We start from the raw sequence: 53,777 nt of genomic DNA, 5'->3' as shown, positions 1-53,777 counted from the left end.
CAATACATTGATTTAAAATACTTTTCCATGAACCCCAAGTCAAGAAACCGACCAGATCATTCGGAAACGAAGCCCCGGCGGGCCCGGGCGTGGGATACTCCCAACGAGTCGACATTCTGCCCGCATCAAGATGTTGAGGTTCGTCCGCGAAGAGCTACAAGGCAGCGATGGGACGTGCAGAAGCCGACCTTGAGCAGACAGGAATCAGTTCATGCCGAACTGCCCACCCAAGTTCTGGCCGCCAATCTTCCCTCCCCTCTCGGTCAAAGATCAATCTCGACGATGCCGTCCTTCTGGGCGGCGCGGGATTGGCAGAGAACGATGGACTGTTGTCTTTGCGATTTGGAGAGAACAAAGTCGCGGTGCTCCACCTCGCCGGAGATCAGACCGCATTTGCATACGCCGCAGATGCCATCCGCGCATTTGACGTCGATATGGATCCCGTGATCGGCAAGCACCTCTGTTGCAGATCTGTCGGCGGGTACTTCAATCTCCTGTCCACTCCGGCGCAGCTTCAGCACAAACGGGTGGTTTTCATACTGGGGCACCTCGGGCGCCGAGAAATACTCCAGATGCCGCGCGTCTTCGGGGAAGCCCTGCCGCTCCGCCGCCTCCACAACCGCTGTCATATAGCGATCCGGGCCGCAGGTGTAGACATGCCAGCCACTGCGGTACCCCGACAGCACCTTGTCCAGATCGGCGCGCGTTCCCTCTGTGGACACATGGAGATGGAGTTGGTCAGCCCAAGGCGCGGTCTCGAGGTCCTTAAGATAGCCCGCATCCGCCCGGTCCGTGACAGAGTAGTGCAACTCGAAGGGTTTTCCGAGCGCATGCAGACGATGAGCCATGGCGATCATCGGCGTGATGCCAATACCTCCGCCCATGAGAAAGCTTTTCTCGGCGCTCTCATCGAGAGGGAAGTGATTGATGGGTCGGGAGATGAAGACCCGGCGACCTTCGGTAAAGATACGGTGCAAAAGCTTTGAACCGCCCCGCCCTTCGTCTTCGCGCAAGACGCCGATCTGATACCGGGAGCGGTCCGCCGGATCCCCGGACATGGAGTACTGGCGCAGGAATTCAGGCGCGACCACGATATCCAGATGGGCACCGGCAGTCCATTCGGGCAGATCACTGCCATCCACTGCGGTAAACTCATACTTTGTCACATTCGGGCTCATCTGCTCGGCCTTTGACACCACCACCTGAAGCACGGGGCTATCGGTATCATTCGAGTATGTGTGATCCCATGGGCCGGTCTCACCGCGGGCCCGGCGGGCCTGATATTCTTCAGCGGTAATCATCGCCTGATAGGCTTCGATCCCGGCCTCCCGGTCCATAGGAAAAGGATAAGGCCAGGGATGCGGGGCAAGGTTGGCCGGATAGACTGCCAGGGTCTGATCCTCGTAGCGCAGATCCAGATCCTTTTGCAGGGCACGCGCATTGACCGGGTTGCGCGTGGGCCGGTAGCCGCCATCGTCTTCCAATTCCAGATCCCACCACCATTTCTTGGCCGGGTTCATCTCGCCGTTGCCCAGCGCATCGTCCATCTTGGCTAGCACAGGCGCCGCCTTCGGGATGTTCATCGCCGCCCAGCGGAAGGGGCGCTCGGCAAAGATCCCTTCCAGGTTCCATGGGCAGGTCTTCATGCAGCGCCCGCACATCGCTCCCCCCGGCGTGGAGATCCGGTAGGTGGTACATTTCTGGCTGTCGCTTTTCCAAATCTCATAGCCGTTGAACATCAACTTTGGGCCAGCGGTGATCGCCCCGGATGGGCATTCGCGCGCGCATTTGTTGCAAGCCTCGCAAAAGCTCTGCAGGCCGAAATCGATCGGCTTGTCATGGGCTAACGGCATATCCGTGGTCACCACACCGGATTTGAGACGCGGACCAAGGAAGGGATTGAGAATCACCTCGCCTATGCGGCTGACCTCGCCAAGGCCGGACAGCAGCAGCAAGGGCGGTTGCAAGACTTCGCCGTCCATCACCGTATGGGCCTTGGCCTTGTAGCCGAGGTTGCGGATCTGGCGCGCGATGACGCCGCCCAGTAGCGAAAACCTGAGATAGGCACGCATCGACTGGGCCACCGCGATCCAGTCATCGCCCGAAGTGCCCTCGGTGGTGTCAAATCCCTGATCGACGATCATGCTGATCGCGTGGGGCTGATCCGGAACAATCGGCGCGCCGGTGGCATCATGGCTATACCAGGTCCAGTCCGGGCAACGGCTGATCCCAACCGCATCGATCCCCAGCCAGTAGCTGGCCGCCTTTACGTTGTCGGCATTGCGGGCGGCATCTGTCGGACGCTCTCCTTCAGCAGGCTCCCCATCCTGTAGGAGCACAAAGGCTCCGAGCATGCGCCGCTGCGCCATGGAGGGCGCCGCCTTGCGAACGTAAAATCCGCCGGTGGAGGCTTTCTGATTGCCTTTGCCCATGTCGCCAAACTGGCTGCGAGCGAACATGTCCGTACGCTTGGGCACCCGCGCGACACGCGCCTCGTCAATATAGGTGGTCGGCGTGTCGACGCGCTTGAGCGTCTCGAAAGGGTGCGGCCCATCCTTGAAGCTGCGTTTTGCAAAGGGATCACCGTTCAGAGCCGAGCGCTCGGACCCAATACCAAGCCACCATTTCATCCCCTTGGTGGCGGCGCTAGGCTGGCTGCCCAGTGCAACAAGCGGTCGATCCATCGCAAGATCAAAATCTGTCGTCACCGCCGCCAGACCAAAGCGCTCTCCGAGATAGGGGGCACACAAGATGCCACCTTCAACCGTGGCCAGCCCTGCGGCCACCGCAAGCTTGTTGAGATCCACATCCGAAGACGTGCCCGTATGCGCCTTGGCATCCCAACCCAAGAGCCGGATGTAGTTGGCCAGCACCACGGCGCTTTCACTGGCGCGCAGACAGGCCCGGTGGTGTTCAGCATCCTGAAGCCAGTCACAGCCAGCCTCCCCCGGATGTGGATCGCGCGGCATTTCATATAGGAACACGATCGCCCGGGAATGCTCCCCAATACCGCTGGGAGGCGCTTCCATCGCGTCGCGCAGGTCCGCCATGATCATGTCGATCCCGGAGGCGAGCGTCTTGGTCTGCTGTGTCTTCAGCTTATGGGCAAGCCGGTCGATCCCCGGGTTTCGATAGGGCTGCTCCAGCCTTGCCTCATTCGGGACTGGACCGATCCCCACCATCGAAGCATCAGTAAAATACCCAAATGCTTTGAGATGGTCCGCGCGTTCCTTTGGGTCTTCGGGGCATTCGCCGCGTGATTTGTTGACCAGACCATCACGGATCGCATCCATCATCGCCTGATAGTCGCCCATCGCGTTGACGATCGAAGACGGAAGCTCTGGGCGTGAGAAAGCGAGCGGCTGAAACGGCGGGACCAGATCAAGGTCGGGCCGCTTTCCAGACACAACACGCCGCAGTCGTTCAAGCGGGAAAGGGCCAAGGTGGACAGCCCTGTCGCGCGTGGAAAAGAAACGGATTGTCATCTCAATCTGGCCCCGCTGTGTTTATCGCACCCCTGCTATAGCCGACTCGTCCAACCGCGCATAGGAGCCAACATCCAATCTCAACCAAAAACACCTTAACTATATGTTTTTTATACATACAATATGAAGGCAGCAGAAAGTTCATTCCTGCTGCCGCCGTCATCCAGGCTGACGGGGCCTGCTTCTTAGCCCCGCCGCCCCTCGAACCGGCACACGTCTATCCCGTTTTCGGTCAGGCTCTGACGCACGCTGCGGGCCAGCTCAACGGCAGTTGGCGTGTCTCCATGCAGGCAAATCGTATCAATCGAGGTGGGTATGCGCTTGCCGCTTTCAGTGATGATCGCGCCCGCCTTGACCATCTCGACGATGCGCGGCCCCGCAAGGTCCGGATCATGGATCACCGCGCCGGGCTGACTGCGGTCCACAAGGGTGCCATCGTCATTGTAGGCGCGGTCTGCAAAAATCTCGCCGCACCAGTTGCAGCCAAGATCCCGCACCACCTCCTCCATCGCCGTGGCGGCCAGAACCATCACGATGATGTCGGGATCCACGTCGAGCGCCGCCTGATAGCAGGCGCGGGCCATATCGTAATCGGTGCAGGCCATATTCGACAGAGCGCCGTGCAATTTCAGGTGCCGGACCTCAGCGCCCAGCGCGGCCGCCATGCCGCGCGCCGCGCCCAGCTGGTAGCGAACCATGTTTGCCAGCGAGTCATGCGAAATATGCATCCGGCGGCGGCCAAAGCCCTGCAAATCGGGAAAGCCCGGATGTGCACCGATCCCCACCCCATTGTCACGCGCCCGTGCCATGGTCTGCGCCATGACATCCGGGTCGCCGGCGTGAAAGCCGCATGCGATATTGGCCGAAGAGACAACATCCAGCAATGCGCCGTCATCGCCCATGTTCCAAGGCCCAAAGCTTTCTCCCATATCGGCATTCAGGTCGACGGTTTTGCTCATTTCACTTCTCCAGTGCCAAAGGGGTCGGCCGTTGCAGAGACCGCACCGCTGATCAGTTGGTAGGACAGTAGGTCCTGTATCGCCCCGGGATCGCGCAGCAAAGGCCGACAGGCGCCTGGCAAAGCGCGCAGATCCTTTTCATGTTTGGCCTGCAGGCGCAGCCCGTCCTCCAGCGACACCCAGCGGAACCGGAAAGGCGCACCCGCCTGTGCCTGCGCGACCTTCGGCAGATCGCAAGGCAAGACTGTGCCGATTCTCGGGTAGCCGCCAGTGGTCTGCGCCTCACGAAGCAACACGAAGGGTCTTCCGTCCCCCGTCATCTGGACATCCCCGGGTACGATGATCTCAGACAGGATATTAAGCTGACCGTCAGCGGCAAACCCCTCACTGTCTGAGAGCATCTCAACCCCCATCCGGTTGGCACGCGTTCCGCGCCGAAACGCTGTCTCTGCGAACCTGACACGCACGTCGGGCGAGAACAGCTCGCTTTGGAAGCTTTCCACGATCCTCACGTCGCCGCCCTGAAATCTGTCTTGCACCGGAAGCGTCAAACCGGTTTCGGCCCCGCTATCCTGTCCTCCGACAAGAACCTCTCCAGCAGCAGTCGCTTTGCCCAAGCCAGCCGCCAAATGGGTCGCCCGAGCGCCAAGAACAGAAGGGACATCAATACCGCCGCCAAGATGGAGGTATCCGTAGACACCTCGCCGGGCCGGACCGATTTCCAGCCTTTGTCCAGCCTCAATCCGGTAACTCGCATTCCAGATCAGCGCAGCCCCATCCAGGGTGGCCGACATGGGCGCCCCGGTCAACGCTATGCGCAAGGCACCGGTTGCTTCAAAGGAGCCCCCCATTCCGGCCATCTCCAGCGCAGCAAACCCCGGGTCTTGCTGCAACAGAGCTGCGCCCTCCGCCAGAGCCAGCGGATCTGCGGCCCCGCCGCGCGGCACCCCCTGATCCAACAGGCCGGGTCGGCCAAGGTCCTGAACACTGGCTGCGGGTCCAATCTTGAGAACCTTGACGCCGCTCATGCCGAAATCTCCTCGCACGTGGCGCCTCCCATGATGGCGTCATCTTCTCGCAGCTTCAGAAAATCGGTCCGTGAGACCGGCTCGAACTGCAGTTCGTCCCCTGCCCGCAACGCGAACGGCGTTTCAGCCTCCGGCCGGAACAGCATGAAACCCGTCTGCCCCACGTGCCGCCAACCGGTTGGCGTAGAAGAAGAAAAAAGAACGAATTGCCGAATTGCCAACACAAGAGCGCCGCGGGGGACCATCGGCGTCAGTTCGGTCTGGCGAGGCAGATCCCACTCTGGACCAAGCTGCCCGAGGTAGGGTTGCCCCGGCGCAAAACCGATGGTCAGAACCCGCACCCGTGAGGAACCGAGACACTCGATGGCCTGCGCCTCGGTCAAACCGGCGGCATCGGCGGCCTCGGGCAGCTGCGGTGCGAGATCGGTGCCATAGACCGTCGGAACACGCCAGAACCGGCGCCCAGGCGGCAGGGGTTCGCGGTACCAGTCGCGCGCCTCAACCTGTTCCTTCAGACGCGCAGCCAAGCGGGCGTGGTCCAGATCATGCGGGTCGAACCGAATGTAAACGGAGGCCAAAGAGGTCGAGGTTTCAAGGACACCGGCCCAGTCCAGCTCTTCCAGGCGCTGTCGAAAGGAGAGTGTCGCCCGATTCGAAGCCTCATCCAAAGCATCGGCAAAGGTGACGATCATACCCGTCAGGCCCACCGTCCGGATCGTGGGAAAACCTGAAACTGCTTGCGAATTCATCCGTGCCCCCGTTTTGCGCGACAGCGTTGCGGCGCAGCGCAGGAGTGTCAACACGCCAGTTGCGCCCCGTCACAGATGCGTGGGTGAAGGGCTCTGTTCCTTGACTCTTTGACCGGCTTTTTTCGCGACCGCAAAACAAAAGCGGCCGCCACTTTAGACGTAGCGAGCCACTTTATAGGTATGCGTCTGCAAAGGGCACCGATCCTGGTGCCTGCCTGATCGCCCGTTAGAAGTCTTCCCAGCGCACAGCTTCTGCCTGCAGGGCTGCGTTGCCTGCGGTGCTTGCTGCAGCCCTTGGGGCATGACCGGTTTTTTTCGCAATCGAGTTGGATGAGGCCGAGGTCTTTGTCTCCGCCCCGATATCGGGCCGGGTCTTGAAGGCCTGCACCTCCTGAGACAGCTGCGATGCGTCATTGGACAAGATCTGAGTCGATGCTGTTGTTTGCTCAACCATGGCCGCATTCTGTTGCGTCACCTGATCAAGCTGTGAAACGCCTGCGCTTATCTCCACAAGTGTGGTCGACTGTTCGGATGCGCCGACGGCAATCTCAGAAATATGGCCGGAAATGGTGCCAACCGCATCGACGATACGCTTCAACTCCTCACCGCTGCGCCCGACCAGGTCCACACCCGTTCCAACGTTCTCCTTACTTTCATCGATCAGGTCTTTGATCTCACCCGCTGCGATTGCGGATCGCTGCGCCAAGGCGCGGACTTCGGCAGCCACAACCGCAAAGCCGCGCCCGGCATCCCCGGCCCGGGCGGCCTCGACACCGGCGTTCAGCGCAAGGAGATTGGTCTGAAAAGCGATGTCATCAATCACGGTGATGATCTTCGCGATCTTCTCGGAGGAGGATTCGATCGCGGACATGGCGCTGATGGCATCGGAGACCACGCGCTCGCTCTGCACGGCGACAGACTGGGTGTTTCCAACGATCTCTTCAACCTTGTGTGCGCCGGCCGCTGCGGCACGCACGGTCGAAGTCAACTGCTCCAGCGCGGCGGCAGTCTGCTCCAGCGTGGCGGCCTGGCTTTCGGTGCGATGTGACAGATCGGTAGAAGACTGACTGATTTCCGATGCGGTCTGCGTGACGGCAAAGGAGACATTTTTGACGGTATTCACGGCCTTTTCGAGCTGTTCCATCGAGCGGTTGTAAGCCTTGGCGATCACACCGATATCTTCGGCGTTGCGGATCACCACTCGCTGGCGCAGGTCACCTTCGCTGAGAGCCTGTAAACCTGCGGCAACTTCTTGAAGGGCGCGCCGCCGTTCAGTGACATCCGTTGCAACCTTGATCACTTTTTCCGTTTTGCCATCGGGACCGGGCACCGCTGCATAGGTCGCCTGAATCCAGACAACAGAACCGTTTTTCGTAAGGCGAGGGTACTGATCCGACAAGGTCCGGCCTGCGCGCAGCGCCGTCCAGAACTGCGCATAGTCACCGCTGCTGGCGAACTTTGGATCGACGAACATGGAGTGGTTCTTTCCAACGATTTCATTAAGCTGGTAGCCCATCAGCGACAGGAAGTTCTCATTCGCCGTGATGATGGTCCCGTCAGCTTCGAACTGAATCGTGGCCTGCGTCCGCTCGATCATGTCCGCGATGACACGATCCATGTCAGCTCTTTCGGGCGCCGCCCGCGTCTTACCTTTAAAAAACACTCGAAGGCTCCGCGATGAGTTCACTCTTGAAGCACGATCCTACCGACAAATGGCTATCCAAACTTTAACGTTTTGGAAAAATCCCCTTCCTGCGAAATCCACGTCTGTTCAATAACATAATTGCTTCTCACCCGAGATGGGCCACGAGAATGGCTCGTTCGTGCGCGTCTATGTATTGGGGGTCCTGCGATGAGCGGCACATCGATTCGCAATTCCAGCGGGGCAAAGGGCCAGAATCATCGCATGCCGATGCGGGGCATGACCACCGGCCCTAGCTGCCGCAGATGCGCTAGCCGCAGGTCGAAGCACGCTGAATACAGAGGGAAGATTTTGCGAACGTCCGGCCTAGCCATGGCCTGAAACGGAGAGCAGTGGCGGACCGAGGAGGATTCGAACCCCCGACCCCTTGATTCGTAGTCAAGTACTCTATCCAGCTGAGCTATCGGTCCACTGCTGCGGGATCAAGGCTCCCGGCAAGGAAGGACAAACCGCCCTCCATTTGGCCTGTTCCAAACAGCCGCAAACGGCTGTTTGGGTAGTGGCGGACCGAGGAGGATTCGAACCCCCGACCCCTTGATTCGTAGTCAAGTACTCTATCCAGCTGAGCTATCGGTCCACTGGAGGCGGGGTTTAATCCTAGCAGATGACCGGCGCAACCCCAAAAAAGAATTTAGTTGGAGTGGAGGACACCGCGCCCTTGCCCCGACTAAAACGCACCGTCTCCCTTTGGCAGGCAAATCTCGAAAACCGTCCCGTCTGGCCCCGTGTGGCGCAAGTAGACCCCGCCACCGTGACCGCGTGCCAATTCCTGGGCAATGGCCAAACCCAAACCGCTGCCGCCCTTGCGGGCACCACCTTGGAACGGTGTGAAGAGCTTTTCCTGCGCCTTTTGGGGCAAACCCGGTCCGGTGTCTTCGATGCGGATCAACCAGGTTTCCACCTCATCCTGTGCAGAGATGGTGATCCGGCCCGGCTTCCCGGTCGCCGCAATGGCCTGCCGGGCATTGCGCACAAGGTTCATCACGATACGGAACAACTGCTCCTGATCTGCCCGCACAACCAGATCGGGCGGCACATCGGCATGGATGTCGATCTCGGTTCCCGTTGCCGCCAGAGATTCGCTTTCGGCCACATCGCCGGCAATCTCGCGCAGGGGGACTTGAGTGAACGTGGGCGCGGGTTCTTCTGCGCGGCCGAAAGCCAGGGTCCCTTCGCACAAGGACACGGCGCGAGTGATCGAATTCACCAGCTTGGGCGCCAGCCTGCGCACAAGTGGGTCCTCACTGGTTTCGATCCGGGCGGTGAAGAGCTGCGCGGAGGTCAGGATATTGCGCAGATCATGGCTGACCTTGGCGACGGCTCCGCCCAACTGGGCCAGCCGCTCTTTCTGTTTCAGCGCCTGGGTCAGTTCGGTCTGCAGCTTCATAAGCGCCTCTTCGGCTTCGCGCAGCTCCGTCACGCCGGCGTTGGGCTGAATGATGCCGCGCGCATCCTCGGGCGCTGCCGCATAGCGCTGCATATAACCCACCACACCCTTGATCGGACGCACCAGAAACACGCGCACGGCCATGAACAGCAAGAGCGCGGTAAAGACCGAGATCACCGCCGAGAGCACGAGGATACGCACGCCATAATCGATCATGGCCGCGCGCAAGGGGGCCGTTTCCATGGTGATCTCGATCAGTAGCCCCGCATCCCGTACCGGTGCGCCAATGACCCGGATGATCCGGTTGCCAGGCGTCACCATCCGTTTCATCGCATCACCAATCAGGGTAAAGGGCCCGGTCATCCGCAGATCGAACGTGCCTTCAATAGGCTGTGGGATCGGAGAGGACAGAACCAGCTGCCGCATCTCATCCCGGCGCAGGACCACGTTGAACACGCCGGCATTCTCCAGAAGCTCTGCTTCCAGCTCACTGTCCAGCATATCGTCAGCCAGCAATGCAAGCGATGCGATCTGCGCCCGCTCCAGTCGGTCGGACAGGTAGTCGAGCCGGAACCTTGAGACCGAGGGCACAAAGATCAGCACTTCGGCCAGCATCACAAAGACCGTGGTCAGAACCAGGAATCTGCCCGACAGCGTATTCAGCATTGCGCCCCTTTCGGCCTAGGGGATCCAGCGTTGAACAAACCGGACCACGCGTTCAACCTTGGGATTATCAAATAGGCGCGGAGAGAAATAGGCCCCCGCTGCGCGTTTGTTTACCTCTCCGATCGTCGGATAGGGAGAGACCATGGCCGCAACCTGGCTCATCTTCATCTTGTTCGCCAGAACCAGAGACCAGAGATTGATCAGCTCTCCTGCCTGATGGCCCACGATGGTCACGCCCACGGGGCGCCCCTTGACCACCATCACCTTGATAAACCCCTTCGCCTTGCGCTCGGCCAGGGCGCGGTCGTTGTGGCTGTAATCGAACCGCGCGATCTCAAGCCTCTCCCCATGTTGCTCTCGCGCCTCGGCCTCGGTCAGGCCGACCTGTGCCAGTTCCGGGTCGGTGTAGGTCGCACGGGGGATATGCGCAGTCCTTGCCTTTGACGGCAGACCAAAGAGGCTGGAGCGGATGATCACCCCGGCGTGGTATCCGGCCACATGAGTGAATTGCAGCCCGCCCGCGACATCTCCGATGGCATAGACCCGGCGATTTGTGGTGCGCAGGCTGGCGTCGACCTTGATCCCGGTCTTTGTCTGTTCAATGCCTGCGGCCTCAAGGTTCAGCCGCTCGGTATTCGCCTTGCGCCCCACCGCCACCACAAGATGTGTGCCCTTGAAAATACGTCCGTCTTTGGCTTCCACCTCAATTGCGCCCGCCTGCCCGCGCACCTCGGCCGCGAGCGCTTGCTCGACGATTTCCACGCCTTCGCTGCGCAGATGATCCAGAACCACCTCGGCGGCCTCGGGATCATCGCGGCCCAAAGCCGTACCACCCTCGATGACCGTAACCTTGCAGCCAAGGCGGACGTGGGCCTGCGCCATCTCCATGCCGATAGGGCCTCCACCGATGATCAGCAGATGATCCGGGCGCTCGCGCAAATCGAACAGGGTCTCATTCGTTTCGTAAGGAACCTGATCCAACCCGGGAATCGGCGGCACCAGCGGGGAAGAGCCGGTCGCGATCACGACCCGCCGTGCCTTGATCACGTCCTCGCCCGCCTCCACCTCACGCGGCGAAATGAAGCGGCCGAACTCCCGGATCACCCGCACGCCAAAGCCTTCAAAGCGCTCCTGGCTGTCCACGGGGGCAATGGTTTCGATCACGTCGCGCACATGATCCTTTGCCGCAGCGTAGTCCACCTGCGGCACTTGGTCGGCAACGCCAAAAGCACTGGAATGGGCCTGACCATAGGCGGCCTTGGCGCTGGCTAGCAGCGCCTTAGAGGGAACGCAGCCGTAGTTCAGGCAGTCGCCGCCCATTTTATGCCCTTCCAGCAGCACGACATCCGCGCCCATCTGGCTTGCCCCGGCCGCAACCGACAGACCACCAGAGCCCGCCCCAATCACCAACAAATCACATGTGATACTGGGCATGATCAGGCCTCCGGCGTGTTGCGGGGCGGTTTGCCGCGCAGAGATTTCACAATGATTGGCATGGCGGCCAGAACGCAGAGCCCCAGAATCGGGCCGATGATATGTGGCTCCCACAAGAGCGACAGGTCAGGGTCCTCCCCCCTGTCGAACACGGCACCAACGCCAACCCCGATCCAGGTAAAGACGATAGCACCGGGGATGATGCCCAGCGCAGTGGTCCACAGAAAGTTGCCGAACTTCACGCCCACCATGGCCGGCAGGAGATTCGCCACAAAGAACGGCACCGCAGGCACCAGCCGCAACAGCAAGAGCACCTCGATCTCGTTCTGGCGCAACGCATGTTTCAGCATCTGCACCCGTCCTTCGGCCGCCTCGAACCGGGCGGACAGCATCTCGCCCAAGCCCCAGCGCGCCGCCAGGAAAATACCGGCAGCGCCAATCGTGGCCGACACCACATTCAAGGCAGTCCCCATGGCGAGACCGAACAGGAACCCCCCGGTTACCGAGGCCACCGCCGCACCGGGAAGTGAAAAGACGACCATCACGATGTAGATGGCAGCAAAGGCGGCAGCCAGTCCGAGGTAGTTCTGATCCCGAAAGCCCAAGAGCGCCTCGCGATTGTCGCGCAGGGTATCAAAGGTCAGATAGTCATTGAGTGTGACCGCACCGATGATTGCGACGATGGCAACGACAATCAGTGGCAAATGCCGGGCCAGCCCCTTCTTTTGCGGGCTTGGTTTTGAATCGGTTCCGTTGCTCATGTCTCTCTGCCTCGCTTGTGTCGCCCTGCGTCCTAAGGCCAATATGGCCCCTGTGCACGCCCGCGGCATAGCAGTTCACGGGCGCTTGATCACCGGACATAGTATTTGTGAGAATTTCCGCCACCCGGGTGGCCCTCTGTAATATTTGGCCCGTTCAAAGGCTCCATAGCGGATGTCGACGCAGTTTTTTGACATAAATGCTGCCCTCGGGCGCGAAAAGCAGCGAAAAACCCAGCCAATGGGTTTGACTTGGCGTCCGATCCCTCCTAAAGACCGGGCTTCGAGATTACACCCGGCAGGCGATTCCGCGCCGCGCCCGATGACATAATGTGGAGACCGGAGCGATGAAACGCACCTATCAGCCTTCGAACCTGGTTCGCAAACGCCGCCACGGCTTCCGTGCGCGCATGGCCACCAAGGCAGGCCGCAAGATCCTGAACGCACGCCGCGCACGTGGCCGCAAAGAGCTGAGCGCATAAGTTCGCGCTACGCTGCACGCGTTGACGGAATGACACCGCCGAAGGCTCCCAAGGACGGCTCTGCCGACACGAGGGATACGCCTTCGGCGGTTTCCGTTTGTCTGGATGATGCCAAACCACTGACCAACATCGAAGTCATCACCAAACGCCGTGATTTTCTTGCGGCAGCGCGCGCGCGCCGTCAGGGCAGCAAGGGCATGATGGTTCAGGGGCGCAACCGCCGTGATGATGGCGGGATTCGCGTCGGCTTTACCTGCTCCAAGAAAGTCGGCAATGCGGTTGCCCGCAACCGCGCCAAGCGCCGGCTGCGTGAAGTGGCCCGCATGGTGCTGCCCGCACATGGCCGTGCCGGTTGGGACTATGTATTGATCGGGCGTGCGCAGGACACGGCCCAGCGCCCCTTCGAAGAGTTGAAGCGGGATCTTATCTACGCCCTCAGGAAAATTCACGGCTGATCTGGCCGCGGGACTTTCATGCAAGGTCATCGGGGCCTATCTAGAGCGCATGTCACCCTTTGCCCGTCTCATAGCGTTGCCCGTGCACGCCTATCGGCTGATCTTCAGCCCATGGGTCGGTTTTAACTGCCGGTATCAGCCCACCTGCTCTGCCTATGCGCTTGAGGCTCTGGAAAAGCACGGAGCGATAAAGGGTACCTGGCTTGCAGCGCGGCGGATTGGGCGCTGCCACCCGTTTGGCGGGGATGGCTACGACCCGGTTCCAGACAAGAATGCCCACCCCCCCGCACCACCGGACAACTGATTGGCTATTTCTTCTCGAAGAAAATGGTCACCTCGCCCAGCGTCACGCCAAAGCGGCTCATGTAGGCCTTGTTCAGAAGGCGTCCGTCTTCCAGGAGCCACATCCAGTCATCAAAGCTGACCCGCATCGTGTCACCATCCGGCATCGGCAGATCGATGGTATAGCGCCAGTTGAAAGTATCGCCACTCTCTTCGCCCGTTGCGACGCCCTGAACGCCCTCGGCGGTGCCCTGCCAGCTCTCCTCGCCTGTTTTTGTCAGCGACCAGATTCGCTGTTCCGTGCCGCCATCGGCATATTGGAAATCTTCTACCAGGGTCAGCGTGTTGCCATCCCAAGTACCATCGATTTCGACCTTGAAACGCCGCCGCACGGTTCCGAACCGATCCGTGAACTGACCATAGGCCACTGTGCGTCCATCAAAGTACTCTTCGAGGTTCAGTTGCTTGTCGCTCAGCGTCTCATCCCCAAGGTCGGGACGACCACAGGCCGACAGGAAAACCCCAAGAACCAGCGCATAGGCGCAGACCACTAGTGCTCGCATCATCGTCTCCTTTTGAGGGTCTACGCTGCGAAAGCAGGTTTGGATGACACGGGCGGCGCTTCGGAACAGGTTTCACGGATTCTTCTTGGCAAAAGGCGTTTCAGCGGCTAGGGGGCCGTCATGCTTGATGATGATCTGGACGAAATCCACCCACTATTTGCCGGTGCGCCCTCTACCACCGAGTTCAAGAAGCTGCGCAAACGCATCGTACGCTATGCCCGTGAGGCGATTGAACAATACGGTATGGTGGAACGCCGCGCCGATGGCAGTACGCCGCGCTGGCTGGTCTGCCTGTCCGGCGGCAAGGACAGCTATACGCTGCTCGCGGTGCTTTACGAACTGAAATGGCGCGGCCTTCTGCCGGTGGATCTTCTGGCCTGCAATCTGGATCAGGGCCAGCCGGGCTTTCCGGCCACGGTTCTGCCGGAGTTTCTGGAAAAGATGGGCGTGCCACACCGGATCGAGTACCAGGACACCTACAGCATTGTCGTCGACAAGGTGCCGCAGGGCCGCACCTATTGCGCGCTCTGCTCGCGGCTACGGCGCGGCAATCTGTACCGGATTGCCCGCGAAGAAGGCTGTTCGGCCGTGGTTCTGGGACATCATCGCGACGACATTCTGGAGACCTTCTTCATGAACCTGTTCCATGGTGGCCGTCTGGCCACTATGCCACCGAAACTTGTCAATGAAGAAGGCGACCTGTTCGTGTTTCGTCCCCTCGCACATGTGGCCGAGGCTGATTGCGAAAAATTCGCCAAGGCCATGAATTACCCAATCATTCCCTGCGACCTTTGCGGCAGTCAGGACGGGCTGCAGCGTCAGCAGGTCAAACAGATCCTCGACCAGTGGGAATCAAACAGTCCTGGACGCCGTCAGGTGATGTTCCGAGCGCTGATGAATGCGCGCCCATCTCACCTTTTGGACCCAAAATTGTTCGATTTTGCCGGTTTGGAGCTGAAAAACACTGTCGAGACCTCAGATTCGGACGAGATTCCCGCTTTGCGTTAACTCCGCAGTCAGAAGCAGCCCCTAGTCTCAACCTGCACCCATGTGCTGAAGGGGAAAGGTCTGCTCATGCCCAAATTCCAATCAGGTCTGCTGACGCGCTTCAGGAGAAAAGTAGCCCCGGCGTTGTTCACGCCTCCGGTGCTGGCTTTCCTGCCTGCCTTGACGCTGGCGACCTTCTGGCTTGGCGGTGAGGCGGCTCTGTTGTGGGTTGCACTTGGTCTACCGGTGCTTTTTGCGGCACTTGGAGGCTTTGATCGTTCCCGCAGCCTTGGCACACCGCGCGACAGCATCACCGGCATGATCCTGCGTGAAGGATTTGAAACCGAAGTGCGCGAGGTGTTCGAGGAAACCAGCGACACAGGCCTCAGGTCGGTCATCTACCTGATTGAAATCGACGACTTCAAAGACATCGTCGACCGCTATGGCCAGGAAGCCGGCGACCAGATCATTCAGCGCTGCGGTGATCGCATCGCAAGCACCCTGCGCAACAAGGACACCGTAGCGCGGATCGGTGACAGCAAATTCGGCGTCTGCCTGACCCCCGTTCTGCAGCTGGATCTGGAATCCTGCGTTCAGCTTTCAGGGCGGATGCAATCAGCCGTTGAAGAACCGATCAGCCTTGATGGCACGTCCGTTTATGTCTCCTGCTCGATCGGGTTCTGCATGCGCAGTCGCGCGCCAGGCGCGAAGCCATCGGACTGGACCAGCGCAGCAGCCACGGCCCTGGCCGATGCCCAACAGAACGGCCCCTCTGGCATCCGCGTCTATTCGGCGGACATCTACCACCGCAACAAGGCGCGCTGCAATTTGCGGGAGGAAGCTGCAGAGGCTTTGGAGTCGGGTCAGATCGTGCCCTGGTTTCAGCCACAGATTTCCACTGACACAGGCCGCGTTTCGGGTTTTGAGGCGCTTGCCCGCTGGATGCACCCGGTCCGGGGTCTCATTCCGCCAAACAGCTTCCTGCCTGCCCTCGAAGAGGCCGGCCTGATGGAACGGTTGAGCCAAGTGATGCTGTTTCACTCCCTGACCGCGATGAAGGCCTGGGATGCCGCCGGGGTCGAAGTGCCCTCGGTTGGCGTGAACTTTGCCACCCAAGAGCTTCGCAATCCGGGTCTTGCCGATAATGTGCGCTGGGAACTCGAGCGCTTTGGGCTGTCGCCGGACCGTCTCTCGGTCGAGGTGCTGGAAACCGTGATGACCGATCAGCCTGACGATGTGGTTACCCGCAATATCGCCGCACTCAGCGCGATGGGCTGCCGAATCGAGCTGGATGACTTTGGCACCGGCCACGCATCAATCTCTGCCGTGCGCCGTTTCAATATATCGCGCATCAAGATCGACCGCTCCTTCGTGATGAAATCGGACCGCGACCCCGAACAGCAGAAACTGATCGCGGCGATCCTGACCATGGCCGAACGCCTTGACCTCGAAACGCTCGCCGAAGGTGTGGAAACCGTTGGGGAACATGCGCTGCTGTCACAACTGGGATGCGATCATGTTCAGGGCTTTGGCATCGGCCGTCCCATGCCCTTTGACCAGACACTCGACTGGATGACTGCGCATCAGGCCAAACTGCAGGACGCACCTGTAATCGGGCGTCAGAACCCCTGAAATCGCAAATTTCCGTAGGAAACCCCGGGTCGGCGGCGCTATGACGCCGTCGATTTTCCCGATTCCGCTTGACCTTTGCGGCTCACCTCTGTTGAACCACACCCTGTCATTCCATGCACGAGGTGGCGGTCCCCAATGGACGATCAGAACAAGAATCTCATTCTCGCAACAGCGCTCAGCTTCCTGGTGATTCTCGGGTGGTACAGTTTTTTCCCACCTCCGGAGCCCGAAACGGCACCACAGCCGGTCGCAACTGAAACGGCACCGGAAAGCACGACCGCAAACGCCCCGGCCGTCGCTCAGAGCGACGCTACCTTCAGCACACAGCCAAGCGCCGAGGCAGACGCGCCAAGCGCCCCACGCCTGAGAATCGATACAGAGCGCCTAGCGGGTAGCATCTCGCTGCAGGGCGGACGCATCGACGATCTTGCCCTGAAAGACTACCGCGAATCCCTGGATGAGGATGCGGATATCGTCCACGTGCTGACACCGGTCGGTCAACCCGAAGCCTTTTACGCGCTTTATGGTTGGGCGCCGGGCGCTGGCCTAACCTTTGAGGACGTCCCGGGCGCCAACACCGTCTGGACCGCAGACGAGACGCAAACCCTGACGCCTGACACCCCAGTCACTCTGACCTGGGACAATGGTAAGGGACTGACATTTACCCGCACCATCTCGGTGGATGAAGACTACCTGTTCTCGGTAACCCAGTCCGTTCAGAACGCAAGCGGTGCCACAGTTTCGCTGGCCCCCTACGGCACGCTGGCCCGCCATGGTGAACCCGCAGACCTCAAGAACTTCTTCATCCTGCACGAAGGCGTTGTCGGTATGGCCGACGGCGAGCTGTCCGAGATCGACTATGATGACATGGTCGATTTCGAACCCGACCCGCGCGATGGCGCGCGCGCCGAGGTGAAGCAGATCGAAACCAACGGTTGGATCGGCTTTACCGATCATTACTGGATGTCCACGCTGGTGCCCGAGCCGGGTCAAAGCTTCCGCTCGATCGCGAAATACGACGAGCGCCGCGAGATCTACCAGACCGACATCGTGCTGCCCACGCAGTCTTTGGCCGATGGTCAGTCCGCCGAAGTGACCACCATGCTGTTTTCCGGTGCCAAGGAATGGGCAACCATCCGCGGCTATGAAAAAGATGGGATCGAAGGCTTCCTCGACAGCATTGACTGGGGCTGGTTCTTCTTCCTGACCAAGCCGATCTTTGCAGTGCTGCACTGGCTCAATGCCCTGATCGGAAACATGGGCTGGGCGATCATTGGCCTGACCATCTTCATCAAGATCCTCGTCTTCCCGCTGGCCTATAAGTCCTACGCCTCCATGGCAAAGATGAAGGAACTGCAGCCCGAGATGGAGAAGCTGAAAGAGCGCGCTGGCGACGATCGCCAGAAGCTGCAAAAGGAGATGATGGAGCTCTACAAGAAGGAAAAGGTGAATCCCGCTGCGGGCTGTCTGCCGATCCTGATTCAGATCCCGATCTTCTTTTCGCTCTACAAGGTAATCTTCGTCACGCTCGAGTTGCGCCACGCACCGTTCTTTGGCCCCTTCCAGGACCTCAGCGCGCCGGACCCAACTTCGCTCATGAACTTCTTTGGCCTGCTGCCCTTTGCAGCGCCCGGCCCCGAGAGCATTCTGTCGCTGATCTTTATCGGTATCCTGCCCATCCTTTTGGGCGTGTCGATGTGGCTGCAGCAAAAACTGAACCCGGCGCCCACTGATCCGACGCAAAAGATGATCTTTGCCTGGATGCCTTGGGTCTTCATGTTCATGCTGGGTGGTTTTGCTTCGGGTCTTGTCGTCTACTGGATCGCGAACAACACCATCACCTTTATCCAGCAGTACCTGATCATGCGTCACCACGGGTACAAGCCGGACGTCTTCGGCAACATCAAGTCGAGCCTCAAGCGCGACGCCAAGACGGAGGAGAAATGACGCACACCGTTACGGAAATTTGGCGCCACCCGGTCAAATCACATGGCCGGGAGGCGCTGGAGAGCGTCACGCTGACCGCCGGGCAGACTATGCCCGGCGATCGCGTTTGGGCGGTTGCTCATGAAGCATCTTCAGCAGATGACAGCGCCTGGGCGCCCTGCTCCAACTTCAGCCGCGTTGCCAAGGCCCCGCAACTGATGGCTATCACGTCAGCATATGATGTTGCGGCAGGCACGGTGACGTTGAGCCACCCAGCACGCGATCCGCTCACCTTCAACCCGGACACAAGCGAAGATCTGCCCCGCTTTCTGGATTGGGTCCGTCCCCTGATGCCGACAGGGCGCGCAGCCTCGGCGCGGATCGTGCGCGTTCCAGGCCGTGGGATGACAGATACCGATTTTCCCTCGGTGACTTTGTGCAATCTCGCCTCTCACCGCGCAGTCGAAGCCGCGATGGGGCAAGATCTGTCGCCCTTGCGCTGGCGTGGCAATATCTGGTTCGATCTGGAGGACGCCTGGGTAGAGCATGATTGGCTGGGCCGCGAAGTGCAGATCGGTGCGGCGGTCTTCCTGGTACGCGAACGCACCCAGCGCTGCATGGCGACCACTGCGAACCCGGCCACGGGCCTTCGCGATGCAGATACACTCAAAACCCTGAACGGCAGCTTTGGCCATCAGGATTTCTCGGTCTATGCAGAGGTCGTGCGCGGTGGGGATATCCGCCTTGGCGACCCGGTAAAGGTGCTTTGATGCAGATGCAGTTCCCGTTGGCCGAGGCCCCGGATGAGGCCACGGCAGAAAAAGGTCGCAAACTTTTTGCAGGCCAGTCCGAATTCCTGAAAGGCGTCGTCGCCATGTCCGGCCTGCCCGAGGCCGACCGGGCGGAGGTCTGTTTCGCGGGCCGCTCCAACGTGGGCAAATCGAGCCTGATCAATGCGCTTACTGGCACCAAGGGGCTGGCGCGCGCATCGAACACGCCGGGGCGCACGCAGGAAATCAACTATTTCACCCAAGGACCCGATCTCTACCTCGTGGATCTTCCCGGCTATGGCTATGCCAATGCCCCCCTCGCCGTGGTGGAAAAATGGCAGAAGCTGCTGAAACGCTATCTCAGCGGCCGTCAGACCCTGCGTCGCGCCTTTGTGCTGATCGACAGCCGCCACGGCATCAAGAAGGTCGATGAAGAGATCATGGCGCTCCTGGACAGCGCTGCTGTGACGTTCCAATGCGTGATGACCAAGGCGGACAAGGTCAAGGCCAAGGATCTGGACAAGGTGATGGATCAGGTACGGGACGCGCTTTCGAAACACCCGGCCGCCTATCCTGAGATCGTTCTGACCTCTTCGGAAAAGGGCGACGGGGTCGCCACCTTGCGGGCGATCATCGCTGGTATCGACTAAGGCCTCCGGCGCCCGTCAGACATGCTGGGCGCCATTAACCTCGATCTCGGCCCCCGAGATATAGGAACTGCCCCCTGAACACAGGAAATAGATCGCAGCGGCGACCTCTTCCGGCTGGCCAAGGCGCTGCATGGGCAGTTTTTCCACGATCTGTTCTGTTCCCGGAGACAGGATCGCCGTTTCCACTTCGCCCGGCGCGATCGCATTGACGCGCACACCAAGCGGGCCGAAATCATGGGCCATTTCCCGCGTCAGCGCCGCCAGGGCCGCTTTTGAGGTCGCATAGGCCGCACCAGCGAAGGGATGCACCCGGCTGCCTGCAATGGAGGTCACATTGACCACCGATCCCTTGGCGGCGGCCAGTTCATCCTTCAGCCCGCGCGCGAGCACCACCGAGGCGAAAAAGTTCACATGGAACACCTTGCCCCAGGTCATGAGATCCGTATCCAGCGTATTGAGACGCTCTCCGTTCGGACCCTTCGGCGAAATCCCGGCATTATTGACCAGGGCATCCAGACGCCCGTTGAGACGCTCTTGAATCACCCCTACGGCATTGATCGTATCGCTGGGATCAGAGAGGTCCAGTTGGACGTGATTCTCCTCTCCGCCGCCCCAGGGGCATTCCTGCGGGAACGGCTGACGCGAGCAGGTGATGACCCGCCAGCCTTCGGCGTTGAAATGGCGTACGGTCGCATGACCAATGCCGCGGCTGGCTCCGGTGAGCAATAGCGTCTTCTGGCTCATGGGGTGTGTTCCAGTCTGAGGGATGGATGCTGCGACCCTATCATTCCGGCCCGCCGCTGCAACGGCGCACTTGGCAGCAGGCGCAGAACCGCGTAACACGCTTGGCCAAAGGGATCCCAGCAATGAAGAAACAAGATATGAACCGCGATTGGATTGCCACCGCAGAGACTTTGTCCAGTGCCCTGCCCTATATGCAGCGCTACGACGGGGCCATCGTCGTCATCAAGCTGGGCGGCCACGCCATGGGCAGCGACGAAGCGATGGAGACCTTTGCCCGTGATATCGTATTGATGCGCCAGGTTGGAGTGAACCCGGTCATCGTCCATGGCGGCGGCCCGATGATCAATGCAATGCTCGAAAAGTTGCAGATCAAATCGGATTTCGTAAATGGCAAGCGCGTCACCGACAAGGCTACCATGGAAGTGGTGGAGATGGTGCTGTCCGGCCTCGTCAACAAGCGCATCGTGCAGGCGATCAACGCCCAAGGCGGCATGGGCGTGGGGCTTTCCGGCAAGGACGCGGACCTCATCACCTGTGAAGAGACCAACCCGGATCTTGGTTTTGTTGGCACCCCGGTCGAGATGAACCCCGCGGTACTGCATCACCTGTTCGAGAACGACATCATCCCGGTGATCGCTCCCATCGGCGCAGGCCGCGACGGCGAGACCTTCAACATAAACGGCGATACCGCTGCCGGGGCAATTGCCGAATCGCTCAACGCGGACCGGCTTTTGCTGCTGACAGACGTCTCGGGCGTAAAGAATGCCGACGGAGAGGTCGTGACAGAACTCAAAGCCGCCGATGTGGAGGCAATGACGAAATCGGGCGTCATTGCAGGCGGTATGATCCCCAAGACCGAAACCGCCCTTTCGGCAGTGCGAAATGGCGTGCGCGCCTGCACCATCGTCGATGGACGGGTCCCGAATGCGGTTCTACTGGAACTGTTTACCGACCACGGCGCCGGATCCATGATCCGCGCCTGATCGCCTTCCTCCCAATACCATATTGAAGGAATCCGCCCCGATCCGGACGGTTTTCTTTTGGCAACCTCTCGTCGGGAGGTAAGATCGTGGGCACTCGCAAGGAGCGCCCATGACAGCCGTTGTCACATATCAACAAATTCTGGACGCTGCCCAAACGCAGGAGCTGGCCATTCTGGGCGCGGTTCATCCGGGCAAAACACCCGTGCAGGCGGTGACCTCGGGGACCCTGATTTTGCTGGGGCTGGCCACAGAAGGAAGCTGGAGGCGGCTCCAGTCCGCCCCTGAGTTCAAGGATGGCAGGCCAGATCCCTTGGATCGCTGGTCTCATCGCGTGGTTGATTGCTTAGCCCAGCAGTTTGACGCTGATACCTACTACCCCTTTGGCGGACCACCCTATCGGCCATTCATCAACTGGGCGCTGGCCTCAGGCCGGGCTTTCACATCCCCGTCGCATATGCTGGTCCATGATACTGTTGGCATGTTGATTTCCTACAGGGGCGCTTTGCATTTGCGACAGAACATAAAAATACCGGCACCGCCCTTGCGGAGCTCCCCCTGCGAGACCTGCGCGGAGCGCCCGTGTCTAACGACCTGCCCGGCACACGCCCTGGTTGACGGTGGCCCCTATGACCTGTCAGCCTGTCACAATCACCTGGAGACCCAAAGCGGGACCCTTTGCCTGTCCAACGGCTGCCTTGCCCGACTTGCCTGCCCCCTGAGCCGGGGTATAGATCGCGATCCGGCGCAATCAGCCCATCACATGAGTTATTTTCACAAGACATGACCTGTACCCTCATTCTGACCCGCCATGCAAAATCCGCCTGGGACACAAGCGCCCCAAGCGATCATTCCCGCCCACTGAACAAACGGGGCCGGGCCTCGGCCAAGGCGCTGGGGGACTGGCTGAGGGATATGAAACAGCTCCCGGACCAGGTTCTGTCCTCTTCCTCGCAGCGCACGCGCGAAACCTACGAGCTTTTGGGAATGAAGGTACCCGCTGTGTTCACCGAACGGCTGTATCATGCCAGCTCGGACATCATCTTTCAGGTGCTGAGAGAAGCCGCCCATCCGCAAACGATGATCCTGGGGCACAATCCCGGTATTGCCGCTTTTGCCCATGCCATCGTGAACCATCCTCCGGACCACTCGCGCTTTGACGATTTCCCAACAGGCGCAACGCTGATCGCGAGGTTCGACATTGACACCTGGAACGATCTGACCTGGAGCAGCGGCAAAGTGCTCGACTTCACCGTACCGCGTGAACTCTTGGGCGCCTGAGCGCCCCCTGCCTACAAACAGAAAAACCCGCCGGGGCACCCCGGCGGGTCATTTTTTGCCCTGTCATCCCGGAGCTTAGTGCCCGAGGATCTGACTCAAGAACAGCTGCGTCCGCTCGCTTTGCGGGTTGTTGAAGAAGGCTTCAGGCTCGTTCTGTTCAACGATCTGGCCCGCATCCATGAAGATCACCCGGTTCGCCACCTGACGGGCAAACCCCATCTCGTGTGTCACGCACAGCATGGTCATGCCTTCTTCGGCGAGTTCGATCATGGTGTCGAGCACCTCCTTGATCATCTCGGGGTCCAGCGCCGACGTGGGTTCATCGAACAGCATGATGCGCGGCATCATGCACAGCGAGCGCGCGATCGCCACACGCTGCTGCTGACCACCCGAAAGCTGGCCTGGGTACTTGTTCGCCTGATCCGGGATCTTGACCTTCTCGAGGAAGTGCATCGCGCGCTCTTCAGCTTCCTTCTTGGGCGTCTTGCGCACCCAGATCGGGGCCAGCGTACAGTTTTCCAGGATCGTAAGATGCGGGAACAGGTTGAAGTGCTGGAAGCACATGCCAACCTCGGAGCGGATCTTGTCGATGTTCTTCAGATCCGACGACAAGAGCGTGCCATCCACGGTGATCGAGCCCTGCTGGTGTTCCTCCAGCGCGTTGATGCAGCGGATCAGCGTGGATTTACCCGAGCCGGAGGGGCCACAGATCACGATTCGCTCGCCCTGGTAGACCGTCAGGTTGATGTCGCGCAGCACGTGGAAAGAGCCGTACCACTTGTTCATTCCGTCGATGGTGATCGCGACTTCGTCGGATACCTTCATTTGTGAAGTGCCAGTCATGTCTTGGCCTCCTTATCGGTGATCGGTCGCAAGGCGGCGTTCCAGCCATTGCGAGTATTGAGAGATGCCGTAGCAGACGACGAAGAAAAGGAGCGCGGCAAAGCCCAGAAGCTCCCAGTAGACGCCGTTCCATTCGGTCGAAGCCAGGATCGGTCCGCGGATCATGCCCACGAGGTCGAACATCGAGATGACCGAGACCAGCGTGGTATCCTTGAACAGGCCCACGGCCACGTTCACGATTCCAGGGATCGAGATCTTCAGCGCCTGCGGCAAGATTATCAGACGCATCGCCTGCGGGTAATCGAGACCCAGCGAATCCGCGGCCTCGTATTGGCCCTTAGGAAGTGCGGCAAGGCCACCCCGGATCACCTCGGCGATATAGGCTGCCGAGAACATGGTGATCATGATGACCACGCGCAGGAACAGGTCCACGGTGGCATCCGGCGGGAAGAAATAGGCCAGCATCACCGAGGCGACGAACAGAAGCGTGATTAGTGGCACGCCCCGAACGAATTCGATGAAGATGACGCAGATCCACTTGATCAGCGGCATGTCAGACTGACGTCCCAATGCCAGGGCGATGCCCAGCGGCAGCGACAGCGATACACAGGTCACACCCAGCATCAGGTTCAGCATAAAGCCGCCCAGATCGCGCGAAGGCACCGCCTCCAGCATGGCGTTCTCAGAGGCTCCTTCGGGGATCAGCATTCCGCCCAGAGCCCAGATGATCAGCGCAGCGGCGATACCCCCGAAAAAGCCCGCGGCAAAGGAGCTGCGACCATAGACCTGAAACACCACACCGCCCACGACAAAACCCAGCAGGGCAATGATTGGCGCCATGATGGTGCCACCCCAGATCAGCCAGAAAGCGATGAACGGATAGAGGCCGGTAAAGATCAGCATCTTGCGTGGCAGATCAAAGAACAGCACCGGGGCCACGGCAACCAGCAGCAGCACCAAACCGAGGTTCGGACGCCAGTAGTACTCGGCCGGGTATTTGAAACCGTAGAGGAGCTGGTGCCAGCGCTCGGTCAGGACCGAGAAACAGGCGCCCACCTTGCCATCAAGTACCTCACGGCACTCGTTCAGCGAGGTTGTCGTCCAGACACCGTTGAACAGCCACGGCACGGTTTTCTGCAGGACCAGATAGATCACGGTCAGCGCAACCAGCGTTAGGATCCCGTTTGGAACGCTGGAAAACAGGTTGTCCCGCAGCCATTTGACCACGCCGGCCTGACTGGCTGGCGGCGGAGACGGTGGGATGGTGCCTTTGGCGACAAAGGCGATCGAATCGGATGTCTTGTCACTCATGGCTTAGCGCTCCTTCAGCTTCACGGAGGCGTTGTAGATGTTCATCACCATCGAGATGACCAGCGATGCCGTGAGATAGAAGAGCATCAGCAGCAGCACGCATTCAATCGCGCGGCCGGTCTGGTTGAGGGTGATACCGCCCAGGGTCGCGGTGATATCCGCATACCCCACGGCAATCGCCAGCGAGGAGTTTTTGGTGATGTTGAGATACTGCGAGATCAGCGGCGGAATAATCACCCGCAGCGCTTGCGGCAGGATCACTAGGTTCATGATACGTCCGGGTCGCAAGCCCAGTGCAGCCGCGGCCTCGGTCTGCCCCTTGGAGATCGCCTGGATACCGGCTCGCACGTTCTCTGCGATAAAGGCACCGGTGTAGATCGACAGCGCGAACCAAAGCGCGATCAGCGGCCCCCCAATCTTGATACCACCCTGAAAGTTGAAGCCTTTAAGCGCCGGGATTTCCCAGGTCAGGCCCATGATGACCATCAACAGCAGGAACGGAACCAACCATACGCCCAGAACCATGGCCAGGGTTTTGGGCCGCTCGCCAGTTGCTTCCTGCTTTTGGGTCGCCCAGGCTTCGATTTTGCGGGTTGCAAAGAACGAGCCGACCAGAACCGCCAGAACCAGAAGCCAGTTCATTGTGGCGGAGGCAAAGATGCCGCTCTCGAACCATGGCATCGGGATGTAGACACCCCTGTTGGTGAAGGCAAAGAGATCCAGCACCATGGTAGACGCCGGGTCATCGCCGCGGAAGGCCCTTGGCCCCGGCAGCGCCGCCGTCATGATGGTGAAGATGATGATGATCCAGATGAGAACCGGAATGTTCCGGAAGATCTCGACGTAGACCGCCATCAGTTTGGAGACGAGCCAGTTGTTGGAAAGACGCAGAACGCCCGCAATAACGCCGAAAATGGTGGCGGTGATACAGGCCAGGAAGGCGACCAGAAGCGTATTCAAGATCCCGACCAGGGCCGCGCGACCGTGGCTGTCCTGGTTGTCGTATTCGACAAGACGCTGGTTGATATCGTAACCAGCCGGATTGCCCAGGAAGTCATACGAGATATTGAGGCCCGCAGCGCGCAGGTTCTGAATGAGGTTGTTACCCAGATACCAGATCGACAAAGCCAGCAGGATCGCGGCGATGGCCTGGAAGGTCAACGAACGATAGCGGGTATCGTTGACCAACATGGACAGCCGAAACGGCTCCTGTGGAGGGTCAGTGAGAGTTGACATGTAAAGAGATCCCCGAGGCAGCGGATTCACGTCTCGGCGAGGTTTGCCCCCGCTCCGCAAAAATCCGAAGCTTTAAGATGGTTAAGAAAAGGGCGCGGAATGAAACCGCGCCCTCTCCTTGATGTGTTTAGCGGAAGGGCGGCGAGTACAGCAGGCCACCTTCGGTCCACTGTGCGTTCAGACCGCGTGCCAGACCGATCGGCGTGTCTTCACCGATGTTTTTGGCAAACACTTCACCGTAGTTACCGCCAGAGGCGATTGCGTTCTTCGCCCAGTCAGCCGACAGGCCCAGCATTTCGCCCAAGGTACCTTCGGTGCCCAGCAGACGGTTGATTTCCGGGTTGTTGGTGCCTGCGGACATTTCAGCCAGGTTGGCCGAGGTCACACCCAGTTCTTCGGCGGTGATCAGTGCATTCAGGGTCCAGCGAACCACGTCACCCCATTCGTTGTCGCCGTGGCGGACAAGCGGGCCGAGCGGCTCTTTGGAGATGATTTCGGGCAGCAGCACGTGGCCTGCCGGATCGTCAAAGGTCGCGCGGGTTGCCGCCAGACCGGAAGCGTCGGTGGTGTAAACGTCACAGGCGCCAGCGAGGTACTGCTGCTGCGCTTCGGCGTTGGTTTCGATCGGAACCGGCTCGTAGCTGATGTTGTTGGAGCGGAAGAAATCCGCCAGGTTCAGCTCGGTGGTGGTGCCGGTCTGGATGCAGACGGTGGCGCCGTCCAGTTCCTTGGCCGAGGACACGCCCAAGTCCTTGGGAACCATGAAGCCCTGACCGTCGTAGTAGTTCACGCCGGTGAATTCGAACTTCAGGTCGACATCGCGCGAGAAGGTCCAGGTGGTGTTGCGCGCCAGCATGTCGATTTCACCCGAGGCCAGAGCCGTGAAGCGGGTTTTGCCGGTGGTCGGCACGAATTCGACAGCGGTAGAGTCGCCCAGAACGGCCGCAGCTACAGCACGGCAGACAGCGACGTCAAAACCTTCCCATTCCCCATTCGCATTCGGAGCAGCAAAACCGACCAGACCGGTGGTGACGCCGCAGTTCAGTTTGCCGCGGGCTTTCACATCGTCCAGCGTGCCGGCAGCAGCTGCACCAGCAGCAACGCCAGCAACGGTCAGCGCGCCCAAAAATACGGATTTGTTCATTTTTACCTCTTCCTGATGTTCCGCCTGTTTTGGCGGTTTTTTTACCGGCACCAAAGCCGGAGCGGTGTGATCTAGGGAAAACACCTAAATCGCAAGGAAGTTTGGGCGGATTCATAAACAAACGTCAAGGGCACGATCACCAATTTCGATGGACGCATAGCGAACACGAGGGGCGATTGTTAAATTTTTTCGCTTAGCCCGTCCCCACAGCAATTTCATGTCTCAAGATGAAAACCGGTAGAACCGCTCCGCGTGCATAAAGGCGGTTTTTTTGAGCTCTGACGATTCTCGGGCTTCGTCATCCACGCCCCATTGTTCCTCCTGCCAGCGTTCATCAAGCCGCGACATCTCCCAGATTTCGGCCGCTTCACGCCAGCCCTGCGCGGCGGCGAAGCCAAGCACAAGCGATCCTGACATGCAGACAAGATCATGAAAAGCTGCAAGCTGAAAAGGGCTTAGCGCGTGAACGCGGCGGCGCAATCCGGTCAGGGCTTCGGGCTCTTGCGGATCATGAAGGATACCGCTGCGCGGAAGCAACCTTGCCCCCAGAGCATCGGCCGCCCAGTCCAGTGCTGGGTCCCATTCTTCTGCCTGGCGGGCCACCAATTCCTTTGGGCTGTCCGCACGATAGCAAAGAAGATCCGTGTCCCCATAATCGGCCAGCATATCGGCAACCTCGGCGTGCTGATGTGTCACCTTGTCAATTGCAGCATTGGCCGAGCGGGTGAACGGCATGGTTGCGGGGTCTACTGATTCGGTCTGTGCATCCCACTCGGCGGCGACCGCCTCAGCCATCCGCTGCGAGGGGACCACCAGCGCGGCTTTGGCAGGGGTGCGCACACGCCGCCCATCCAGTTCCACCGTGTAGCCGTCCTCAAGCTCCGCAACAGAGGTGGTTTTCCAAAACCGTTTCGGTGCCCATTCGCTCATGTCGTCATACCTTCCAGATCTCTTGCAGCAGCGGCGCCAACGCAGTGAAATCGCTGATCATATGATCCGCCTTCAGCTGATTGGCCGGGTGATACCCCCAGTCCACTGCAATTGTTGTCACACCGGCGGCGTGGCCCATATCGATGTCAAAGCTTGTATCACCAATCATCACTGCATTGCGCGGCTCTACGCCCGTCTCCTCCAGTGCGGTCAGCACCATCGAAGGGTGCGGCTTTGAAGGATGATGATCTGCCACCTGCCGCGTTACGAAAAAGTTCAGCTCATGTGCAGCGATCAGCGCGTCGAGGCCACGCTGGGATTTCCCGGTCGCAACGCCCAACAGATACTCCGGCACCGCATGCAGCGCCTCCAGCGTTTCCTTCGCACCCGGGAACAATGGCGAATGCCCTGCCCCCGCCTGTTCCCGCGCGGCTTTGTAGGCCTGTTTGTATCCCGCGACCAATTCATCCTGAACCGCAGGACCTGCCTCGGGCGCCAGCTGCGCCATGGCCATGGGCAGGGAAAGCCCTACTATCGACAGGATCGCGTCGCGCGGCGGCACGGGGAGATCCACCGAGGCGAAGGCCGCCGTCATAGCTGCCGTGATCGCGCGCTGGCTATCTGCCAGCGTGCCATCAACATCAAAGAGAACCAACCGCAGGGGGGCGCTCATTGCAGCTCCTCGAAGGGATCCTCCGCTGCCAGATCCTCGGTCCAGCCGAAGGTGTCCCAACTGTCCTTCATGTGATCAGGCAACTCTGCCGTGACCGAGATCATCTTTTTCGTAGTGGGGTGTTCAAAGGCCATCCTGCGGCAATGCAGGTGCAGTTTCTTGCTGATGATGCCGCCCAGTTGCGCGCCCCAGCCATCGCCAAGGTTCTCCTGCCCCGAGCCGCCGTATTTCCCATCCCCCACTATGGGATGGCCAATCTCGGCCATATGGGCGCGCAGCTGGTGGGTACGACCCGTGACAGGCTCCATCGCCACCCATGAGGCACGCCCCGCCACTCGGTAAAGCGTCGCATAAAGCGTATGCGCCCGTTTGGCGCCCGGCGTGCTGTCGATTTCCGAGGGATGAATGGCGATCATCTTCTCGCCCTCGCCACTGCGGCCGTGGCCTCCCGCCTTCACAAGGCCTGCCTTGATCTCACCCAGGTAGGGGGTGGGAACACCGGCCACCAGCGCCCAGTAGATCTTGCGCGTGTTGCGATGGCGGAACGCGGCAGTCAGTGCCTGCGCCGCCGCACGGGTGCGCGCCAGAACCAGAACGCCCGAAGTGTCCTTGTCGAGCCGGTGCACAAGGCGCGGCTTTTCCTCGTAGTCAAAGCACAGCGCTTCGGCCAGCCCGTCCACGTGTTTGGTCGTCCCGCTGCCACCCTGCACCGCCAGACCGTGTGGCTTGTTCAGAACGATCACTTCGTCGTCCTTGTAGATCACGCATGAGCGGATCATCTTGGCATCCGCTTCCGAGATGCGCCGCTTTTCCAGGGCTTTTGGCTGATGGTCGGCTGAGGGCAGCGGAGGCACCCGCACGGACTGCCCTGCCTCGACCCGCGTGCTCGCCTTGACGCGCCCGCCATCGATGCGCAGTTCACCTTTGCGGCACATCTTCTCGATCCGCCCCTGGCTCACATGTGGGAACAGCCTGCGCAGCCAGCGGTCCACACGCTGGCCTGCGTCCTCTTCAGTGACGGTGACGGTCTGAACGCCGCTCATGCGAATACTCCTCTGGCGGCCATCAGGCCAAGAAACAGACCGCCGACAGACAGCCCCACAGACAGCACAATATAGAGAGCCGCCTGCCCCATTGCACCCCGTTCGATCAGGTTCGCTGTCTCAAGCGAAAAGGCCGAGAAGGTCGTAAAGCCGCCCAGCACGCCTGTCATCACGAAGGGACTGAGATGGGTCAGCCCCTTATGCGCCGCCGCAACCACAAAGGCGCCCATCAGGAAGGAACCAATCACGTTGACGGTGATGATTGCCAGCGGAAACTCCCCATGCCCTAGCAGGCGCACCGCGACTAGCCCGGCAAGATAGCGCAACGCGGCGCCGATCGCCCCGCCAAGGGCAACATATAAAACGGTTGGATACATGGGCGGTCTGTCGCGCGCCTGTCGGGGGATGTCAAGTTTTCCGGCTGTTTCCTGCCGCAAGGCCGCATTGCGCAAGAAACATCGCAACCTTCCAGTAGGTAGAAATCTTGCCAAGGGGCATGCCTTGTCTACGTTGAAAGACAAGACAGCCGAAGGAGACGCCACGCCATGCCAACCCGTAGATCCCTGCTTGCCGGACTTGCCAGCCTACCGCTGCTGCCTCGGATGGGCCTTGCGGCTGCTGAGCATCGTCTGCGGCTTGCCTCAGCCCCTTTGCAGATCGCACCCGCGCAATATGGCAAAACGGATCTCTGGGGGGTGAACGGCAGCGTCCCAGGCCCCGCCCTGCGCGCCCGCCAGGGAGACCGGCTGCGGGTAGAGATCGAAAACGCCCTGCCACAGGCCACCTCGATGCATTGGCACGGCATTCGGATCGAGAACGCCATGGATGGGGTTCCAGGCATGACGCAGGATCCCATCGCACCGGGAGAGATCTTCACCTACGACTTTGCCCTGCCCGATGCGGGCACCTATTGGTACCATTCCCATGCCCAATCCGTCGAACAGGTCGAACGTGGTCTGCAAGGCCCTCTGATCATCGCGGAAGATCAGGCCCCCGAAGTGGACCAGGATCTTGTGCTGATGCTGGATGACATCCGCCTGGCCAGCGATGCCTCAGTCGATCCGCAGTTCGCGCATCCCCATGACCGCTCCCACGCAGGAAGGCTGGGCAACGTGATGCTGACAAACGGCCAGATGGAGGCAAGCTTCCCGGTGGCAGAAGGCGAACGTCTGCGCCTGCGTCTGATCAACAGCGCCAATGCCCGCACCTTTGCCCTTGGTCTGCAAGGGTTCACCGGCTGGATCATGGCCTATGACGGCATGCCACTGGAAGCGCCAGAGGCGATCCCAGACCGGATGCTGCTGGCCCCTGCCCAGCGGATCGATCTTATCGTCGATGTGACTGCCAATGCGGGTGAGGATGCCTTCCTTATCCAGTTCGAACGCGATGGCGGCTATGCGCAGGCCACATTCCCGGTCGCAGCCGGAACACGTACGGTACGCACCACACCTGCTCCGCTACCGCCGAACCCCGACCATCCGATTGACCTGACCAATGCCCGCAAGACGACCCTGCGGATGGAAGGCGGGGCCATGGGAGGGATGCAGTCGGCAAGCTGGCAGGATGAAGAGCGCGACATGCGGGCCCTCGCGCAGGCCGGGCAGTTCTGGGCCTTCAACGGCGTTGTGGGCAGGCCAGATGCCCCGCTGGTGCGCGCATCCCTTGGCGAAAGCGTTCAGATCACCATGACAAATGACACCGCCTTTCCCCATGCCATGCACCTGCACGGGATGCATTTTGCCGAAGTCCTGCCAGAGGGCCGCCTTGGCCCCTTGCGCGACACGCTGCTGATGATGCGCGGCGAGACACGCACCATTGCCTTTAACGCCCACAACCCCGGCAAATGGCTGCTGCATTGCCATATGCTATCCCATCACGCGGCGGGCATGGGCACCTGGATCGAAGTTGTGGCCTAATCCGATCAGCTATTGCGTTGCAGCCGCAGCTTGGCAAAGAACTCGGTCCGGCGTTTCAACTCGCGTTCGAACCCGCGTTCGACCGGCTGGTACAGAACAGGGCGTTTCACGCCCTCGGGAAAGTAGTCCTGCCCCGAAAACCCGTCTTCGGCGTCATGGTCGTAGGCATAGCCCTCGCCATAGCCCTGCTCCGACATCAGCTTGGTCGGGGCGTTGAGGATATGTTTGGGCGGCGGTGCGCTGCCGGTTTCCTTCGCGAGGCGCCGGGCCGCCTTGTAGGCCATATAACCCGCGTTTGTCTTGGGCGCGAGCGCAAGATAGATCACCGCCTGCGCGAGCGCCAGCTCTCCCTCTGGACTGCCGATGCGCTCATAGGTCTCCCAGGCCTGCAGGCAGACCGCTTGCGCCTGAGGGTCAGCGAGCGCGATGTCCTCCACCGCCATGCGCGTTAGGCGCCGGGCCAGATAACGCGGGTCCTCGCCGCCCTCCAGCATGCGCGCAAACCAGTAAAGCGCAGCATCCGGGTCCGAGCCGCGCACGGATTTATGCAGGGCCGAGATCAGGTTGTAATGCTCATCGCCCGACTTGTCGTATTTCGCGGCCCGCCGCATCAGTCGCGTGGCCAATGCCTCGCGGCCCAGGGGTGCCTCGACCCGCCAGGCCGCGACCTGTTCGATCAGATTAAGGAGCGCCCGCCCATCACCATCGGCCATTTCCTGAAGGGCATCGCGCGCGTCCCCCGTCAGTGGCAGCGCCCGCCCGAGTTCTTTCTCGGCGCGCTGGGTGAGCAGCTCAAGATCGGCAAGTGGCAGGCGTTCCAACACCAGCACCTGCGCGCGGGACAAAAGCGCTGCATTGAGCTCGAAACTGGGGTTCTCGGTGGTGGCGCCGACCAGAAGGATGGTGCCATCCTCCATATGCGGCAGAAAGCCGTCCTGCTGTGCCTTGTTGAAACGGTGGATCTCATCCACAAAGAGGAGCGTGCCCTGCCCGTTGGCGCGCCGGTGTTTGGCCGCCTCGAACACTTTTTTGAGGTCCGGCACACCGGTGAAGATCGCCGAGATCTGAACAAAATGCAGATCGGTCTCTTTCGCCAAAAGCCGCGCTATGGTGGTCTTCCCCACACCGGGCGGCCCCCAGAAGATCAGCGAAGATAGCGAGCCTGACGCCAGCATCACGCCGAGCGGCGCCTCGGGGCCAAGAACCTGGCTCTGACCGATCACCTCCGACAGGGACTTGGGGCGCAACCGGTCCGCCAGAGGGCGGTTTGGCTCTGGCCCATCCGGTGCGGTGCCGGGCTCGCTATCAAAAAGATCCGACATTGCTCAAAGCCGCATGCGCAGACTGACGCGCTGGCCCCGGCGCAACAGGTCAATCGACAGCCAGCGCCCGGTCTCGGCAAGGACATCCGCAACCTCTCCGGGGCTTGTGACTTCTTCGCGGTTGATGCCCAAAAGCAAATCCCCCCGCTGCAGTCCTGCGCGGGCGCCATAGGGGCCGGGATCGACTACAACGACGCCTTTGGCTGACAGGGGCAACTGCATATCGGTGATGACCCTTGGGTTGACGCCCGCAACCTTGAGCCCCGGCAGAACACTGCGTTCGCCAAGTTCGACAAGAGCCGCCTTCGGTTCATCCGGCGCAGCATACATAGCAACTGCGACCACCTCACGCGCGCCGCCGCGCAAGCGCTCAACCTCCGATGTCCCGCCAAGACCCGCTATAGTCATGCGGAACAGCATCTCCGAAGGAGAGTTCACCGGTTCTCCATCGACAGCGGTTATGACGTCGCCCACCTGGAAACCTGCGTTGGCAAAGGGGCTTTCGGGGTGCAGTTCGGAAATCACCATGCCCTCCGGCAGATCCATCCCGAAGGAGGCAGCCAGATCCGCATCTACCGGCTGCCCGGTCATACCCGCCCAAGGACGCTCAAAGGCTTCGACTCCTTTGCTGGCCTGATGCAGGAACTCACGCACCAGATTCGAAGGAATGGCAAATCCGATTCCGTTGGAGCCGCCCGAGCGGCTGAGGATCCGTGTGTTGATCCCGATGAGATCGCCATTCACATCAATCAGCGCCCCGCCCGAGTTGCCGGGATTGATCGGCGCGTCGGTCTGGATGTAATAGCCGAACCCCTCTCCGGTGCCGGTGCCGGTACGGGCCAGCCCCGAAATGATGCCGCTGCTGACCGTTTGCCCCACCCCAAAGGGGTTGCCAATGGCCAGCGCCAGCTCGCCCACCTCGACACGATCGCTGTCGCGGAGCCGAAGGAACGGCAGGCCCTCTGCCTCCTCCAGCCGAAGGATGGCCAAATCGCTGGCCTGATCCGCAAGGATGACTTCGGCATCATATTCGCGCCGGTCCGTGGTCACGACCCGGATTTCGGTGGCCATGCCAACCACGTGATAGTTCGAAACCACTATCCCGTCCTCCGACAAGATCACGCCCGAGCCAAGCGAGTTCTGAACCCGCGGACGTGGATTGGCAAAGTTACGGAAAAAGTCGTCAAAGAAGGGATCACCGGCAAAGGGCGAGCGTTGCCGCGTCTGGGTGACGATCTTGGCGTAGATGTTCACCACCGCCGGAGCCGCCTCTTTCACAAGCGGCGCGAACCCCAGAGAGATCTCAGCCTGTGACTGCGGCACCCGCGTCTGTGCTGCAGCCTGCACGCCAAAGACCATCGTCATTGTCACCAACAGGGCTCGGATCATATCAGCCTCATTGCCTCAGTCTCACTGTTCTCTCAGGATATGCGGAGCGAAGATGGGGAATGCAAGCACCTGCAGAAGGATCGGCGCGTCTGCGGCTGCAAGTTCGGACACGAAAAAACCCTCCCAGACAGGCTGGGAGGGTCTGAAAGTCAGTCCGGATGGACCGCGTTCTTATTCTTCGTCAGCTGCCGCTTCGGCCTCGGCAACGCGGGCCTTGTCAGCTGCGCCTTTGGCGTTCACGTCACGATCAACGAATTCGATGATCGCCATCGGAGCCATGTCACCGTAACGGAAACCGGCCTTCAGGATGCGAACATAGCCGCCCTGACGGTCTTTGTAGCGGGGGCCCAGCACGTCAAAGAGTTTGGTGACATACTGGTCTTCCTTCAGACGCGACGCAGCGTTGCGGCGCGAATGCAGGTCGCCTTTTTTCGCCAGGGTGATCAGTTTCTCAACGATCGGGCGCAGTTCTTTTGCCTTGGGCAGAGTGGTTTTGATCTGCTCATGCTCGATGAGCGAGCCAGCCATGTTTGCAAACAGAGCCTTGCGGTGCTCATGGGTGCGGTTCAGGCGGCGGTATCCACGTGCGTGACGCATTTTCTAATTCCTTCTAAAGGTTTTGCTTTGTCTGGCGGCCGATGCGTGTCAGCCGCTCTCCTTGGGGCGGGTTTGCCCAGATCGTCCCCACCACTGTGGGCATTTAAGGCTGGAGAGGGCCGCAGCCCTCCCCGGTATCTTAGAACGAGTCTTCGAACTTCTTGGCCAGATCTTCGATGTTGTCCGGCGGCCAGTCCTCGACGTCCATGCCCAGGTGCAGGCCCATGCCAGACAGCACTTCCTTGATTTCGTTCAGGGACTTGCGGCCAAAGTTCGGGGTGCGGAGCATTTCCGCTTCGGTCTTCTGAATCAGATCACCGATGTAAACGATGTTATCGTTCTTCAAGCAGTTTGCCGAACGCACGGACAGTTCCAGCTCGTCCACCTTCTTCAAGAGAAGCGGGTTGAACTCGAGACCGTCGTCCTCGTCCTGGCGACCAGCGGATTCGGGCTCTTCGAAGTTCACGAAGATCGACAGCTGATCCTGCAGAATGCGCGCAGCATAGGCCACGGCATCATCCGGCGAGACAGAACCGTCGGTTTCCACTTTCATGGTCAGCTTGTCATAGTCCAGAACCTGACCTTCACGGGTCGGCTGAACGTCATAGGAGACCTTTTTCACCGGCGAATAGATCGCATCGATCGGGATCAGACCGATGGGCGCATCTTCCGGCTTGTTCTTCTCGGCAGAGACATACCCCTTACCCGTGTTCACGGTCAGCTCCATGAACAGATCGGCGCCATCATCGAGGTGGCAGATCACGTGATCGCGATTCAGGATCTCGATACCGGCGCTCTCGGAGATATCACCTGCAGTAACGATTGCCGGACCCTTCGCATTGATCGACAGACGCTTGTGGCCTTCGACTTCCATGCGCAGGGACACACCCTTGAGGTTCAGGATGATGTCGGTAACGTCTTCACGTACGCCGGCAACGCTAGAAAACTCGTGCAGGACGTTGTCGATCTGAACACTGGTGATGGCCGCGCCTTGCAGCGAGCTCATCAGAACGCGGCGCAGCGCGTTGCCAAGGGTCAGACCAAAGCCGCGCTCGAGCGGTTCTGCAACGACAGTTGCCTGACGTGCGGGGTCATTTCCCGGCTTCACTTCAAGCTGCGTCGGCTTGATCAATTCGGCCCAATTTTTATGGATCATGCAATCCCTCCATTCCTGTCCACGCCCCATGTCCAAAGGTGCGGACGCCCGAGGTTCAAAATGACGGACTGGGGCCCGACAAATCAAGCGGGGCCCCAGCGATAGTCTGAAATCTTAGACGCGGCGACGCTTCGGCGGGCGGCAGCCGTTGTGGGCGATCGGGGTCACGTCACGGATCGAGGTGATGTTGAAACCGATTGCAGCCAGAGCGCGCAGCGCGGATTCACGACCCGAACCGGGGCCCTGAACTTCGACCTCAAGGGTCTTTACGCCGTGTTCCTGAGCTTTCTTGCCTGCGTCTTCGGCAGCCATCTGAGCAGCATAGGGCGTGGACTTACGGGAGCCCTTGAAACCCATGGTACCAGCAGAGGACCAGGAGATCGCGTTGCCCTGAACGTCGGAGATCAGGATCTTGGTGTTGTTGAACGAAGAGTTCACATGCGCAACACCAGAGGCGATGTTCTTGCGCTCTTTGCGCTTAATGCGGGATTTATCGCGTGCCATGTTCCGGATCCTCCCTTATTTCTTCTTACCGGCAATGGCCTTTGCGGGGCCTTTGCGGGTGCGTGCGTTAGTGTGGGTCCGCTGGCCGCGAACTGGCAGGTTGCGGCGGTGGCGCAGGCCACGGTAGCAGCCCAGATCCATCAGACGCTTGATGTTCATCTGCACTTCACGACGCAGATCACCTTCAACGGTGTAGTTCGCGTCAATGTGCTCGCGGATGGCCAGAACTTCGGAGTCGGACAGCTCATTCACGCGACGGGTTACGTCGATGCCCACTGCTTCGCAGATGGCCTGAGCGGAGGTTGTGCCGATACCGGTGATATAGGTGAGGGCGATGGGGACCCGTTTGGCAGTCGGGATGTTTACGCCGGCAATACGTGCCACGTGTCACTTTCCTTTTCGTTGCGGTTCCGTAGCTCCAGAACCTTTTTTCACAACGCTCAACAATGGCAGGTCCGCCGGATCGTCAAGCTTGTCTCGAGGTAGTCAAACGACGGAAGAATCCCGTCGTCTGGATTGATTCCCAATAGGGATGGGCTTCCCTATGTGCATTTGACAATCACGTCAACCCGGACACCAAAGAAACATGCAAGTTTCGGGTTTTATCAGAATGTGCCGTCGCAGGTCCGGGATAAAAAAGAGCCGGGCGACCCGGCTCCAATGTGTCGTTTTTGAGAACCGGCTTAGCCGAGGATCTTGGCAATCGAGGCTTGCACATCCCCGATCGAGGCCAGCCCATCAACCTTCTTCAGCTTGCCCTTGGCGTAGTAGTAACCAATCAGCGGCGAAGTCTTCTTGTAGTATTCCATCAGACGGGTCTTGAGGCTGTCCTCATTGTCGTCGGCGCGGCGCTTGATGTTAGTGCTGCCGCAATTGGAGCATTTCCCATCGGCAGGCCAGGGTTTGGTCTCATCGTGGTAGACCTCGCCACAGTCGCCGCAGGTAGATCGGCCAGTGATGCGGGCAACCAGAGCTGCATCGTCAACCGACATTTCAATGACCGCATCCAGACTTTGGCCCATATCCGACAGAAGAACTGTCAGCGCATCGGCCTGCGCGAGCGTGCGGGGAAAACCGTCGAAGATAAATCCACCTTCGGCGCCTTCCGCGATCTTCTCACGGATCAGGCCAATCACGATCTCATCCGTGACCAGCTCTCCACGGGCGATAACCTCGGCAACCTTTTTGCCCATCTCGCTGCCGCTGGCCTGAGCATCGCGCAGCATGTCACCAGTGCTAAGCTGCACCATGCCACGGGTTTCTACAAGATGACGCGCTTGCGTGCCTTTACCGGCCCCGGGCGGGCCCAAGAGAATGATATTCATCGACGCGAGGGCCCCCGTTTCGTACGTTTCTTGCTGCGTCCGCGCAGCTGGCTTTTCTCGATCAGCCCTTCATACTGGTGGGCCAGAAGGTGGCTTTGGGCCTGCTGGATCGTATCCATGGTCACCGAGACAACGATCAGAACCGACGTGCCGCCAAAGTAGACCGGGATCGCAAACTGACCGCGCAGGATTTCAGGCAGGATACAGACCGCCGCCAGATAGGCCGAGCCCAGAACCAGAATCCGGTTGACCACATATTCGATGTATTCTGCGGTTTTCTTACCGGGGCGAATACCGGGCACAAAGCCGTTCTGGTTCTTCAGGTTGGTGGCGACTTCCTCCGGCTTGAAGGAAACGTTGAACGTGTAGAAGTAGGCAAAGAACACGATCATCGCGACAAAGAACAACAGGTACAGCGGCTGGCCCGGGCCAAAGTTGGCGAGGATCCACGACATGACAGGCCCAGTTGTCGTGCCGGTCGAGAAAGTTGAGATCGTCACGGGGAGCAGCAGCAGCGAGCTGGCAAAGATCGCCGGGATAACGCTGGCAGGGTTAACCTTCACCGGCAGGTGCGACGAGCCGCCGTCATAGACCTTCATACCCACCTGACGGCGAGGATACTGAATGTGAATCTTGCGCAGTGCCCGTTCCATGAAGACCACGAACATGATGACGGCAATCACCATGAAGATCACACCGATCAGAACGGCCGGGCTGATGGCGCCGGACCGACCCGAGGCAAAGAACTGAGCGATGGCAGCAGGAACCTCGGCGATGATGCCGACAAAGATGATCAGAGAGATACCGTTGCCAATGCCGCGTTGGGTGATCTGCTCACCGAGCCACATCAGGAACATGGTGCCGCCAACCAGGGTGATCAGACAGGCCATGCGGAAATACATGCCGGGATCATGGGCCAGGTTGCCCGATTCCAGCGAAACCGCCAGACCGTAGGCCTGTGCCGTTGCCAGTGCGACAGTGCCGTAGCGGGTATACTGGTTGATCTTCTTGCGGCCCTGCTCGCCCTCTTTTTTCAGCTGCTCAAGCGCGGGAACCATGGACGTCAGAAGCTGAACGATGATCGAGGCCGAGATATAGGGCATAATGCCAAGGGCAAAGATCCCCATCCGGCCAAGGGCGCCACCGGTGAACATCGACACCATACCGCCAATGCCCTGCCCTGCGTCGTCCATGAATTCGCGAAGCGCCGCGGCGTCGATGCCAGGAACCGGGATAAAGGTGCCAAGGCGATAGACGATCAATAGACCAAGGGTGAACAGGATGCGATTGCGCAAATCCGTTGCCTTGCCCAGTGCGGACCAGCTGGTGTTCGCCGCCATTTGTTCTGCTGCTGATACCATGAAATGGGTCTCTTTTTGCGAAAACGCCGCCCGGACCGTTTTCCGGCTCGGACGGCGTATGGGAAAACTGATGACCTATGTAAGCGGCATCGGCGCCGCTCACAAGCCGTTACTCAGCTGCAGCTGCTGTTGCCACGGTCAGGGTGCCGCCCGCCTTTTCAACTGCCTCGACAGCAGCCTTGGAGGCGCCGGTGACAGTGATGTTGGACTTGGCAGAAAACTCACCCTTGGCAAGAATGCGGATACCGTCCTTCTTGCGGCGCACCAGGCCGGATTCGATCAGCGAATCTTCGGTGATGGTTGCGGCGTCCAGCTTGCCTGCGTCGATGAATTTCTGGATCAGGCCGAGGTTCACAACAGCAAATGCCTTGCGGTTCGGCTTGTTGAAGCCGCGCTTCGGCAGACGCTGGTACAGCGGCATCTGGCCGCCTTCGTAGCCGTTGATGGCCACACCCGAACGGGATTTCTGACCTTTGATACCACGGCCACCCATCTTACCCTTGCCGGAGCCGGGGCCACGGCCAACACGGGTGCGTTTCTTCGCGGCGCCTGGATTATCGCGCAGTTCGTTGAGTTTCATATCGCTTCTCCTAAAGCCGGACGTGCCCCGCGAAGCGTGATGAGGCAGACTCGGCGTTTCTTGGTTTTGATTCTGCGGCGCAAGGCCACCGGGGGCGTATAGCCCCAAGCGATAAGCGTTTCAACCCCGGTGCAACTCAGAAGTCAGCCAGCCAGCGCTCTGACGGTTTGCGATCCAGAAATTGCGTCCATGGCTGCCTTACGGCAGTCAAAGCAAATCCGTCGGGGGATCAGGGTTCCAGGCCCGGGATCCGTCAAGATACCCTCAATCCAGTCACCGCTTACATGGTAACGCAGGCACTGAGTGCATTGACATGTTGCTTTGGGGGACGGGATGCGCAGGACTGACGAACCCTGTGTGATCGCAACCGGCTCATGACGGACCATGAGCCCGCTCTCTGACGTCGGCTCGATGATCATTTCAAACAAGCGCCTGATATCAGGCCCATCGCAACGGTAGGATAGCGCGATGGGGGATGCTGTCTCCCTGACATTAAAGAATAGAGCGTTGAGAAACGATCGCGTCGCAATGTCCGAAACGAACCCCAAAAGCGGCCTGTTGATGACCCTATATTGGCAGGCATCTGATGAGCGAGTCTCTACTGCAAAGTCATCCCAGTCTGAACTGACTTCACGCAAAACATTCTGATGATCGATACGGTACCACATGGCGCCTCCAAAGGCATGGACCCACCACCCGTTTGAAGTGTATCACCAAACACTGCGCACAACAAGAACGGCGTAGGTTGGCCCGTGGACCGCCCCACGAACCAGGTAGTGGACTGCAGTAGATGCACAAAAAGCGAGCATCCGGGACACATAGCCAGCTACCCGAGCTGCAAAACCAGGCAGATAACCAGAGACACCGCGCCTCACCAGCTCTCAAGCGCATATATGTAAAGAAGATTTTGGTGGAGCCTAGGGGAGTCGAACCCCTGACCTCTTGCATGCCATGCAAGCGCTCTCCCAACTGAGCTAAGGCCCCATTTCCACCCAACCAAGTGCTGCCCGGTCGGTGTGAGAGGTCATTTAAGGGACGATGGCGCAGGCTGCAAGAGCAAAATGCATCATCATTTGGAGATTTTTCCGGTCACGGCTATTCGGCTTTGAAGAGTGTCTCAGGCGGCCTGTACGCCGACTGAAGGAGGGCATTTTATGCCCTCCAGCCGCCGCGACATCAGGAGTCGTCGTCTTCGGATGCGACGTCCGCGATTTCGTCCAGCGAGACGTTGTCGTCATCGTCATCGTCCAGAACATCATCGCCCAGATCCAGATCGACGTCCTCGTCATCCTCCAGAACGACATCATCACCGTCGGTGTTCTCCTTGGCCTTGAGCGTGGCCGCATCTTCGGAGTCGGCCTCGATCATGCGGCTCTTGCCGGTGTCGAGCGCAACGACCTCGCCCGTGTAGGGGCTGACGATCGGGTCCTTGTTCAGGTCATAAAAGCGTTTTCCGGTGGTCGGGCAAACGCGCTTTACACCCCATTCTTCCTTGGGCATGTGGATCCCCTTGATTTACTGGTGAGTCGTATCGACGATTCAGGTGCCTTGCCATATGAGGGATGTACTGTCAAAGCCTTTGCCCCAAAGGAGAGCCAATGAGCGCCCATCACCTGCCAGGAGATCCGCCGGTGCCGCTGATCCTGCGGCGCTCGGCCCGTGCGCGGCGGATCAGCCTGCGCGTCTCATCCCTGGATGGCCGGGTGACGCTGACCTTGCCCAAAAGCCTGCCAGAGCGGGAGGCGCTGGATTTTGCCGCTGAAAAGGAGGGCTGGATCCGTGGCCACCTGTCGCGTCAGCCCGAGGTGGTCGCAGTGAGCTTTGGTACAGTCCTACCGGTGGCGGGCCGCGCGTTGCGCGTTGCACAAGGGCACGCTCGCGGTGTTCGCATTGTCGGTGAAGAGCTTCTAGTAGGGGGAAAACGACCGGCAAAATCCCTTGAGCGTTATCTCAAGGAACTAGCTCGCGACCATTTGGCGGCGGCTTCAGATGACTATGCCGCGCAGCTCGGGCAGCCCTTCTCGCGCCTCACGCTGCGCGACACCCGGTCACGCTGGGGATCCTGTTCCTCTGCCGGAGCACTGATGTATTCATGGCGGCTCATCCTGGCGCCGCCAGAGGTGCTCCGCTATGTCGCGGCCCATGAAGTCGCACACCTGCAAGAGATGAATCATGCGCCCGCCTTCTGGTCACTGGTTCACACGCTATATGGCGACTATCGGGCGCCACGGGACTGGCTGCGCAAGAACGGAAGTCAGTTGCACCGCTATATTTTCACAGACTGATTCCCAAGCTTCCGAGAACAGGTCTGCTTAATCATGGCACATTGACCTTGGCGCTTTTTGTGATCACAAGAACTCATGACCTTGTCCACCCGCTCCACATCCGAACAGCTGTCCTCTGCGCATGACCGCGTCTACCGGACTTTACGCACGCGCATCATGCATGGCGAGATCGCTCCGGGTGAAGCGCTGACCCTGCGTGGAATCGGCCATGAGTTCGATGTCTCGATGACCCCGGCACGGGAAGCGGTGCGCCGCCTTGTGGCGGAAGGGGCGCTGTTCCTGTCGTCCTCGGGGCGGGTCTCCACACCTGAACTAAGCAACGAGCGGATTGAAGAACTGGCAGCGCTCAGATCGCTTCTTGAGGTTGAGCTGTCCAGTCGCGCCCTGCCCCGCGCCCATATGGCGCTGATCGACAGGTTGCAGGCGATAAATGCAACCGTCGCGGAAATGGTCTCAAAACGTGACGCCGTTGGATACATTCGGACCAACCTGGAGTTTCACCGCACGCTTTACCTGCGCGCCCAGGCGCCCGCGATGCTGGCCATGGCGGAAACGGTCTGGCTGCAGCTGGGGCCGACGATGCGCGCGCTTTACGGACGCCTGCGCCGAACCGAACCACCCCAGAACCATAAACTTATCATTGCCGCTTTGAAGGCCGGAGACGAGCCGGGTTTGAGACTGGCAGTCCGGTCAGACGTCACGCAGGGCCTCAAGCTGCTTGTGGCCTGACGCCTCGATACCTTTTCCGGACAACCGGCATCTGCACCAGAAACCGGCGCGTACAGGGGTCAACCTTGAGGCAACGACGCGTTGATAGCGGTTTCCAGCTTGTCGATCACTTCGGTGATTTGATCATCGGAAATAATGAAGGGCGGCGCCAGCAGGATGTGGTCTCCGTTTCGACCGTCGCGGGTGCCTGACATCGGGTAGCAGATCAAACCCGCCTCGAAGGCGGCTTTCTTGATCTTTGCTGCCAGACCCCGAGCAGGATCAAAGGGGGCTTTGCTGTCGCGATCCTGAACCAGTTCGATACCGCGGAACAAGCCTCGGCCGCGGATATCCCCCACATGGGCATGTTGGCCAAAGCGGTCCTCTAGGGCCGACTGAAGACGCTCGCCCATTGCCGCGCAGCGCGCGATCAGATCCCGCTCAAGCATTTGGTTCGCCACGGCCAGTCCGGCGGCGGTCGCAACAGGGTGGCCAATATAGGTGTGGCCGTGCTGGAAGAAGCCGCTGCCGCCCTCGATTGCTTCATAAATCTGCCGAGTGCAGAGCATCGCCCCGATCGGCTGGTAGCCGGCCCCCAGCCCCTTGGCGATGCAGAGGATATCGGGGGCCACCCCGTCCGCGTCACAGGCGAACAGATGGCCGGTGCGACCCATGCCGCACATCACCTCGTCCAGGATCAGCAGCACGCCGTATTGGTCACAAATCTCGCGGATGCGCTTGAAGTAGCCCTCGACCGCTGGCACGGCGCCGGAGGTCGCCCCGACCACTGGCTCGGCCATGAAGGCCATGACGGTCTCTGGTCCAAGACGCAAAATTTCGGCTTCAAGCTCATTTGCGACCCGCTGGCCGTAGTCGAAACTGCTCTCACCCTCGGCGCGGTCCACATACTCGTAACAAGGCGCGATGTGCGAGACCCCGATCAAAAGCGGGTCGAACTGCTGGCGCCGCCAGGCATTCCCCCCCGCCGCCAGCGCCCCTAGAGTATTGCCGTGATAGCTCTGCCGCCGCGCGATCAGGTGACGCCGGCCTGGCTCTCCTTTTTCAAGAAAATACTGACGCGCCAGTTTGATCGCGGCCTCGGTGGCTTCCGAGCCGCCCGAGACGAAATAGACCCGATCCAGATCGCCCGGAGCATTCGCGATCAAAAGGTCCGCAAGCGCTTCGGCCGGTTCGGATGTCATGAAGCCGGTATGGGCGAAGGCCAGTTTGCCAACCTGCTCCTGTACCGCCGAAATCACCGCAGCGTCGGAATGCCCAAGGCATGACACCGCCGCGCCGCCCGAACCATCGAAGTAGCGCTTGCCGGTGGAATCGATCAGATAGCAGCCCTCGCCGCCAATGGCGGTCGGCAGTTGCGCCTTGGTGTGACGGGGAAATACATGCGACATGCTCAGCCCTCCTTGAGGCTGTGACCCGCGGCTTTCGCGGCTGTTACAAAGGCCGCGACCGAGGCTGCATTGTCTTTCAGCAGCGCACCGTCCGGCGTCTCAACGTTGTTTTCAAATCCTAGGCGCACATTCCCTCCGGCGGCAACGGCCGCGAGCAGGCAGGCATGTTCCTTGCGGCCAAATGCGCAGACGGTCCAATTCAGGCCCAGATCTGCGGTTGCATTTAGAAAGCCAGGCAGATGCTCAGGTTCGGCCAGTACCGGCGGCCCGTATTGCCCCAGAACAAAGATCGCATCGCGCATATCACTGGGAACGGTGCCATCCTTGTACCAGGCTTTCAGTTGCTGAACGCAGGAGAACCCGTAGAGAATGTGCTGGACCTGCGTGCGCGCCTCACGGCACAGCGCATAGGCCCGCGCCGCGATCTTTTCATCCCGCGCCATCTCCCGCACCGAGACCGAGGCCGCCTTTGGGCGCAACTGCTCAAGGCAATTAAGCTGGTCCTCGGGCGCATATACACCGGCACTCTCGGTCGTGATCTGAACCGCCATTTCAGGGACAGCACGACCAAGCGCCTGCAAAGCTTCGCGGTATCGGCCCGCATCAAGGGAATGACGCCCGTCATCGTCACGAACATGCAAATGCAACGCCGCTGCGCCCAGCGCATGACACGCGGCGGCAGTCTTTACCGTGTCCTCTAGCGTCACCGGAAGGGCCGCGTGATCTGGTTTGCCGCGCCGCGCCCCATTCGGAGCCACCATCAGGTTATACTCTACCACAGCGCTCTCCAGCCTCGTGTTTCCTCGAGACTATCGAAAATGAAGGGATCGATCTCAATTGCCCGCAAAAAGAACAAGCGATCTTTCTGGTCCGCCTCCACGTGAGCAGAGGCGCGCAGGCTGCACAGCGACAAAAAATGGCGAGTTGAGCGCCCATTTTTGGAGCAAACGACAAGCAGCGCACCAAGTCAGGCGAATATTGGCCCTGTTCTGTCCACATCCAAACACCTGTTTTCCGCAGCAAAACAACACCTTGCAATTGGTGGGGGAATCCACGGCACGGTTCGCGCATGCACTGGCCACAAAGGCGGGTATCATCTGGACCTACTAGAGTTGATCAAATTGGCGTTTCGTCAGTCTCAGGCCAGTCTGACCGCCCGGCCGCGACTCAGACCTCAAGAACAATAAATGAAAGGACATGTCATGGACGGCACGTTCAACGAAAACGATCTCAGCCGCGTCGTGGACGCAGACAAGGCGCATGTCTGGCACCACCTGATTCAGCATAAACCCTTTGAAACCACCGATCCGCGCATCATTGTCGAAGGCAAGGGCATGCGGGTCTGGGACCAGAACGGCAAGGAATGGCTGGATGCTGTCTCTGGCGGCGTCTGGACCGTCAACGTCGGTTATGGCCGCGAGGAAATCTGCAAGGCGGTCTATGACCAGCTGATGAAGCTTTGCTATTTTGCCCAGTCCGCTGGCTCCATCCCCGGCTCGCTCTATGCGGAAAAGCTGATCGAGAAGATGCCCGGCATGAGTCGCGTATACTACTGCAACTCCGGCTCTGAGGCGAACGAGAAGGCCTTCAAGATGGTGCGCCAGATCGCGCACAAGAAATATGGCGGTAAGAAGAACAAGATCCTTTACCGTGATCGCGACTACCACGGCTCTACCCTTGCGGCGATGTCAGCCGGTGGCCAGGACGAGCGCAACGCGCAGTACGGCCCCTTCGCGCCCGGCTTCGTGCGCGTGCCCCATTGCATGGAATACCGCAAGCACGAGCTGGGCCTTGAGCACCTCTCGGGCCGTGAATTCGGCATCGCCGCTGCCAATCTGATCGAAGAGGTCATCCTGCGCGAAGGCCCGGATACCGTCGGCGCGCTCTGCCTTGAGCCCGTCACCGCCGGTGGCGGCGTGATCGAGGCACCCGAGGGCTATTGGGAGCGCGTGCAGGAGATCTGCAAACAGTATGACATCCTCCTTCATATCGACGAAGTGGTCTGCGGAATCGGGCGCACCGGCACCTGGTTCGGCTATCAGCACTACGGTATCCAGCCCGACTTCGTTACCATGGCCAAGGGTGTTGCCTCCGGCTATGCGGCAATCGCCTGCATGGTCACCACCGAAGAGGTCTTTGAGATGTTCAAGGACGATGCCGCGGACCCGCTAAACTACTTCCGCGACATCTCCACCTTTGGTGGCTGTACCGCTGGCCCTGCGGCCGCACTGGTGAACATGCAGATCATCGAGGACGAGGGTCTTTTGGAAAACTGCACCGCCATGGGCGAGCGGATGATGTCCAACCTCAAGGCGCTGCAGGAAAAGCACTCCGTAATTGGCGATGTGCGCGGCAAGGGACTGTTCCTCGGCGCCGAACTGGTCACTGACCGCGAAACCAAAGAGCCGGTGGACGAAAAGCAGGCGCAGGCCGTTGTTGCCGAAGTCGGCGCCCAGGGCGTTATCATCGGCGTCACCAACCGCTCCGTACCCGGCAAGAACAATACCCTTTGCTTCAGCCCCGCGCTGATCGCCACGGCCGAGGATATCGACGCTATCACCAATGCGGTGGATGTGGCCCTGACCAAGGTGTTTGGCTGAACCCCGAACTGGTCTGGCAAAATTGCCAAAAGGCGGCTCTTATCACAGGGCCGCCTTTCTTGTTTTCTCTGTGCCCAGGACAGAATCAAGGACCGCGCCCATGCCCATCGACCTTTGGATGACACCAACCGAACTGCACTCACGCACCGTGTCACTGGTCCCGCTCGCCCAGAGCCATGCTGCAGATCTGTCAGAGGCTGCGGCAGACGGGGATCTGCACCGGCTTTGGTACACATCGGTCCCGACACCTGAGCAGGTTCCAGCCGAGATCGACCGTCGCCTTGGGCTGCTGGATGCAGGCGCGATGGTCCCCTTCGCAGTCCTCGACTCTGCGGGGCGTGCCGTCGGCATGACGACCTATATGAACATCGACCACGGCAACCGGCGGGTCGAAATCGGCTCCACCTGGTATCGCCAATCCGTGCAGCGCACCGGCCTCAACACTGCCTGCAAGCTTTTGATGCTACCGCACGCCTTTGGGGCTTGCGATGCCATCGCGGTGGAGTTCCGCACCCATCGCCTGAACCGGCAAAGCCGCGCAGCCATCGAACGACTCGGCGCGCGACTCGACGGCATCCTGCGCGCCCATATGATCCTTCCAAACGGCACCATACGCGACACGGCTGTCTACTCAGTCACCGCCGCCGACTGGCCGACGGTTCAGGCAAACCTTGAATTCATGGCATATCGCTAACCCACCGCCGCGCGTCAGCGCGGCGCCAAGCCCAACGGGAGAGGGGCAGTCTGAAGATTGCCCCGATCCGGGCGGGAGTGCCCCCGCCTGCTCCTTTCAAAGCATCTGAAACAGGATACCCGACAGGATCGCGCCGCTGACACCAAGTGCCAGGTACGTGGCAAAGACCTGCGGCTTCACCAAGGACCAGACTGCTGCCATGGCCGGGATCGAACTGACTGCGCCCGCAATCATGAAGGCCATGGCCGCGCCTGCGCTCATGCCCTGCTCCATCAGCCCCGCCAGCAAAGGCGGTGCCACGTAGGAGTTCAAATAGGCAGGCATCCCCACAAGGGCTGCGATGGCAATCGTCCCGACACCCTCTCCACCGACGATCCCGGCAATGGTTTCTGCGGGGACATACGAAACCAGCAGCGCCTCCAGAACATAAGCCAGTGCAAGCCATTTCAGCAGGAACAGGCCGTTCGTTACAAACTCGGCCCGGAACGTCTGCCGCCGCTCTGCCTCACGCCAGAACGCCCAGACCGGCTTTGAGTCCAGTTTTGGCGCACCGCATCCGCAGCAGCTGGATTTCTGCACCTGTTTCAGCGGATTTGCAAAAACACCGCGCCCCATCAGCGCCTTGATGGCAAATCCTCCAAATAGCCCCAGCCCCACGGCAGCAACCGCTTTGCCGAAAGCAAAGGGCCATCCCAGCGCGCCGGCGGTGATCAACAGCGTTGGAGGATCGATCAAGGGAGAGGACAGCCAGAAGGCCATGACAGCCGATAAAGGCGCGCCCAGCGCCAACAACCCTGCAATGAAGGGGATCACTTCACAGGAACAGAAGGGCGCCAAACCGCCGAAAACGGCAGCCAATAGGATCATCCGCACCTCACGCCCTTCAAAGGCCCGAGCCACCATCGTCTCGGCCCCCGTGGCCTTGAGATAAGACAGCAAAAGGACTGCAAACAGGATATAGCGCCCCGTATGCAGAAGTGCATTTACAGCGAACAGCACCACCGTCTCAATGTTTTCCGGATGCAGCAGCGCCACAGCAAGGAGCAGAACAGCGCTTACGGTCCAAGGTGTTTTTATCCAACGCAGCGCTTGGCGCGAGACCGTTGGGTTCTGAGTAAGATCAGCCATCGTTTGCGGCCTCCCTTTGTTGATCCGAGCAGCATTCGCTGAGAATAAAATCCGCCAAATCCCGCAGGCGGTTGAAATCGGCCCGATTGAGGGTCGCCCGCCCCATCTTTTCCTGCACCACGACCCCAGCCCCTGACAGGAACTTCAAATGATGCGCCAACGTCGAAGGTGCGATGCCGGTGCGCTCTTGAATGTCCTGAACCATAAGTCCCGCATGACCCGCCCGGATCAGGCAACGCAATACCTTCAGCCGCGCTTCGGATCCCATGGCCGCAAAACCGCCTGCTGCTTCTTCCCACTGCATATCACGACTCCATATAACTATATTTCTAGTTATATGGTTTATTTTGTGCGGTCAACCGAAATTTCCTGCACCCCAGTTAAGTCCAGATTGCGCTCCCCCTAAGGCCAGCCTACTGTCACGCCATGGCTATTTCCGTCGATACCTTCTTTCTCAACCCGGATGCCCAGGGAACCCTGCAGGCACAGATCCAGGAGATGATCGCGGAGGGCGTGTTGTCAGGGCGATTTCGGGTCGGAGAGAAACTGCCGTCTTCACGAAAACTAGCCAGCCACCTAGGCATAAGCCGCATTACCGTGACGCTGGCCTATACAGAACTGTTGGCAAATGATTACCTCACATCGCGTGGGCGCTCGGGCTATTATGTTTCGGAAAATGCCCCGATCCCGCCCAGCTACGCGCCCTCGCAAAGCGCAGGCGACTCCGTGGACTGGTCGCAGGCCATCGTGCGCGGCTTCACCGGCGGTGACACACCGCGCAAGCCGCACGACTGGCGCAGCTATCGTTACCCCTTCATCTATGGACAGGCGGATCCGGCCTTGTTCGATCATGCAAACTGGCGCCTGTGCGCCTTGCGGGCGCTGGGACAAAAAGACTTCTCCGCACTGACAAACGATTACTTTGATCAGGATGATCCGCTGCTGATCGAGTATATTGCACGCCATACCCTACCCCGGCGTGGGGTCACTGCCCGGCCAGAACAGATCCTTATTACCTTGGGAGCCCAGAATGCCCTGTGGCTGGCGATTCAGCTGTTACTGAACCGCGGACGGAAGGCGGCGATCGAAGACCCCACCTATTACACGCTGCGCGACCAGCTTGGCCACGTGCGCTGCCAGATGGACTGTATCCCGGTGGACAAGGACGGGCTGCCGCCCGAGGCGATCTCGGAGGATACCAATGTCATCTTCTGCACCCCCAGCCATCAAAGCCCCACCACCGCAACGATGCCGATGGAACGGCGCAAGGCACTGCTGAACCGCGCCCGTGAGATCGATGCGGTCATTGTAGAGGATGACTATGAATTTGAGATGTCCTTCCTTGGCGCGCCTTCTCCTGCCTTGAAGTCCCTCGATAGGGATGGGCGTGTGATCTATATCGGAAGCTTCTCCAAATCCCTGTTTCCGGGGCTGAGGCTTGGCTATCTGGTAGGCTCGGAGAGCTTTATCCGGCAAGCCAGAGCCCTGCGAGCAAGCGTTTTAAGGCACCCGCCCGGCCATATGCAGCGCACGGTCGCCTATTTCCTGTCTCTAGGACACTATGATTCTCAAATTCGCCGCATGGCGAAAGAGCTTCACAACCGCCGCCTGGTGATCGAAGAGGCTGTTGCAACCCATGGCTTGTCCATCTCGGGTGGCGGGGTCTACGGGGGCTCGTCCCTTTGGATGCGTGCACCGGACGGCACCGATACGGCCGCTGCCGCTCGGCAGTTGAAAGAGAAAAGCGTCATTATCGAACCCGGTGCGCCATTCTTTTCTCCCGAGCATCGTCAGCACAACTTTTATCGACTCGGGTATTCTTCCATTCCTGCAAACCGGATTGAACCGGGCCTTGCACTGCTCGCACAGGGCCTGAAGCAAACTTAGGACCTTTCGATCAGGCATCGCTCCCGCCCCCTTGAAACGCATCGAGGATGCGCTCCAAGGCGTTGGGCGTAGCGCCGCGTAAAGCGCGGCGCTACGCCCAACGGGAACGATGCATCTGTGATGCAGACGTGACGGGAGGGAGCGCTTTTGTCCCGAAGATGTACCTCAACGTGAAATGTGACACAGGGCCAATCCGATCTGGCTCTAATCTGGAACACTATCTGGCCCTAACCCGCACATGGGCGACAGCCTACACAATTTGCAATGCCCGGCCTGGCCCCGGCCCTCTTTGCGTCTCACAGGAGAACACGCCATGAAAATGACCACCGAGGAAGCCTTTGTAAAAACCCTGCAAATGCACGGTATTCAGCATGCTTTCGGCATCATCGGCTCGGCCATGATGCCAATTTCCGATCTGTTCCCCAAGGCAGGCATCACCTTCTGGGATTGCGCGCATGAAGGCAGCGCCGGAATGATGGCAGACGGTTACACCCGCGCCACCGGCAAGATGTCGATGATGATCGCCCAGAACGGCCCCGGCATCACGAATTTCGTCACCGCCGTAAAGACCGCCTATTGGAACCATACGCCACTCTTGCTGGTGACACCGCAGGCTGCCAACAAAACCATCGGTCAGGGCGGTTTCCAGGAAGTCGAACAGATGAAACTGTTCGAGGATATGGTCGCATATCAGGAAGAAGTCCGCGACCCCACCCGTGTCGCCGAAGTCCTGAACCGCGTGATCATGCAGGCCAAGCGCGCCTCCGCCCCGGCGCAGCTCAACATTCCGCGCGATATGTGGACCCAGGTCGTCGACATCGAACTGCCTGCCATCGTCGAATTCGAACGCCCCACCGGCGGTGAGGCTGCACTGGCGCAAGCGGCTGAACTGATGTCGCGCGCCAAGAACCCGGTCATCCTGAATGGTGCCGGCGTGGTCCTCTCCAAGGGCGGCATCGCAGCCTCGCAGGCCTTGGCAGAGCGTCTGGATGCACCGGTCTGTGTCGGCTACCAGCACAACGATGCCTTTCCCGGCGGGCATCCGCTATTTGCGGGCCCGCTTGGCTACAACGGTTCCAAGGCGGCGATGGAACTGATCAAGGAGGCCGATGTGGTGCTGTGCCTTGGCACGCGCCTCAACCCCTTCTCGACCCTGCCCGGATACGGAATGGAATACTGGCCCGCCGAGGCCAAGATCATCCAGGTCGACATCAATCCCGATCGCATTGGCCTGACCAAGAAAGTCTCGGTCGGCATCGTAGGAGACGCCGCCAAGGTCGCTACCGCCATTTTGAACCAGTTGAGCGACAGCGCAGGCGATGCGGGCCGCGACGCGCGCAAGGCCATGATTGCCGAGACCAAATCCCGATGGGCGCAGCAGCTCAGCTCGATGGATCACGAGGATGACGATCCCGGCACGACCTGGAACCAACGCGCCCGCGCCGACAAGCCGGATTGGATGTCTCCCCGCATGGCCTGGCGCGCGATCCAGTCAGCGCTTCCACGTGAGGCGATCATTTCCTCCGACATCGGCAACAACTGCGCCATCGGCAACGCCTACCCGTCCTTTGACGAAGGTCGAAAGTACCTGGCGCCGGGCCTGTTCGGCCCTTGCGGTTATGGCCTGCCCGCCATCGTGGGCGCCAAGATCGGCTGCCCGGATGTGCCGGTCGTGGGTTTTGCGGGCGACGGCGCCTTTGGCATCGCGGTGAATGAACTCACCGCCATCGGTCGCGATGAATGGCCTGCGGTGACCCAGGTGGTCTTCCGCAACTACCAGTGGGGCGCGGAAAAGCGCAACTCGACCCTGTGGTTTGACGACAACTTTGTCGGCACTGAGCTGGACCAGCAGGTGTCCTACGCCGGGATCGCCAATGCATGCGGCCTGAAGGGCGTTGTAGCCCGCACCATGGACGAGCTGACCGCCGCTCTATCGCAGGCCATCGAGGATCAAAAGAACGGCATCACCACCCTCATTGAAGCGATGATCAATCAGGAACTGGGCGAACCCTTCCGCCGCGATGCCATGAAGAACCCGGTCGAGGTCGCAGGCATCTCTGCCGACGACATGCGTCCGCAGCAGGTCGGCTGACGGCCATGACGGCGCCCTTTGATTTGCCATTTGATCTGAATGGAGGTCAGGGCGCCTATCTGGCCGCCGCACTGTTCGTGGCGGCCTTCATTCGCGGCTATTCGGGGTTTGGCTTTTCCGCCATTTTCATCATTCTGGCCGCTTTGGTCACCAACCCGCTGCCGCTGATCCCGGTGGTGTTTTCCTGCGAAATCGCCATGACCGCCTTTCAGGCACGCGGCATCCGCCCCCATGTGGACTGGCGCCGCGCGCTGATGCTGCTTGCGGGAGCTGCCGTTGCGACGGTGCCGGCCGTGACCGTGATGGCTCGCCTCGGCGAAGACCAGGCTCGGCTTGTGATCTCGACGCTGGTTCTGCTCCTGAGCCTGATCCTGCTGAGCGGCTGGCAGTTGCGCCGTCCCATCGGGGCGACCGGAAACCTTGGCGTTGGCGTGATCTCAGGCATGGCCAACAGCGCGGGCGTCGGCGGACTGCCGACCGCTGCCTTCCTGACCGCACAGCCCATTGCGCCCGCCGTCTTCCGCGCCACCATGATCGTTTTTCTGACCGGCATCGACATGATGGCCCTGCCCGTGATGGCGGCAAACGGCCTTACCGGTATCGACACGCTGATCGGCGTCGGCCTTGCCTTTCCCATCCTTGGTGCGGGCATCTGGGCCGGAAGCCGTCGCTTTGCCAGCGCTGATCAGGCAAGTTTTCGGCGCGGGGTCGTCATCTTGCTAAC

Annotated in this window: 50 protein-coding genes and 3 tRNA genes (1 of these 53 running past the window's edge); 18 read left to right on the top strand and 35 right to left on the bottom strand. The window is 60.0% G+C overall.

Going from position 1 to position 53,777, the window contains the following annotated elements:
- Positions 1-263: 263 nt before the first annotated feature.
- The 10 genes from INS80_RS09880 to INS80_RS09835 form a co-directional block, all read right to left on the bottom strand.
- Positions 264-3,485, bottom strand: coding sequence for a reductive dehalogenase (locus tag INS80_RS09880; RefSeq protein WP_192965469.1), 3,222 nt, complete (start codon positions 3,483-3,485; stop codon positions 264-266).
- 185 nt (positions 3,486-3,670) lie between these two features.
- Positions 3,671-4,444: a LamB/YcsF family protein gene (locus INS80_RS09875; protein ID WP_192965467.1), complete on the bottom strand. Its 774-nt coding sequence runs from the start codon at positions 4,442-4,444 to the stop codon at positions 3,671-3,673.
- Complete coding sequence (locus INS80_RS09870; RefSeq protein ID WP_192965466.1) at positions 4,441-5,472, bottom strand: 5-oxoprolinase subunit C family protein; 1,032 nt, start codon at positions 5,470-5,472, stop codon at positions 4,441-4,443. Before INS80_RS09870 ends, INS80_RS09875 begins: the two co-directional genes overlap by 4 nt.
- Positions 5,469-6,221 carry a 5-oxoprolinase subunit B family protein gene (locus INS80_RS09865; protein WP_192965465.1) on the bottom strand — a complete coding sequence of 251 codons (753 nt, stop codon included), beginning with the start codon at positions 6,219-6,221 and terminating at the stop codon, positions 5,469-5,471. Before INS80_RS09865 ends, INS80_RS09870 begins: the two co-directional genes overlap by 4 nt.
- 226 nt (positions 6,222-6,447) lie before the next feature.
- The gene (locus INS80_RS09860) at positions 6,448-7,839 is read right to left on the bottom strand and encodes a methyl-accepting chemotaxis protein (RefSeq protein WP_226892596.1); all 1,392 of its coding nucleotides are present in this window, start codon (positions 7,837-7,839) and stop codon (positions 6,448-6,450) included.
- 417 nt (positions 7,840-8,256) lie between these two features.
- Positions 8,257-8,333: transfer RNA gene (locus INS80_RS09855), tRNA-Arg, on the bottom strand.
- Between the two features lie 90 nt (positions 8,334-8,423).
- Positions 8,424-8,500, bottom strand: a tRNA-Arg gene (locus tag INS80_RS09850).
- A gap of 90 nt (positions 8,501-8,590) precedes the next feature.
- A complete protein-coding gene (locus tag INS80_RS09845; RefSeq protein ID WP_192965464.1) occupies positions 8,591-9,976 on the bottom strand; it encodes a sensor histidine kinase in 1,386 nt (461 codons plus the stop codon).
- Between the two features lie 15 nt (positions 9,977-9,991).
- A complete protein-coding gene (locus INS80_RS09840; protein ID WP_192965463.1) occupies positions 9,992-11,410 on the bottom strand; it encodes a dihydrolipoyl dehydrogenase family protein in 1,419 nt (472 codons plus the stop codon).
- Between the two features lie 2 nt (positions 11,411-11,412).
- Positions 11,413-12,171, bottom strand: a complete 759-nt coding sequence (locus INS80_RS09835; protein WP_192965462.1) for a TVP38/TMEM64 family protein — start codon at positions 12,169-12,171, stop codon at positions 11,413-11,415.
- A gap of 344 nt (positions 12,172-12,515) precedes the next feature.
- Between INS80_RS09835 and rpmH the strand changes: the two genes are divergently transcribed.
- The 3 genes from rpmH to yidD are packed head-to-tail and all read left to right on the top strand — an operon-like array spanning position 12,516 to position 13,409.
- Complete coding sequence (gene rpmH / locus INS80_RS09830) at positions 12,516-12,650, top strand: 50S ribosomal protein L34 (protein ID WP_008554144.1); 135 nt, start codon at positions 12,516-12,518, stop codon at positions 12,648-12,650.
- Positions 12,651-12,679: 29 nt separating this feature from the next.
- Positions 12,680-13,105, top strand: a complete 426-nt coding sequence (gene rnpA, locus INS80_RS09825; protein WP_192965461.1) for a ribonuclease P protein component — start codon at positions 12,680-12,682, stop codon at positions 13,103-13,105.
- 49 nt (positions 13,106-13,154) lie between these two features.
- Entirely contained in the window at positions 13,155-13,409 is a 255-nt protein-coding gene (gene yidD / locus INS80_RS09820) for a membrane protein insertion efficiency factor YidD (protein ID WP_192965460.1), read from the top strand.
- 4 nt (positions 13,410-13,413) lie between these two features.
- Here yidD and INS80_RS09815 read toward each other — a convergent pair whose 3' ends face one another.
- Positions 13,414-13,950, bottom strand: a complete 537-nt coding sequence (locus INS80_RS09815; RefSeq protein WP_226892595.1) for a DUF3833 domain-containing protein — start codon at positions 13,948-13,950, stop codon at positions 13,414-13,416.
- A gap of 120 nt (positions 13,951-14,070) precedes the next feature.
- Here INS80_RS09815 and ttcA point away from each other — a divergent pair, with 120 nt between their 5' ends.
- The 5 genes from ttcA to yihA all read left to right on the top strand — a co-directional run bounded on the left by ttcA (position 14,071) and on the right by yihA (position 19,915).
- Positions 14,071-14,958: a tRNA 2-thiocytidine(32) synthetase TtcA gene (ttcA, locus tag INS80_RS09810; RefSeq protein WP_192965458.1), complete on the top strand. Its 888-nt coding sequence runs from the start codon at positions 14,071-14,073 to the stop codon at positions 14,956-14,958.
- A 66-nt stretch (positions 14,959-15,024) separates the two neighbouring features.
- Positions 15,025-16,569 carry a putative bifunctional diguanylate cyclase/phosphodiesterase gene (locus INS80_RS09805; protein ID WP_192965457.1) on the top strand — a complete coding sequence of 515 codons (1,545 nt, stop codon included), beginning with the start codon at positions 15,025-15,027 and terminating at the stop codon, positions 16,567-16,569.
- Positions 16,570-16,704: 135 nt separating this feature from the next.
- The gene (gene yidC / locus INS80_RS09800) at positions 16,705-18,516 is read left to right on the top strand and encodes a membrane protein insertase YidC (protein WP_192965456.1); all 1,812 of its coding nucleotides are present in this window, start codon (positions 16,705-16,707) and stop codon (positions 18,514-18,516) included.
- Entirely contained in the window at positions 18,513-19,265 is a 753-nt protein-coding gene (locus tag INS80_RS09795) for an MOSC domain-containing protein (RefSeq protein WP_192965455.1), read from the top strand. The genes yidC and INS80_RS09795 overlap by 4 nt, the downstream gene beginning before the upstream one ends.
- Positions 19,265-19,915: a ribosome biogenesis GTP-binding protein YihA/YsxC gene (gene yihA, locus INS80_RS09790; RefSeq protein WP_192965454.1), complete on the top strand. Its 651-nt coding sequence runs from the start codon at positions 19,265-19,267 to the stop codon at positions 19,913-19,915. Before INS80_RS09795 ends, yihA begins: the two co-directional genes overlap by 1 nt.
- Before the next feature lie 15 nt (positions 19,916-19,930).
- Here the strand turns inward: yihA and INS80_RS09785 are convergent, their stop codons facing one another.
- On the bottom strand, positions 19,931-20,659 hold the full coding sequence (locus INS80_RS09785) for an SDR family NAD(P)-dependent oxidoreductase (protein ID WP_192965453.1): 729 nt from the start codon (positions 20,657-20,659) through the stop codon (positions 19,931-19,933).
- A gap of 122 nt (positions 20,660-20,781) precedes the next feature.
- On the opposite strand from INS80_RS09785, the gene argB reads away from it, so the two are divergent.
- Together argB and INS80_RS09775 are read left to right on the top strand one after the other, a co-directional pair.
- Positions 20,782-21,642 (top strand): acetylglutamate kinase, encoded by an 861-nt coding sequence (gene argB / locus INS80_RS09780; RefSeq protein WP_192965452.1) that lies wholly within the window; start codon positions 20,782-20,784, stop codon positions 21,640-21,642.
- 780 nt (positions 21,643-22,422) lie between these two features.
- Entirely contained in the window at positions 22,423-22,920 is a 498-nt protein-coding gene (locus tag INS80_RS09775) for a SixA phosphatase family protein (protein WP_192965451.1), read from the top strand.
- Positions 22,921-22,995: 75 nt separating this feature from the next.
- On the opposite strand, the gene INS80_RS09770 is transcribed toward INS80_RS09775, so the two are convergent.
- The 8 genes from INS80_RS09770 to crcB all read right to left on the bottom strand — a co-directional run bounded on the left by INS80_RS09770 (position 22,996) and on the right by crcB (position 30,477).
- On the bottom strand, positions 22,996-23,745 hold the full coding sequence (locus tag INS80_RS09770; protein WP_226892752.1) for an amino acid ABC transporter ATP-binding protein: 750 nt from the start codon (positions 23,743-23,745) through the stop codon (positions 22,996-22,998).
- 30 nt (positions 23,746-23,775) lie between these two features.
- The gene (locus INS80_RS09765) at positions 23,776-25,074 is read right to left on the bottom strand and encodes an amino acid ABC transporter permease (RefSeq protein WP_192965449.1); all 1,299 of its coding nucleotides are present in this window, start codon (positions 25,072-25,074) and stop codon (positions 23,776-23,778) included.
- A 3-nt stretch (positions 25,075-25,077) separates the two neighbouring features.
- The gene (locus INS80_RS09760; protein ID WP_192965448.1) at positions 25,078-26,310 is read right to left on the bottom strand and encodes an amino acid ABC transporter permease; all 1,233 of its coding nucleotides are present in this window, start codon (positions 26,308-26,310) and stop codon (positions 25,078-25,080) included.
- A 127-nt stretch (positions 26,311-26,437) separates the two neighbouring features.
- On the bottom strand, positions 26,438-27,454 hold the full coding sequence (locus tag INS80_RS09755; protein WP_192965447.1) for an amino acid ABC transporter substrate-binding protein: 1,017 nt from the start codon (positions 27,452-27,454) through the stop codon (positions 26,438-26,440).
- A gap of 222 nt (positions 27,455-27,676) precedes the next feature.
- Positions 27,677-28,384 carry an ATP12 family chaperone protein gene (locus INS80_RS09750; RefSeq protein ID WP_192965446.1) on the bottom strand — a complete coding sequence of 236 codons (708 nt, stop codon included), beginning with the start codon at positions 28,382-28,384 and terminating at the stop codon, positions 27,677-27,679.
- A 4-nt stretch (positions 28,385-28,388) separates the two neighbouring features.
- Positions 28,389-29,057, bottom strand: coding sequence for an HAD-IA family hydrolase (locus INS80_RS09745; protein ID WP_192965445.1), 669 nt, complete (start codon positions 29,055-29,057; stop codon positions 28,389-28,391).
- Positions 29,054-30,100, bottom strand: a complete 1,047-nt coding sequence (locus INS80_RS09740; protein WP_192965444.1) for an RluA family pseudouridine synthase — start codon at positions 30,098-30,100, stop codon at positions 29,054-29,056. The genes INS80_RS09745 and INS80_RS09740 overlap by 4 nt, the downstream gene beginning before the upstream one ends.
- Positions 30,097-30,477: a fluoride efflux transporter CrcB gene (gene crcB, locus INS80_RS09735; protein ID WP_192965443.1), complete on the bottom strand. Its 381-nt coding sequence runs from the start codon at positions 30,475-30,477 to the stop codon at positions 30,097-30,099. Before crcB ends, INS80_RS09740 begins: the two co-directional genes overlap by 4 nt.
- A gap of 168 nt (positions 30,478-30,645) precedes the next feature.
- Here crcB and INS80_RS09730 point away from each other — a divergent pair, with 168 nt between their 5' ends.
- The gene (locus INS80_RS09730) at positions 30,646-32,016 is read left to right on the top strand and encodes a multicopper oxidase family protein (RefSeq protein WP_192965442.1); all 1,371 of its coding nucleotides are present in this window, start codon (positions 30,646-30,648) and stop codon (positions 32,014-32,016) included.
- A gap of 5 nt (positions 32,017-32,021) precedes the next feature.
- On the opposite strand, the gene INS80_RS09725 is transcribed toward INS80_RS09730, so the two are convergent.
- From INS80_RS09725 to INS80_RS09675, 11 genes are all read right to left on the bottom strand, one after another.
- Positions 32,022-33,338, bottom strand: coding sequence for a replication-associated recombination protein A (locus INS80_RS09725; protein WP_192965441.1), 1,317 nt, complete (start codon positions 33,336-33,338; stop codon positions 32,022-32,024).
- 3 nt (positions 33,339-33,341) lie between these two features.
- A complete protein-coding gene (locus INS80_RS09720) occupies positions 33,342-34,727 on the bottom strand; it encodes a trypsin-like peptidase domain-containing protein (RefSeq protein WP_192965440.1) in 1,386 nt (461 codons plus the stop codon).
- A gap of 171 nt (positions 34,728-34,898) precedes the next feature.
- Positions 34,899-35,324, bottom strand: coding sequence for a 50S ribosomal protein L17 (gene rplQ / locus INS80_RS09715; protein ID WP_192965439.1), 426 nt, complete (start codon positions 35,322-35,324; stop codon positions 34,899-34,901).
- A 139-nt stretch (positions 35,325-35,463) separates the two neighbouring features.
- Positions 35,464-36,480 (bottom strand): DNA-directed RNA polymerase subunit alpha, encoded by a 1,017-nt coding sequence (locus tag INS80_RS09710; protein WP_192965438.1) that lies wholly within the window; start codon positions 36,478-36,480, stop codon positions 35,464-35,466.
- A gap of 114 nt (positions 36,481-36,594) precedes the next feature.
- Positions 36,595-36,984: a 30S ribosomal protein S11 gene (gene rpsK / locus INS80_RS09705; RefSeq protein ID WP_192965437.1), complete on the bottom strand. Its 390-nt coding sequence runs from the start codon at positions 36,982-36,984 to the stop codon at positions 36,595-36,597.
- A gap of 15 nt (positions 36,985-36,999) precedes the next feature.
- The gene (gene rpsM / locus INS80_RS09700; protein WP_192965436.1) at positions 37,000-37,368 is read right to left on the bottom strand and encodes a 30S ribosomal protein S13; all 369 of its coding nucleotides are present in this window, start codon (positions 37,366-37,368) and stop codon (positions 37,000-37,002) included.
- A gap of 299 nt (positions 37,369-37,667) precedes the next feature.
- Complete coding sequence (locus INS80_RS09695; protein ID WP_192965435.1) at positions 37,668-38,309, bottom strand: adenylate kinase; 642 nt, start codon at positions 38,307-38,309, stop codon at positions 37,668-37,670.
- Positions 38,306-39,670 (bottom strand): preprotein translocase subunit SecY, encoded by a 1,365-nt coding sequence (gene secY / locus INS80_RS09690; protein WP_192965434.1) that lies wholly within the window; start codon positions 39,668-39,670, stop codon positions 38,306-38,308. Before secY ends, INS80_RS09695 begins: the two co-directional genes overlap by 4 nt.
- A gap of 109 nt (positions 39,671-39,779) precedes the next feature.
- The gene (gene rplO, locus INS80_RS09685; RefSeq protein WP_192965433.1) at positions 39,780-40,250 is read right to left on the bottom strand and encodes a 50S ribosomal protein L15; all 471 of its coding nucleotides are present in this window, start codon (positions 40,248-40,250) and stop codon (positions 39,780-39,782) included.
- A gap of 908 nt (positions 40,251-41,158) precedes the next feature.
- Positions 41,159-41,234 (bottom strand) — tRNA-Ala (locus INS80_RS09680).
- Positions 41,235-41,426: 192 nt separating this feature from the next.
- Positions 41,427-41,750 (bottom strand): TIGR02300 family protein, encoded by a 324-nt coding sequence (locus INS80_RS09675; protein ID WP_192965432.1) that lies wholly within the window; start codon positions 41,748-41,750, stop codon positions 41,427-41,429.
- 98 nt (positions 41,751-41,848) lie between these two features.
- On the opposite strand from INS80_RS09675, the gene INS80_RS09670 reads away from it, so the two are divergent.
- Together INS80_RS09670 and INS80_RS09665 are read left to right on the top strand one after the other, a co-directional pair.
- Positions 41,849-42,535 (top strand): M48 family metallopeptidase, encoded by a 687-nt coding sequence (locus tag INS80_RS09670; RefSeq protein WP_192965431.1) that lies wholly within the window; start codon positions 41,849-41,851, stop codon positions 42,533-42,535.
- A 75-nt stretch (positions 42,536-42,610) separates the two neighbouring features.
- Positions 42,611-43,264 carry a GntR family transcriptional regulator gene (locus INS80_RS09665; protein ID WP_192965430.1) on the top strand — a complete coding sequence of 218 codons (654 nt, stop codon included), beginning with the start codon at positions 42,611-42,613 and terminating at the stop codon, positions 43,262-43,264.
- A gap of 59 nt (positions 43,265-43,323) precedes the next feature.
- Here INS80_RS09665 and INS80_RS09660 read toward each other — a convergent pair whose 3' ends face one another.
- Both INS80_RS09660 and INS80_RS09655 read right to left on the bottom strand, forming a co-directional pair.
- Entirely contained in the window at positions 43,324-44,652 is a 1,329-nt protein-coding gene (locus INS80_RS09660) for an aspartate aminotransferase family protein (RefSeq protein ID WP_192965429.1), read from the bottom strand.
- Between the two features lie 2 nt (positions 44,653-44,654).
- On the bottom strand, positions 44,655-45,431 hold the full coding sequence (locus tag INS80_RS09655) for a beta-keto acid cleavage family enzyme (protein WP_369411386.1): 777 nt from the start codon (positions 45,429-45,431) through the stop codon (positions 44,655-44,657).
- Positions 45,432-45,854: 423 nt separating this feature from the next.
- Between INS80_RS09655 and INS80_RS09650 the strand changes: the two genes are divergently transcribed.
- Positions 45,855-47,252, top strand: coding sequence for an aminotransferase family protein (locus INS80_RS09650; protein WP_192967245.1), 1,398 nt, complete (start codon positions 45,855-45,857; stop codon positions 47,250-47,252).
- Between the two features lie 100 nt (positions 47,253-47,352).
- Positions 47,353-47,946: a GNAT family N-acetyltransferase gene (locus INS80_RS09645; RefSeq protein WP_192965428.1), complete on the top strand. Its 594-nt coding sequence runs from the start codon at positions 47,353-47,355 to the stop codon at positions 47,944-47,946.
- Positions 47,947-48,042: 96 nt separating this feature from the next.
- Here INS80_RS09645 and INS80_RS09640 read toward each other — a convergent pair whose 3' ends face one another.
- Entirely contained in the window at positions 48,043-49,074 is a 1,032-nt protein-coding gene (locus INS80_RS09640) for a permease (RefSeq protein WP_192965427.1), read from the bottom strand.
- Positions 49,067-49,378: an ArsR/SmtB family transcription factor gene (locus INS80_RS09635; RefSeq protein WP_192965426.1), complete on the bottom strand. Its 312-nt coding sequence runs from the start codon at positions 49,376-49,378 to the stop codon at positions 49,067-49,069. The genes INS80_RS09640 and INS80_RS09635 overlap by 8 nt, the downstream gene beginning before the upstream one ends.
- 122 nt (positions 49,379-49,500) lie before the next feature.
- On the opposite strand from INS80_RS09635, the gene pdxR reads away from it, so the two are divergent.
- The 3 genes from pdxR to INS80_RS09620 all read left to right on the top strand — a co-directional run.
- Positions 49,501-50,961, top strand: a complete 1,461-nt coding sequence (gene pdxR / locus INS80_RS09630) for a MocR-like pyridoxine biosynthesis transcription factor PdxR (RefSeq protein ID WP_192965425.1) — start codon at positions 49,501-49,503, stop codon at positions 50,959-50,961.
- Positions 50,962-51,274: 313 nt separating this feature from the next.
- On the top strand, positions 51,275-53,053 hold the full coding sequence (gene xsc, locus INS80_RS09625; RefSeq protein ID WP_192965424.1) for a sulfoacetaldehyde acetyltransferase: 1,779 nt from the start codon (positions 51,275-51,277) through the stop codon (positions 53,051-53,053).
- A gap of 5 nt (positions 53,054-53,058) precedes the next feature.
- Positions 53,059-53,777 carry the 5' portion of a TSUP family transporter gene (locus tag INS80_RS09620; protein ID WP_192965423.1) on the top strand. It continues 37 nt past the right edge of the window, so 719 of the gene's 756 nt are visible here — the first part of the coding sequence; it begins with the start codon at positions 53,059-53,061; its stop codon lies beyond the right edge, outside the window.

This window comes from Phycobacter azelaicus, from assembly GCF_014884385.1.
In the GTDB taxonomy this organism is placed as follows: Bacteria; Pseudomonadota; Alphaproteobacteria; order Rhodobacterales; family Rhodobacteraceae; genus Phycobacter; species Phycobacter azelaicus.
The sequence above is the reverse complement of the archived record's forward strand: the minus strand, read 5'-3'. Positions and strand labels throughout refer to the sequence as shown.

Coding starts and splice junctions, on each gene's coding strand:
- INS80_RS09745 (WP_192965445.1), bottom strand. CDS start 29,057: ATGAGCGCCCCCCTGCGGTTGGTTCTCTTTGATGTTGATGGCACGCTG.
- crcB (WP_192965443.1), bottom strand. CDS start 30,477: ATGTATCCAACCGTTTTATATGTTGCCCTTGGCGGGGCGATCGGCGCC.
- INS80_RS09880 (WP_192965469.1), bottom strand. CDS start 3,485: ATGACAATCCGTTTCTTTTCCACGCGCGACAGGGCTGTCCACCTTGGC.
- INS80_RS09665 (WP_192965430.1), top strand. CDS start 42,611: ATGACCTTGTCCACCCGCTCCACATCCGAACAGCTGTCCTCTGCGCAT.
- INS80_RS09875 (WP_192965467.1), bottom strand. CDS start 4,444: ATGAGCAAAACCGTCGACCTGAATGCCGATATGGGAGAAAGCTTTGGG.
- rpsK (WP_192965437.1), bottom strand. CDS start 36,984: ATGGCACGCGATAAATCCCGCATTAAGCGCAAAGAGCGCAAGAACATC.
- INS80_RS09695 (WP_192965435.1), bottom strand. CDS start 38,309: ATGAATATCATTCTCTTGGGCCCGCCCGGGGCCGGTAAAGGCACGCAA.
- INS80_RS09675 (WP_192965432.1), bottom strand. CDS start 41,750: ATGCCCAAGGAAGAATGGGGTGTAAAGCGCGTTTGCCCGACCACCGGA.
- yihA (WP_192965454.1), top strand. CDS start 19,265: ATGCAGATGCAGTTCCCGTTGGCCGAGGCCCCGGATGAGGCCACGGCA.
- INS80_RS09710 (WP_192965438.1), bottom strand. CDS start 36,480: ATGATCCATAAAAATTGGGCCGAATTGATCAAGCCGACGCAGCTTGAA.
- INS80_RS09730 (WP_192965442.1), top strand. CDS start 30,646: ATGCCAACCCGTAGATCCCTGCTTGCCGGACTTGCCAGCCTACCGCTG.
- INS80_RS09750 (WP_192965446.1), bottom strand. CDS start 28,384: ATGAGCGAATGGGCACCGAAACGGTTTTGGAAAACCACCTCTGTTGCG.
- rplO (WP_192965433.1), bottom strand. CDS start 40,250: ATGAAACTCAACGAACTGCGCGATAATCCAGGCGCCGCGAAGAAACGC.
- xsc (WP_192965424.1), top strand. CDS start 51,275: ATGAAAATGACCACCGAGGAAGCCTTTGTAAAAACCCTGCAAATGCAC.
- INS80_RS09785 (WP_192965453.1), bottom strand. CDS start 20,659: ATGAGCCAGAAGACGCTATTGCTCACCGGAGCCAGCCGCGGCATTGGT.
- INS80_RS09760 (WP_192965448.1), bottom strand. CDS start 26,310: ATGTCAACTCTCACTGACCCTCCACAGGAGCCGTTTCGGCTGTCCATG.
- ttcA (WP_192965458.1), top strand. CDS start 14,071: ATGCTTGATGATGATCTGGACGAAATCCACCCACTATTTGCCGGTGCG.
- pdxR (WP_192965425.1), top strand. CDS start 49,501: ATGGCTATTTCCGTCGATACCTTCTTTCTCAACCCGGATGCCCAGGGA.
- INS80_RS09765 (WP_192965449.1), bottom strand. CDS start 25,074: ATGAGTGACAAGACATCCGATTCGATCGCCTTTGTCGCCAAAGGCACC.
- INS80_RS09650 (WP_192967245.1), top strand. CDS start 45,855: ATGGACGGCACGTTCAACGAAAACGATCTCAGCCGCGTCGTGGACGCA.
- INS80_RS09805 (WP_192965457.1), top strand. CDS start 15,025: ATGCCCAAATTCCAATCAGGTCTGCTGACGCGCTTCAGGAGAAAAGTA.
- INS80_RS09645 (WP_192965428.1), top strand. CDS start 47,353: ATGCCCATCGACCTTTGGATGACACCAACCGAACTGCACTCACGCACC.
- INS80_RS09660 (WP_192965429.1), bottom strand. CDS start 44,652: ATGTCGCATGTATTTCCCCGTCACACCAAGGCGCAACTGCCGACCGCC.
- INS80_RS09635 (WP_192965426.1), bottom strand. CDS start 49,378: ATGCAGTGGGAAGAAGCAGCAGGCGGTTTTGCGGCCATGGGATCCGAA.
- INS80_RS09640 (WP_192965427.1), bottom strand. CDS start 49,074: ATGGCTGATCTTACTCAGAACCCAACGGTCTCGCGCCAAGCGCTGCGT.
- INS80_RS09670 (WP_192965431.1), top strand. CDS start 41,849: ATGAGCGCCCATCACCTGCCAGGAGATCCGCCGGTGCCGCTGATCCTG.
- secY (WP_192965434.1), bottom strand. CDS start 39,670: ATGGTATCAGCAGCAGAACAAATGGCGGCGAACACCAGCTGGTCCGCA.
- INS80_RS09860 (WP_226892596.1), bottom strand. CDS start 7,839: ATGGATCGTGTCATCGCGGACATGATCGAGCGGACGCAGGCCACGATT.
- yidC (WP_192965456.1), top strand. CDS start 16,705: ATGGACGATCAGAACAAGAATCTCATTCTCGCAACAGCGCTCAGCTTC.
- INS80_RS09835 (WP_192965462.1), bottom strand. CDS start 12,171: ATGAGCAACGGAACCGATTCAAAACCAAGCCCGCAAAAGAAGGGGCTG.
- INS80_RS09740 (WP_192965444.1), bottom strand. CDS start 30,100: ATGAGCGGCGTTCAGACCGTCACCGTCACTGAAGAGGACGCAGGCCAG.
- INS80_RS09720 (WP_192965440.1), bottom strand. CDS start 34,727: ATGATCCGAGCCCTGTTGGTGACAATGACGATGGTCTTTGGCGTGCAG.
- INS80_RS09770 (WP_226892752.1), bottom strand. CDS start 23,745: ATGAAGGTATCCGACGAAGTCGCGATCACCATCGACGGAATGAACAAG.
- INS80_RS09845 (WP_192965464.1), bottom strand. CDS start 9,976: ATGCTGAATACGCTGTCGGGCAGATTCCTGGTTCTGACCACGGTCTTT.
- INS80_RS09725 (WP_192965441.1), bottom strand. CDS start 33,338: ATGTCGGATCTTTTTGATAGCGAGCCCGGCACCGCACCGGATGGGCCA.
- INS80_RS09775 (WP_192965451.1), top strand. CDS start 22,423: ATGACCTGTACCCTCATTCTGACCCGCCATGCAAAATCCGCCTGGGAC.
- INS80_RS09795 (WP_192965455.1), top strand. CDS start 18,513: ATGACGCACACCGTTACGGAAATTTGGCGCCACCCGGTCAAATCACAT.
- argB (WP_192965452.1), top strand. CDS start 20,782: ATGAAGAAACAAGATATGAACCGCGATTGGATTGCCACCGCAGAGACT.
- INS80_RS09755 (WP_192965447.1), bottom strand. CDS start 27,454: ATGAACAAATCCGTATTTTTGGGCGCGCTGACCGTTGCTGGCGTTGCT.
- INS80_RS09815 (WP_226892595.1), bottom strand. CDS start 13,950: ATGCGAGCACTAGTGGTCTGCGCCTATGCGCTGGTTCTTGGGGTTTTC.
- rnpA (WP_192965461.1), top strand. CDS start 12,680: ATGACACCGCCGAAGGCTCCCAAGGACGGCTCTGCCGACACGAGGGAT.
- INS80_RS09865 (WP_192965465.1), bottom strand. CDS start 6,221: ATGAATTCGCAAGCAGTTTCAGGTTTTCCCACGATCCGGACGGTGGGC.
- INS80_RS09840 (WP_192965463.1), bottom strand. CDS start 11,410: ATGCCCAGTATCACATGTGATTTGTTGGTGATTGGGGCGGGCTCTGGT.
- rplQ (WP_192965439.1), bottom strand. CDS start 35,324: ATGCGTCACGCACGTGGATACCGCCGCCTGAACCGCACCCATGAGCAC.
- INS80_RS09870 (WP_192965466.1), bottom strand. CDS start 5,472: ATGAGCGGCGTCAAGGTTCTCAAGATTGGACCCGCAGCCAGTGTTCAG.
- rpmH (WP_008554144.1), top strand. CDS start 12,516: ATGAAACGCACCTATCAGCCTTCGAACCTGGTTCGCAAACGCCGCCAC.
- yidD (WP_192965460.1), top strand. CDS start 13,155: ATGTCACCCTTTGCCCGTCTCATAGCGTTGCCCGTGCACGCCTATCGG.